General features: G+C 64.8%; 52 protein-coding genes, 1 tRNA gene and 3 pseudogenes (1 of these 56 running past the window's edge). 25 read left to right on the plus strand and 31 right to left on the minus strand.

All coding sequences use genetic code 11. The features are described 5' to 3' along the window. Nucleotides 1-161 precede the first annotated feature (161 nt). The 10 genes from AB4Z16_RS01485 to AB4Z16_RS01530 all read right to left on the minus strand — a co-directional run bounded on the left by AB4Z16_RS01485 (nt 162) and on the right by AB4Z16_RS01530 (nt 9,928). Nucleotides 162-1,127, minus strand: coding sequence for a 2-hydroxyacid dehydrogenase (locus tag AB4Z16_RS01485; protein ID WP_441509551.1), 966 nt, complete (start codon nt 1,125-1,127; stop codon nt 162-164). A 140-nt stretch (nt 1,128-1,267) separates the two neighbouring features. Continuing rightward, nucleotides 1,268-1,945 (minus strand): RraA family protein, encoded by a 678-nt coding sequence (locus tag AB4Z16_RS01490; RefSeq protein WP_441509552.1) that lies wholly within the window; start codon nt 1,943-1,945, stop codon nt 1,268-1,270. A 9-nt stretch (nt 1,946-1,954) separates the two neighbouring features. Next, a complete protein-coding gene (locus AB4Z16_RS01495) occupies nt 1,955-2,743 on the minus strand; it encodes an ABC transporter permease (protein ID WP_441509553.1) in 789 nt (262 codons plus the stop codon). Next, nucleotides 2,740-3,582, minus strand: coding sequence for an ABC transporter permease (locus tag AB4Z16_RS01500; protein WP_441509554.1), 843 nt, complete (start codon nt 3,580-3,582; stop codon nt 2,740-2,742). The genes AB4Z16_RS01495 and AB4Z16_RS01500 overlap by 4 nt, the downstream gene beginning before the upstream one ends. After that, complete coding sequence (locus tag AB4Z16_RS01505) at nt 3,579-4,631, minus strand: ABC transporter ATP-binding protein (protein ID WP_441509555.1); 1,053 nt, start codon at nt 4,629-4,631, stop codon at nt 3,579-3,581. The genes AB4Z16_RS01500 and AB4Z16_RS01505 overlap by 4 nt, the downstream gene beginning before the upstream one ends. A 10-nt stretch (nt 4,632-4,641) precedes the next feature. Beyond that, nucleotides 4,642-5,697: an extracellular solute-binding protein gene (locus tag AB4Z16_RS01510; RefSeq protein WP_441509556.1), complete on the minus strand. Its 1,056-nt coding sequence runs from the start codon at nt 5,695-5,697 to the stop codon at nt 4,642-4,644. Nucleotides 5,698-5,770: 73 nt separating this feature from the next. Further along, entirely contained in the window at nt 5,771-6,595 is an 825-nt protein-coding gene (locus tag AB4Z16_RS01515; protein ID WP_441509557.1) for a creatininase family protein, read from the minus strand. A 32-nt stretch (nt 6,596-6,627) separates the two neighbouring features. Next, nucleotides 6,628-7,446, minus strand: coding sequence for an ABC transporter permease (locus tag AB4Z16_RS01520; RefSeq protein ID WP_441509558.1), 819 nt, complete (start codon nt 7,444-7,446; stop codon nt 6,628-6,630). Continuing rightward, nucleotides 7,443-8,399 (minus strand): ABC transporter permease, encoded by a 957-nt coding sequence (locus AB4Z16_RS01525; protein WP_441509559.1) that lies wholly within the window; start codon nt 8,397-8,399, stop codon nt 7,443-7,445. Before AB4Z16_RS01525 ends, AB4Z16_RS01520 begins: the two co-directional genes overlap by 4 nt. Then, nucleotides 8,396-9,928 carry an ABC transporter substrate-binding protein gene (locus AB4Z16_RS01530; protein ID WP_441509560.1) on the minus strand — a complete coding sequence of 511 codons (1,533 nt, stop codon included), beginning with the start codon at nt 9,926-9,928 and terminating at the stop codon, nt 8,396-8,398. Before AB4Z16_RS01530 ends, AB4Z16_RS01525 begins: the two co-directional genes overlap by 4 nt. A 327-nt stretch (nt 9,929-10,255) precedes the next feature. Here AB4Z16_RS01530 and AB4Z16_RS01535 point away from each other — a divergent pair, with 327 nt between their 5' ends. Continuing rightward, nucleotides 10,256-10,918: a GntR family transcriptional regulator gene (locus AB4Z16_RS01535; RefSeq protein WP_441509561.1), complete on the plus strand. Its 663-nt coding sequence runs from the start codon at nt 10,256-10,258 to the stop codon at nt 10,916-10,918. Nucleotides 10,919-11,330: 412 nt separating this feature from the next. Beyond that, nucleotides 11,331-12,095: pseudogene (locus AB4Z16_RS01540) on the plus strand (transposase); the annotation flags it as partial. A 62-nt stretch (nt 12,096-12,157) separates the two neighbouring features. On the opposite strand, the gene AB4Z16_RS01545 reads toward AB4Z16_RS01540, so the two are convergent. After that, nucleotides 12,158-13,984 (minus strand): hypothetical protein, encoded by a 1,827-nt coding sequence (locus tag AB4Z16_RS01545; protein WP_441509562.1) that lies wholly within the window; start codon nt 13,982-13,984, stop codon nt 12,158-12,160. 1,064 nt (nt 13,985-15,048) lie between these two features. On the opposite strand from AB4Z16_RS01545, the gene AB4Z16_RS01550 reads away from it, so the two are divergent. Together AB4Z16_RS01550 and AB4Z16_RS01555 are read left to right on the plus strand one after the other, a co-directional pair. Then, nucleotides 15,049-15,711 carry an acetyltransferase gene (locus tag AB4Z16_RS01550; protein WP_441509563.1) on the plus strand — a complete coding sequence of 221 codons (663 nt, stop codon included), beginning with the start codon at nt 15,049-15,051 and terminating at the stop codon, nt 15,709-15,711. A 5-nt stretch (nt 15,712-15,716) separates the two neighbouring features. Then, on the plus strand, nt 15,717-16,619 hold the full coding sequence (locus tag AB4Z16_RS01555) for a glycoside hydrolase family protein (protein ID WP_441509564.1): 903 nt from the start codon (nt 15,717-15,719) through the stop codon (nt 16,617-16,619). Here AB4Z16_RS01555 and AB4Z16_RS01560 read toward each other — a convergent pair. From AB4Z16_RS01560 to rffA, 3 genes are all read right to left on the minus strand, one after another. After that, on the minus strand, nt 16,577-17,107 hold the full coding sequence (locus AB4Z16_RS01560; RefSeq protein WP_441509565.1) for a class I SAM-dependent methyltransferase: 531 nt from the start codon (nt 17,105-17,107) through the stop codon (nt 16,577-16,579). The two genes, AB4Z16_RS01555 and AB4Z16_RS01560, sit on opposite strands and share 43 nt — an antisense overlap. 131 nt (nt 17,108-17,238) lie before the next feature. Further along, a complete protein-coding gene (locus tag AB4Z16_RS01565) occupies nt 17,239-17,970 on the minus strand; it encodes a WbqC family protein (RefSeq protein WP_441509566.1) in 732 nt (243 codons plus the stop codon). Beyond that, nucleotides 17,971-19,311: a dTDP-4-amino-4,6-dideoxygalactose transaminase gene (gene rffA / locus AB4Z16_RS01570; RefSeq protein ID WP_441509567.1), complete on the minus strand. Its 1,341-nt coding sequence runs from the start codon at nt 19,309-19,311 to the stop codon at nt 17,971-17,973. A gap of 159 nt (nt 19,312-19,470) precedes the next feature. On the opposite strand from rffA, the gene AB4Z16_RS01575 reads away from it, so the two are divergent. After that, a complete protein-coding gene (locus tag AB4Z16_RS01575) occupies nt 19,471-20,433 on the plus strand; it encodes a class I SAM-dependent methyltransferase (RefSeq protein WP_441509568.1) in 963 nt (320 codons plus the stop codon). 9 nt (nt 20,434-20,442) lie between these two features. Then, nucleotides 20,443-21,258, plus strand: coding sequence for a phytanoyl-CoA dioxygenase family protein (locus AB4Z16_RS01580; RefSeq protein ID WP_441509569.1), 816 nt, complete (start codon nt 20,443-20,445; stop codon nt 21,256-21,258). Nucleotides 21,259-21,396: 138 nt separating this feature from the next. Here AB4Z16_RS01580 and AB4Z16_RS01585 read toward each other — a convergent pair whose 3' ends face one another. Continuing rightward, nucleotides 21,397-21,762, minus strand: a complete 366-nt coding sequence (locus tag AB4Z16_RS01585) for an EamA family transporter (RefSeq protein ID WP_441509570.1) — start codon at nt 21,760-21,762, stop codon at nt 21,397-21,399. Between the two features lie 373 nt (nt 21,763-22,135). Here AB4Z16_RS01585 and AB4Z16_RS01590 point away from each other — a divergent pair, with 373 nt between their 5' ends. The 5 genes and pseudogenes from AB4Z16_RS01590 to AB4Z16_RS01610 all read left to right on the plus strand — a co-directional run. Next, nucleotides 22,136-23,842, plus strand: a complete 1,707-nt coding sequence (locus AB4Z16_RS01590) for a hypothetical protein (RefSeq protein ID WP_441509571.1) — start codon at nt 22,136-22,138, stop codon at nt 23,840-23,842. Continuing rightward, a pseudogene (locus AB4Z16_RS01595) lies at nt 23,838-23,962 on the plus strand (IS3 family transposase); the annotation flags it as partial. The gene AB4Z16_RS01590 and the pseudogene AB4Z16_RS01595, both read left to right, overlap by 5 nt. Nucleotides 23,963-24,200: 238 nt before the next feature. Continuing rightward, nucleotides 24,201-24,467: a hypothetical protein gene (locus tag AB4Z16_RS01600; RefSeq protein WP_441510127.1), complete on the plus strand. Its 267-nt coding sequence runs from the start codon at nt 24,201-24,203 to the stop codon at nt 24,465-24,467. A 116-nt stretch (nt 24,468-24,583) separates the two neighbouring features. Continuing rightward, the gene (locus AB4Z16_RS01605) at nt 24,584-25,549 is read left to right on the plus strand and encodes a glycosyltransferase family 2 protein (protein WP_441510101.1); all 966 of its coding nucleotides are present in this window, start codon (nt 24,584-24,586) and stop codon (nt 25,547-25,549) included. Between the two features lie 166 nt (nt 25,550-25,715). After that, a pseudogene (locus tag AB4Z16_RS01610) lies at nt 25,716-26,396 on the plus strand (IS630 family transposase); the annotation flags it as partial. A gap of 3 nt (nt 26,397-26,399) precedes the next feature. Here the strand turns inward: AB4Z16_RS01610 and AB4Z16_RS01615 are convergent. The 4 genes from AB4Z16_RS01615 to AB4Z16_RS01630 all read right to left on the minus strand — a co-directional run bounded on the left by AB4Z16_RS01615 (nt 26,400) and on the right by AB4Z16_RS01630 (nt 28,318). Continuing rightward, nucleotides 26,400-27,386, minus strand: coding sequence for a class I SAM-dependent methyltransferase (locus tag AB4Z16_RS01615; RefSeq protein WP_441509572.1), 987 nt, complete (start codon nt 27,384-27,386; stop codon nt 26,400-26,402). A 298-nt stretch (nt 27,387-27,684) separates the two neighbouring features. Then, nucleotides 27,685-27,987 (minus strand): hypothetical protein, encoded by a 303-nt coding sequence (locus AB4Z16_RS01620; protein WP_441509573.1) that lies wholly within the window; start codon nt 27,985-27,987, stop codon nt 27,685-27,687. Further along, nucleotides 27,988-28,143 (minus strand): hypothetical protein, encoded by a 156-nt coding sequence (locus AB4Z16_RS01625; RefSeq protein ID WP_441509574.1) that lies wholly within the window; start codon nt 28,141-28,143, stop codon nt 27,988-27,990. 99 nt (nt 28,144-28,242) lie between these two features. After that, nucleotides 28,243-28,318, minus strand: a tRNA-Glu gene (locus AB4Z16_RS01630). A 353-nt stretch (nt 28,319-28,671) separates the two neighbouring features. Here AB4Z16_RS01630 and AB4Z16_RS01635 point away from each other — a divergent pair. The 5 genes from AB4Z16_RS01635 (at nt 28,672) to AB4Z16_RS01655 (ending at nt 33,723) form a co-directional block, all read left to right on the plus strand. Beyond that, the gene (locus AB4Z16_RS01635) at nt 28,672-29,433 is read left to right on the plus strand and encodes a ComF family protein (RefSeq protein WP_441510102.1); all 762 of its coding nucleotides are present in this window, start codon (nt 28,672-28,674) and stop codon (nt 29,431-29,433) included. A 32-nt stretch (nt 29,434-29,465) separates the two neighbouring features. Then, nucleotides 29,466-29,723: a glutaredoxin 3 gene (gene grxC, locus AB4Z16_RS01640; RefSeq protein WP_441509575.1), complete on the plus strand. Its 258-nt coding sequence runs from the start codon at nt 29,466-29,468 to the stop codon at nt 29,721-29,723. A gap of 94 nt (nt 29,724-29,817) precedes the next feature. Continuing rightward, on the plus strand, nt 29,818-30,294 hold the full coding sequence (locus AB4Z16_RS01645) for a DUF1178 family protein (RefSeq protein WP_441509576.1): 477 nt from the start codon (nt 29,818-29,820) through the stop codon (nt 30,292-30,294). Nucleotides 30,295-30,677: 383 nt separating this feature from the next. Beyond that, nucleotides 30,678-31,460 (plus strand): cell wall hydrolase, encoded by a 783-nt coding sequence (locus AB4Z16_RS01650; RefSeq protein WP_441509577.1) that lies wholly within the window; start codon nt 30,678-30,680, stop codon nt 31,458-31,460. Nucleotides 31,461-31,734: 274 nt separating this feature from the next. Next, nucleotides 31,735-33,723: a methylmalonyl-CoA mutase family protein gene (locus tag AB4Z16_RS01655; protein ID WP_441509578.1), complete on the plus strand. Its 1,989-nt coding sequence runs from the start codon at nt 31,735-31,737 to the stop codon at nt 33,721-33,723. Between the two features lie 106 nt (nt 33,724-33,829). On the opposite strand, the gene AB4Z16_RS01660 is transcribed toward AB4Z16_RS01655, so the two are convergent. Continuing rightward, a complete protein-coding gene (locus tag AB4Z16_RS01660; protein ID WP_441509579.1) occupies nt 33,830-34,447 on the minus strand; it encodes a J domain-containing protein in 618 nt (205 codons plus the stop codon). 95 nt (nt 34,448-34,542) lie between these two features. On the opposite strand from AB4Z16_RS01660, the gene AB4Z16_RS01665 reads away from it, so the two are divergent. Beyond that, nucleotides 34,543-34,815 (plus strand): BolA family protein, encoded by a 273-nt coding sequence (locus tag AB4Z16_RS01665; RefSeq protein ID WP_441509580.1) that lies wholly within the window; start codon nt 34,543-34,545, stop codon nt 34,813-34,815. A 50-nt stretch (nt 34,816-34,865) separates the two neighbouring features. Here the strand turns inward: AB4Z16_RS01665 and AB4Z16_RS01670 are convergent, their stop codons facing one another. From AB4Z16_RS01670 to AB4Z16_RS01680, 3 genes are all read right to left on the minus strand, one after another. Beyond that, entirely contained in the window at nt 34,866-36,074 is a 1,209-nt protein-coding gene (locus AB4Z16_RS01670; protein WP_441509581.1) for an MFS transporter, read from the minus strand. An 84-nt stretch (nt 36,075-36,158) separates the two neighbouring features. Continuing rightward, nucleotides 36,159-37,328, minus strand: coding sequence for an acetyl-CoA acetyltransferase (locus AB4Z16_RS01675; RefSeq protein ID WP_441509582.1), 1,170 nt, complete (start codon nt 37,326-37,328; stop codon nt 36,159-36,161). A gap of 136 nt (nt 37,329-37,464) precedes the next feature. Further along, nucleotides 37,465-38,370 (minus strand): EamA family transporter, encoded by a 906-nt coding sequence (locus AB4Z16_RS01680; RefSeq protein ID WP_441509583.1) that lies wholly within the window; start codon nt 38,368-38,370, stop codon nt 37,465-37,467. A gap of 236 nt (nt 38,371-38,606) precedes the next feature. Between AB4Z16_RS01680 and AB4Z16_RS01685 the strand changes: the two genes are divergently transcribed. The 4 genes from AB4Z16_RS01685 to AB4Z16_RS01700 all read left to right on the plus strand — a co-directional run bounded on the left by AB4Z16_RS01685 (nt 38,607) and on the right by AB4Z16_RS01700 (nt 43,582). Next, nucleotides 38,607-40,184 (plus strand): D-alanyl-D-alanine carboxypeptidase family protein, encoded by a 1,578-nt coding sequence (locus AB4Z16_RS01685; protein ID WP_441509584.1) that lies wholly within the window; start codon nt 38,607-38,609, stop codon nt 40,182-40,184. Between the two features lie 7 nt (nt 40,185-40,191). Further along, entirely contained in the window at nt 40,192-41,088 is an 897-nt protein-coding gene (locus tag AB4Z16_RS01690; protein ID WP_441509585.1) for a DMT family transporter, read from the plus strand. A gap of 123 nt (nt 41,089-41,211) precedes the next feature. Beyond that, nucleotides 41,212-42,303, plus strand: a complete 1,092-nt coding sequence (locus tag AB4Z16_RS01695) for a CobW family GTP-binding protein (protein ID WP_441509586.1) — start codon at nt 41,212-41,214, stop codon at nt 42,301-42,303. A 139-nt stretch (nt 42,304-42,442) separates the two neighbouring features. Continuing rightward, nucleotides 42,443-43,582: a GNAT family N-acetyltransferase gene (locus tag AB4Z16_RS01700; protein ID WP_441509587.1), complete on the plus strand. Its 1,140-nt coding sequence runs from the start codon at nt 42,443-42,445 to the stop codon at nt 43,580-43,582. Here the strand turns inward: AB4Z16_RS01700 and AB4Z16_RS01705 are convergent. From AB4Z16_RS01705 to AB4Z16_RS01715, 3 genes are all read right to left on the minus strand, one after another. Further along, nucleotides 43,551-45,167, minus strand: coding sequence for an AMP-binding protein (locus AB4Z16_RS01705; RefSeq protein WP_441510103.1), 1,617 nt, complete (start codon nt 45,165-45,167; stop codon nt 43,551-43,553). The two genes, AB4Z16_RS01700 and AB4Z16_RS01705, sit on opposite strands and share 32 nt — an antisense overlap. 96 nt (nt 45,168-45,263) lie before the next feature. Then, entirely contained in the window at nt 45,264-46,325 is a 1,062-nt protein-coding gene (locus AB4Z16_RS01710; protein ID WP_441509588.1) for an ABC transporter substrate-binding protein, read from the minus strand. A gap of 106 nt (nt 46,326-46,431) precedes the next feature. Further along, nucleotides 46,432-46,890, minus strand: coding sequence for an Lrp/AsnC ligand binding domain-containing protein (locus AB4Z16_RS01715; protein ID WP_441510104.1), 459 nt, complete (start codon nt 46,888-46,890; stop codon nt 46,432-46,434). Nucleotides 46,891-47,016: 126 nt separating this feature from the next. Between AB4Z16_RS01715 and putA the strand changes: the two genes are divergently transcribed. Beyond that, complete coding sequence (putA, locus tag AB4Z16_RS01720) at nt 47,017-50,118, plus strand: bifunctional proline dehydrogenase/L-glutamate gamma-semialdehyde dehydrogenase PutA (RefSeq protein WP_441509589.1); 3,102 nt, start codon at nt 47,017-47,019, stop codon at nt 50,116-50,118. 135 nt (nt 50,119-50,253) lie between these two features. On the opposite strand, the gene AB4Z16_RS01725 is transcribed toward putA, so the two are convergent. After that, nucleotides 50,254-51,354, minus strand: coding sequence for an NADH:flavin oxidoreductase/NADH oxidase (locus tag AB4Z16_RS01725; RefSeq protein ID WP_441509590.1), 1,101 nt, complete (start codon nt 51,352-51,354; stop codon nt 50,254-50,256). Between the two features lie 89 nt (nt 51,355-51,443). On the opposite strand from AB4Z16_RS01725, the gene AB4Z16_RS01730 reads away from it, so the two are divergent. The 3 genes from AB4Z16_RS01730 (at nt 51,444) to AB4Z16_RS01740 (ending at nt 52,746) form a co-directional block, all read left to right on the plus strand. Next, complete coding sequence (locus tag AB4Z16_RS01730; RefSeq protein ID WP_441509591.1) at nt 51,444-51,749, plus strand: ArsR/SmtB family transcription factor; 306 nt, start codon at nt 51,444-51,446, stop codon at nt 51,747-51,749. Nucleotides 51,750-51,850: 101 nt separating this feature from the next. Further along, nucleotides 51,851-52,366 (plus strand): RNA pyrophosphohydrolase, encoded by a 516-nt coding sequence (locus tag AB4Z16_RS01735; protein WP_441509592.1) that lies wholly within the window; start codon nt 51,851-51,853, stop codon nt 52,364-52,366. Then, entirely contained in the window at nt 52,366-52,746 is a 381-nt protein-coding gene (locus tag AB4Z16_RS01740) for a VOC family protein (protein WP_441509593.1), read from the plus strand. The genes AB4Z16_RS01735 and AB4Z16_RS01740 overlap by 1 nt, the downstream gene beginning before the upstream one ends. 49 nt (nt 52,747-52,795) lie before the next feature. Here the strand turns inward: AB4Z16_RS01740 and AB4Z16_RS01745 are convergent, their stop codons facing one another. From AB4Z16_RS01745 to atpA, 4 genes are all read right to left on the minus strand, one after another. Then, nucleotides 52,796-53,209, minus strand: coding sequence for a F0F1 ATP synthase subunit epsilon (locus AB4Z16_RS01745; RefSeq protein ID WP_441509594.1), 414 nt, complete (start codon nt 53,207-53,209; stop codon nt 52,796-52,798). A gap of 113 nt (nt 53,210-53,322) precedes the next feature. Further along, the gene (gene atpD, locus AB4Z16_RS01750) at nt 53,323-54,810 is read right to left on the minus strand and encodes a F0F1 ATP synthase subunit beta (protein ID WP_441509595.1); all 1,488 of its coding nucleotides are present in this window, start codon (nt 54,808-54,810) and stop codon (nt 53,323-53,325) included. Nucleotides 54,811-54,885: 75 nt separating this feature from the next. Then, nucleotides 54,886-55,755, minus strand: a complete 870-nt coding sequence (locus AB4Z16_RS01755) for a F0F1 ATP synthase subunit gamma (RefSeq protein WP_441509596.1) — start codon at nt 55,753-55,755, stop codon at nt 54,886-54,888. A 103-nt stretch (nt 55,756-55,858) separates the two neighbouring features. Continuing rightward, a protein-coding gene (gene atpA / locus AB4Z16_RS01760) for a F0F1 ATP synthase subunit alpha (RefSeq protein WP_441509597.1) crosses the window boundary here: on the minus strand, nt 55,859-56,150 show its 3' end. Its footprint extends 1,241 nt past the window's final position; the window shows 292 of its 1,533 coding nt (coding positions 1,242-1,533); its start codon lies off the right edge, out of view — the gene reads right to left on this strand; it ends in the stop codon at nt 55,859-55,861.

Raw genomic sequence — 56,150 nt, forward strand, 5'->3', positions numbered from 1 at the left:
GAAGCACGCGCCATCACTGGGCATTGGGTCACGGCCAGCAACCGGACATTCACGTCCCGCACATCGAGGGCAAGGTGCGCCCCACTCCGGGCGGCAACCTTCCTGCCGCCGTCATTGCTGGACGAACGACAGGTCGTTCAACGAGCAGATTGCGGCCGGCTTCACACCACCAGATCGCGCTCCGGCACGGGTTCGCCGCGGGAGACGCGTGCCATGTTGTCGAACATGCGCTTGACCGTCGGCTCGAAATTATCGGCGGCCATCGCGGCGAGATGCGGCGTCACCACGAGATTGTCGAGCGTCAGCAATTCGCTCTCGGCCGGCAGCGGCTCGACCGAGAAAACGTCCATGGCCGCGCCGGCGATCTCCTTCGCCTTCAGCGCCGCGACCAGATCGGCCTCGTTGACGACGCCGCCGCGCGCGACATTGACCAGCACCGCCGTCCGCTTCATCGCCCGGAGCGCCGCCGCATCGATCAGATTGGTCGTCTCCGGCGTCAGCGGGCAATGCAGCGAGACGACGTCCGCCTGCGCCAGGATTTCGGCCATCGAAGCATGCTTCACGCCCAGCGCTGCTTCTTCGGCGGCATCGAGCGGCGTGCGCTTGCTGTAGAGGATGTTGCAGCCGAAGCCCTTGAGCAGCTTCGCCAGGCTCTGGCCGATCGCGCCGAAGCCGATGATACCGACCGTCTTGCCGGACAGCATGAAGGTGTCCCCCGGCAGCTTGCCGGTAGCCCAATGCCCCTGCTTCAGCTCGGCATTGCCATAGGCGATGAAGCGCAGTGCCGAGAGCGTGAGGCCCAGCGCAAATTCCGCCACTGGCACGGCGTTCGAACCGGTGGTTCGCGCGACCGTGATGCCAAGCTCCTTGGCTGCGGCGATGTCGATGTTGTCGTAGCCGACGCCCCATTTGTGCAGCAGCTTCAGCTTCTTCGCCGCACGCAGCACATCGGCGGAGACGCCGACCTGCCCGGAGATCGCGTAGTCGGCCTCGGCGATGATCTCCTTCATGTGCTCGTCGCCGCGCGCGGTCCCATGCGTCAGCACGAAGCCATCAGGCAGCAGCGCGCGAAGCCGGTCGGCCCGCTCGGGGCTGGTCATGTCGAGGAGGACGATGGTCTCGGGCATGGAAAGGTCCAGTCGAATACTCAAGTCAGGAATGCAAGGAGATGCGGTCGGCGAGTTCAGGGCCCCAATCGCTTGGCCCTACCCCGGAACGGCGGAGGTGGAGCACGAAGGCAGATATCGGCGCGCTTCCGCGCCGGACATCAGCCCTTCTGTGCCAGCGCGTCGAGGACCATCTTGGTCGCGCCGGAGATGTCTCCGAGCTTCTCGCCGGCCTTCACGCGCTCCTGATTGCGTTCACCGCGCTCCTGCCGGGCGATGGCGGCGTCGGCAATCGCCTCCGCCTCGGCCCGCGGCAGCACCAGCACGCCGGATTCGTCGGCAAGGATGACGTCGCCGGCCTTGACCGGGACATTGCCGCAGGAGATCGGCAGGTTGAGCGTGCCGCCGAGATTGTAGAGCCGCGTGGTGATCGGCGACATGCCGCGGCACCACATCGGGAAATCGGAATCCTCAATCTCGGCGAGATCGGTGCAGGGGCCATCGACGATGCCGCCGACCGCGCCGGCAGCCTTGGCCGCGACGGTGATGCCGCCGCCCCAGCAGGCATGCTTGTCGTCGCCGAGCCGATCGACAACCAGAATATCGCCAGGGCGAAGCAGGCCGAGCGCGTGATGCAGCAGGGTCGAATCCTGCCCGGGGATCGCCAGCGTCACGGCCGCTGCGGCGATGCGCTTGCCGCGCAACAGCGGCTGGATGCCACGATCCATAAAGCCCCAGTGCTGGGAATGGCCGATGGTCGCGGTCTCGACCTTCTGCAGCTTCTCGACCAGCGCGGCCGGCAACTGCTCGGGCATGGCTTCGATGCGGTAATCGGGCATGAGAGTCTCCTATTTCCCTACGGCACGGGCGACGCCGACGAGGCGCTCGACCACGAGGACGACGGCGAGCGTGGCAACGATCAGAACAACTGACAGCGCTGCGATGAGCGGATCTGTGCGGCCTTCGACATAGCGGACCATCTCCACCGGCAGCGTCGAGGCGCGCGGGCCGGCGATGAAAAGCGAGATCACGGTCTCGTCGAAGGACAGCAGGAAGGACAGGCAAGCGCAGGCGATGAGGCCGGGCGTTGCCAGCGGCAGCGTCACCCGGCGAACGACGCGCCAGGGCGAAGCTCCAAGCGTCGCCGCAGCCGCCTCGATATCATCCGGCAGGTTCGCGAGCGCCGTCGTCATCATCCGAATGACGAAAGGCACCGTCACCGTCATGTGACCGAGCACGAGACCGGGCAGCGTCGCCGTCAGCTTCAGTGGCGAGAAGAACAGCAGGAGTGCCAGCCCCGTGATCAGCGTCGGCAGCAAGAGCGGCGCCAGGAAAAAACCGGTCAGCGCATCCTTTCCAGCAAAGCGCCCTTTCGCGAGGGCGAGCGCCGCCGGCACACCGATCGCGAGCGAGAGCAGGGATACCACCGCGGCGATCCGCACGCTGAGCCAGAGCGCCGCAAGCAACGGCCCGTTGCCGGCGAGCTGCCGAAACCAGCGCAGCGAATAGCCGGAGGGCGGGAACAGGATGAAGTTGTCCGCCGAGAAGGACAACATTACCACCACGACGATCGGCGACAGGATCAGCACATAGACCAGCGCCGCGAAGCCGGAGAGAACGCGCCCTGCCCCGGTCATCGCTGCAGCCTCCGCGCCATCAGGTTGGAGACCACGAGCAGGGCGAGCAGCAGCACGAGTGTGTAGATCGCCAGCACCGCCGCGACCGGCCAGTTGGTGTTGGTCGTTGCCTGCTCGAAGATCTCGGTCGCCAGCACGAAGACGCGCCCGCCACCCAGGAGCTTGGGCGTGATATAGGCCGACATCGACAGCACGAAGCCCAAGCCCGCCGCGAGCGCGATGGCCGGCAGGCTGAGCGGCAAGGTGACGCGCCAGAAGGTCCGGAACGGCGAGGCGCCGAGCGAGCGCGCGGCTTCCTCAAGCGTGCGGTCGAGCCCGCCGAAACCGGCGAGCAGCGCCAGGATCATATAGGGCATGATGCTCTCGGCGAGGCCGATGGTGACGCCGGTCCAGTTGAAGACGAGCTTCAGCGGCGCCGAGATCAGGCCAAGAGACTGCAGGGTCGTGTTGACGAGCCCGCGATCGCCGAGAATGGCGAGCCAGCCGAAGACGCGCACCACGCCCGAAACCAGCATCGGCATGATCGCGACCACCGCCAGCAGGCCGCGAAAGCGAGTGTCCGTCCTGAACAGGAAGAGCGAAACGGGATAGGCGAGGCAAAGCGCTATCAGCGTCGAAAGCGTCGATAGCCAGAGCGAATTCAGCGTCAGTTCGAAGGTGAAGCCGTCATGCAGCGTGGCGCGCCAGGTCTCCAGCGACCAGGCCTCCACCATCGCGCCGGTCGGCCCGACCTCGTTGAAGGCGTTGCGGAACAGCCCGAGCGACGGCCAGACATAGATGAGGAGCAGGAACAGCGCCGCCGGGATCAGGAGCAGCGGCAGGCGTTGCGAGGCGGTCATGACGCCTCGCGTGCGAAGATGCGGCTCTCGCTGCGCGCCCAGACGACCGCCACCTCGGCGCCATCTGCGGGAACCGCAGTTCCGGACGGCATCTCGACGGTGAGCTGTCCATGGCCGCCGTCCTCGACCAGTACCTCGACATGGTCGCCGACATAGACGCTGCGCAGCACTCGGCCGGTCAGGCGCGCCGTATCGCCGCCGGCCGGTTCGGAAACCGGCACGATCCGCATGCGCTGCGGCCTGACGAAGAGATCGGAATCCGCGGCAGCATCCACGGGCAGGGATTGCCCCCACACGGTCGCCCGGCCCTGCCCGTCGCGCGCCAGCGGCAGCACGTTCGCCCGCCCGACGAATTCCGCGACGAAGCGGGTCGCAGGTCGCTCGTAGATGTCTTCGGCGCTGCCGATCTGCGCAACGCGGCCACGATGCATCACGGCGATGCGGTCGCACATCGTCAGCGCCTCGACCTGATCATGCGTGACGAACAGCGTGGTAATGCCGAGCGAGCGCTGGATCGAGCGGATCTCGTGCCGCATCGCATCGCGCAGCTTGGCATCGAGATTGGACAGGGATTCGTCGAGCAAGAGGAGGGAAGGCTGGATCACAAGCGCCCGCGCCAGCGCGACACGCTGCTGCTGGCCGCCCGAAAGCTCCTTGGGGCGGCGCAGTCCGAGCCCGGCCAGTCTGACGAGCGCCAGCGCCTCCTCGATGCGATTGGTGATCTCCCGCTTGCCTACGCCCCGTTCCTCCAGCCCGAAGGCGATGTTGCGGGCCACCGACAGATGCGGAAACAGCGCATAGGACTGGAAGACGTAACCCATGTTGCGCCGGTGCGGCGGCAATCGAGTGATCTCGGTGCCATCGAGAGAGATCGCGCCCCGATCGGGCGCGACGAGACCGGCCAGCATGCGCAGCGTCGTCGTCTTGCCGCAGCCGGAGGGGCCGAGCAGCGCGACGGATTCGCCCCGCTCAATGGACAGCGATACATCGTCCACGGCCACGGCGTTGCCGTAGCGCTTCTGCAGGCTGGAGAGTTCGAGGTAGCTCATCGCAAACCGTTCAGCGCGCCGCCGCGATGACCTCGCGCCGCCAGCGATTGTTCCACTGGTCGCGCAGCTTCAGGATCTCGTTCCAGTCGACGCCGATCATCCGGGCGCGATTTTCCGGCGAGGCGGCCGTGCGGGCCAACGCCTTGGGATCGATCTCGGCCTTGCCGTTGGCCGGCGCATAGAACATCCGCTCGGTGAACGCCTTCTGCGCGGCTTGCGACAATGCATGCGCCACGAAGGCGGCGGCTGCCGCCCTGTTCTTCGAGCCCGCAGTCAGGTTGATCGTGTTGACCTGGAAGACCGAGCCTTCCGGCGGGAGCAAGGCGTTGATCTTGCCGCCGGTCTGGTCGGAATAGAGCTGAGCGCGGGCGTTCCATCCTGTCGCCACCTTCGCCACGCCGTTGAGGATCAGCGAATAGCCGTCGGGGTTGGGCTCGAAGGTGGTCACGCCGGGGGCGAGTTCCTTGAGCTTCTTCATCGCGGCATCGATGGATTTGCGGTAGTCGCCGCCTTCCATCTTCTCGACCATTGCCGTCAGCGCGAGACCCTGGATGTTCGGCGGCGCGGCGAGCGCGATCTGGCCCTTGAGATCGGGCCGCCAGAGATCGGCGAGCTTGGCGAGCTGCGGCTTGAGCGCCGCATCCTGAACGATCACGAGATGGTCGAAAGTCACGGCAGGGCCGTACTCGCCGCCGGCGGCGCGCGCCTCCGGCAACAGCTCGTTCAGCACCGGGAACTCGGCGGGCGTCAGCTTCTCGAACAGCCCTTCGATATTACCGATGCTGGAGGTGGTGACGTCCATGATCGCTACGTCGGTCTGCGGGTCGGCCTTCTGCGCCCGCACGCTGCCGACCATCTGGGCCGAGGTGCCGCCGGGCAGGTAGTTCACCTTGACGCCGGGATGCGCCTGCAGGAACGGCTCGATCACCGCCTTTGTGTAATTGTCCTGAAAGATGCCGGAATAGGACATCAACGTGATCTGCCCCGAGAGCGTCTGCGCCCTAAGGATGGCAGGCGCGGCGATGGTGGCGAGACCGGACTGGACGACGAGACGGCGGGTAATCATCAGAACCTCCTGCTGGAGCGCTGCTCCGGCCGGGCGCCGGAGCAGCGTGCTGCGGTGGTGGGCGTGTCGCAGCTCAGGCCGGAACCTTGGCGGCGAAATGAGCGACGAAGCGGGAGACGATCTCGCTCAGCTTTTCGGCCAGCTTGGCTCCGGTCTCGGGCGAGCACAGCTTCGGATCGCCCTTGCCGACACCGTCATGATAGACCTCGTCATATTCGTGCGGCACGCCGACCTCGGCCCCTTCAAAGCTGGCGGTGCCGAGCCCGGTGAAGGGCAGATCGAGCACGGGATCGCGCTTCAGCGGCTTGCCGGCCGGCACGAAGTCAGGACGCATCAGTTCCGGGAAGAGATGCAGGCCGAGGCTGGTCAGCGGATCGGCGCCGTGGCCGGAGACCTTGGCCGACATCTCGGCGCCGACGATGCCCGGCAGGAGGCCGTAGGCGATCCGCCAGAGATAGAGGCTCGGCAGCACGATGCGCTCGCGCTGGTAGAGTTCGCGCGCGACCTCCGAGATCGGCCCGACATTGCCGCCATGGCCGTTGATGACGATGACCCGGGTCAGGCCGTTGCGATGCAGCGAGTCGACCATCTCGGCGATCACCGCCGTCAGCGTTGCCTGCGAGATCGCAATGCCGCCGATCATCGGCCCGAACCAGTCGGCGCCGCCATAGGGGAGCACCGGCGCGACAAGCGTTCGCACGCCTGCCTTGCTCGCCTGGAGCGCGGCGAGCTCCGCGATCTTCTCGGCGAGGAGATAATCACCCATCGGGGCGTGGGGCCCCTGGTCCTCGTGGCTGCCCATCGGCAGCAGGATCACCGGGTTGGACTTGAGCAGCTCACGCGCCTCCCCGCCGGTGATGGTGCCCATATGGACGAGAGGTTCGGTCTTGGCGGCCATGGCGAGGTCCTTCCCTTGATTTCGGTTGGTGTTCAGCGTTCCGCCGTGCGCGGATCGAGGATGTCGCGCAGCGCGTCGCAGAGCAGGTTCATCGCGAGGATGGTCAGCGTCAGCACGGCGCAGGGCCAGAGCAGCAGCAGGGGAGCCTGCTCCATCGTCGAGCGCGCCCCGCGGATCATCAGCCCCCAGGACGGCGCAGGCGGTACGACGCCGAGCCCGAGAAACGAAAGGCCGCTCTCGATCACCACCGCGGCCGCGACGGCGAGCGAGAACTGCACGAGCAACGGCCCCGCGATATTGGGCAGCACGGTCTTGAACAGCAGATGCGTGGAGCTGGCGCCGAGCGCCCGCGTCGCCTCGACATAGTCGCGCCCCTTCACAGCCAGCACCTCGGCGTAGGTCACGCGGGCGAAGCCCGGCAGGTAGAGCACCGAGAGCACCAGGATCAGCGTCGCTGCACCGGGGCCGAGCAGCGTCACCACCAGCAGCGCCAGCAGCACCGGCGGGAAGCACATGATGATCTCGACACTGCGCACCGTGAGGAACGCGCCCCAGTTCCTTGCCCATCCGCCGATCAGCCCCAGCGTGACGCCGACGAGCCCGGCGGCCAGCGCCGAGGCGAAGGCGACGGAAAGGCTGGTGCGCGCGCCCCAGATCAGCCGCGAGAGCACGTCGCGGCCGAACTCGTCGCGGCCGAGCCAGGATCCGGTCATGGGCCCCGCCAGCCGGTTCGCGACGTCCTGACGGACCGGATCGGGCAGCGGCAGCAGCGGCGCGGCGAGCGCGATCAGGAGGATCAGGGCAACGCAGCCCCCCGGCAGAGCCAGCTTTGTCAGGCCACGCCGTCTCATGCCGCCTGGACCCGCGGATCGATCGCCGCATGCAGCAGCTCGACGAGGAGATTGATCAACAGGAAGAGCACCGAGATCGTCAGGATGATGCCGACGACCATCGGGTAGTCGCGGCCCTCGACCGCACGCAGCAGCGGCGTCGACAGCCCCGGCCAGTTGAAGACGTATTCGACCAGCACGGTGCCCCCGAGCAGCGTGCCCATCTGCAGACCAAGCACGGTAACGACCGGGTTCAGCGCGTTGCGCAGCACGTGCACGACCAGGACCCGACGCGGCGACAGGCCCTTGGCGCGGGCTGTGCGGACATAGTCATGGGCGAGCGCATCGAGCGTCGCCGCCCGCGTCATCCGGAACAGGACGGCGGCAAGCCCCTTGGCGATGGCGATCGCCGGCAGGGCGAGGAGCTTGAGATGCTGCGCCGGGTCCTGTGCGAAGGCCACATAGCCGCCAGCCGGCATCAGCCTGAGCGTCTGAGCCAGCAGCAGGACGAGCAGCGTGCCGACGACGAAGACGGGCACGGCCAAAAGGAGCGCAGTGATCCAGGACGCGACGCGGTCGAAGGTTCCGCCGCGATGGACCGCCGCATAGATTCCCGCCGGCACGCCGAAGGTGATCGCGATGACGGTGCCGGCCAGGATCAGCTCCAACGTCCGCGGCAGCCTGAGCGCGATCTCCTGCAGGACGGGATAGTCGTCGACGAGGGAGTTGCCGAGGTCGCCGCGCAGCAGCCCCGCGAGGAAGTTCCCGTATTGCGCGAGCAGGGGCCGATCGAGACCAAGCTTCTCGCGCAGTTCCGCTACCGAAGCCGGATCGGGCATCGCGCCTGAGGTCGACAGCAGAAGCTCCGCCGGATCGCCCGGCACCATATGGAGCGCCAGGAAGACGATCGTCGCCACCAGCCAGGCCGTCAGCACGGTCAGGATCAGTCGTCGTCCGAGCCAGGCCGCGCTCATCCGAAATAGGTCTCCTCGAGCATGTTGCCTGAGGAGTTGGAGAGCGCGCCGGGCAGGTTGGTGAACCCCTGCACGCTCTTGTCCATCCCGTAGCCCTGCTGCCGCCAGGCGAGGCCGACCAGCGGCACCTCCTCCAATGCGGCGCGCTGCATCTCCTTGTAGATGTCGACGCGCTTGGCCTGATCGAATTCCGCTCGCCCCGCGGCGAGCGCAGCGATCGTTCGCGGCGCGTCCACCTTGAAGGAGCGGCCATGCGAGGGCGAGAGCGAGGTATCCAGCACGACGGTCAGGCCATCGGGGTCGTTGTTGTCCGAGGATACGCCATGGATCGCCATGTCGTATTGCCCGCGCGAGCCGCGGCTCACCCGTGTCGACCAGTCCGGCAGCTGCAGCTCCGCCTGAATCCCGATCGCGGCGAGGTACTGCTGGACGATCTCGGCGGTGTCCTTGTGCATGCCGAACTGAGCCGTGGCGAGCAGCGTCGTCTGGAAGCCGTTGGCGAAGCCGGCCTCGGCCAGCAGGGCCTTGGCCCGCGCCGGATCGTAGTTCCAGCCATGCGCCAGCTCCTTGTCGTACCAGGGCGTGCCCTCGACGATCGGCAAGCCCTCGAGCGGCTTGCCGCGGCCGAAGAAGGCGACCTTGACGATGTCATCGCGCTTCACAGCATGGGCGACGGCGCGGCGCACGCGCGGGTCGTTGAAGGGCGGCTTCGTGCCGTTGAACAGCACGTCCATGAACGGCCCTTCCTGGTTGTCGAGCTTGAGCCGGGGATCGGCTTCGACCGCCGCCATCGACTGCCAGGGCACATACTCGATCATGTCGACATCGCCCGAGACCAACGCCGCATTGCGCAGGTTCTCGTCGGCGTACACGACGAACTTGATGCCTTTGAGCTTCGGAATGCCCGGCTTATAGAACTTGTCGAAGGCGGCGAGCTCAAGCGAAGTGCCTCGCTCCTGCCCGACGAGACGATAGGGGCCAGCGCCGATCGGCTCGTTCGGGCTCGACTTTCGCCAGATGACGAACGTGTTGTAGTTGGCAAACCAGCTCGGCAGCGTCGCCTGCGGCCCCTTGGTGACAAGGCGAACGGTCTGCGGATCGGGAATCTCGACCCGCTCGACCAGCTGGAATTGCGACCGCATATAGGCGGTCGATTTCTCGCCGGCGATCTGCTCGATCGACCACTTCACGTCATCGGCCGTGACCGGTTCGCCGTTATGAAAGACGCAGCCCTTCCGCAGCTTGAAGACCCAGGCGCCTTCCGCGTCGCGCGACCAGGATTCAGCCAGTTCGCCGCGTAATTCGCCCTTGGGATCATAAGAGACGAGGCTGCGGTGGGTCAGCATCTTCACAGTGCCCGCCGATGCGCCGGTCGAAACCCATGGCTGCAGATTGGGCGGGAAGGCGGAGAGCCCGTAGCGGATGATGCCGGAGGAGCGCTGCGCGCGCGCCGGACGGCTCAGGAAGGGCGAAGCCAGGAGTGGAGCGGCAAGGCCACCACCAAGGACGGAACGGCGAGAGATGGTCATCGGCTGATCCTCTGCTGCTATGTCCAATGGCCCGCCGGACTATCCCGGCTCGTGGCCTGGGAAGGAGACGAGTGGCGGAACCGTTCGGGTACGAGCAATTGCCGCGCCAGCGTTCTCGACATGCCGGACGAATCCGAAATCTCGATCCGGAAACCGGCTTCGCAGCATCATGAGAGGCAGCACGGTCATGAGGTTCCCCGGCGTGGCTTCGGCGCGCTTCGTCGCTCGATCCATGCTCTTGATGCACCATGTATACGTGGCGGATTTTTTGCTGTCTACTGCCGACTTGCCCTATACCGCGCAGAATGCGGGGCACCAACGATGACAATGATTGAGCAAGATGAAACGGCTGCCGCGCGCAGCAAGCCGACCCGCGAGCGGGTCTACCTCTATGTGCGGGAGCAAATCCTGCGCGGGCGGTTCCCCGGCGGCTCCTTTGTCGAGGAGGAGGAAATCTCCTCGGCGCTCGGCGTTTCGCGCACGCCGGTCCGCGAAGCCTTCCATCGGCTCGAAGCCGAGAGGTTCATCGACCTGCTTCCGCGCCGCGGCGCGCTCGTCCGGCAAGTCACAGCCCAGGAATTGCTCGATCTCTACGAAGCCCGGCGCATGATCGAAGGGCATGCGATCAGCCGCATCTGCCGGGAAGAAATTCCATTGCCTGCCGACATGCAGGCCATTCTCGACGAGCTCGAACGCATGCCGCAGGACGACTATTTCAACCGGGTCGAACTGAACCGCCAGTTCCATTTCGTCATGGTCGCGGCCGTCGGCAATATCGTACTCTCAGAACTCTACCAGTCGCTTGGCGCGCGCCAGCAACGCGTCGCGATGACCGCGATCCACGCCGACCCCACCCGCATCGCGCGCATCAGCAAGGAGCATCATGCCTTGTTCGCGGCACTCGCCGAATGGGACGAGGAGAAGGCCCTCGCCATTCTTGAGCAGCATCTGCGCCCGATCGTCGGCGTGATCTCGCGCCTGCCAGATTGAGCCGGGCTCCCGGGGCACAGTCTTGGGAACTGCGAGGATCGCCCGGAACCGGGCCGCGCGCCGCAGTCGGCCGAAAGCGAGATCTGGTCGACTGTCTGCTGCATCGCTCGCTACCTTGTCGTCGAGGTCGTCGTCCATGCGAGCCAGCGTTTCCGACCATTCGTCGAACAACTCTGCACGGTCTTCGATGTTGACAGGCGGGCTGAGGGCGCCGGGACGCAGCACGTTGCGATAGAAGTCGACGACAAGCTTCCGGTGTTCGAGCCAGCTGAGCTTGGATAGGTCGCGGCCGCCAACCTTGTTGGCGAGGATCAGTGCAGCGTCACCCGAACAGCGCTTCCATGAACGGCTCCTCATAGTGATCAAGGCGCTTCGCCGCCAAGCGCCGCGCTTGCCTTGGACACGTCGTGCGCAGGTGAAGCGTCTCCTCTCGAGCGAGCCCTTCTCACTAGACGGCACCCTGATCGAGGCCTGGGCCGTGAAGAGCTTCCGGCCGAAGAACGGTGGTAGTGATGGGCGCGATCCACCGACGGACGATAATGCCAACGGCGAACAGAGAGCCGGGAGTAATGGCCAAGTCGACTTCCCTGGCGAGACGCGCTCGAACGCGACGCACGCCTCGACCACCGATCCCGACGCGATGCTCTACCGCAAGAGGCCCGGCGTCGGCGCTATGCTCTACTATATGGGTCATGTGCAGATGGAGAACCGCAACGGTCTCGTCGTCGATGCCGAGACCACCCGGGTTTCCGGTCATGCCGAACGGGTGGGGGCAGTCGAGATGGTCAAGTGCGTCACGGCGCCCTCGAGCAAGAGGCGCGTCACGGTCGGGGCCGATCGCGGTTTCGACACCCGCGACTTCGTCGAGGATCTCCGGGAACTCCGCGCGACGCCACACGTCGCCCAGAACACCGCGGGTCGACGATCGTCCATCGAAGCCTGGACGACTCGCCACCCCGGCTACGCCGCGAGCATCAGGGTGAAAAAGCGGATCGAAGAAGTGTTTGGTTGGATAAAAGGTTAGGCCGGGCAGAGGAGGATGAAGATCCGAGTACTCGCCAAGGTGCGTTTCGCCTTCACCTTCGCAGCCGCCGCCCACCTGGATCGTCTGCCATCTCGGCCCGGTGTTGGACAGTCAAGCGGACGTGCAACACCTCTTTCAAATCGAACACAGTGAAACTTAATTTCGGGCTTCTGGTCGATTGATGTTGCCAGTTTTACTGATTCTGTCTGGTTTTCTCAATGCCCCTTCGCTTCGGCGCATGCTCGCGAGGCCTCTTCAACTTCCCGAATCGGACGCAACAAGTATTGATTCCGTGTTTCGGCAAAATTGCTGATTGGATCAGCGTTGGAGAACGAGCCGGCGACGGAGTAATCTCTGGATAGATCGGCGCCAAAAACGGAAGTGATAGTTAGAGGAAAGCTGTAAGGCCCCTTGGGTTCGATCAGGAGCCATGCGCGCGCCAATTCCGAGCACGGCACGCCTTTCAACACCTCTGTCGCCACGTTATTGCTACCGGGCATCGTCGGGAAATTTCCAATCAACCACGGCTGTCCGGTGGCGCTCGCGCCCATGACATGTAGCACCCCGGGCGAATGCCCGGTTAGGTCAATCACCGGCGTCCCGGGTTGAAAGCCGGCCTCATTTGCGGTTTTCTGGACCGCCTCGATGAATGCTCCCATACCGGGCGCGACTCGCAGCACGCCCCCGCGATCCCCGAGATCGATGAGGTAGTCAGCATGACGCAAAGGACCAGGCTGATAGTACGGCTTCTCGACCCCGAACAGAATTTGGCCTGCCGTGACAAACTGAGCGCCAAACGCAAAGGGCAAAAACAAGGCTATCGCGTTCTCGGGTATAGACCGTACCCTGATGAGAACAATTCCGGACAATACCCAAAATAACCCGACAAGGCCCGCCATGAACCAATAATTATTCGAAGTCCCGAACACAAATGCGAGCGGCAATACCCCAAGAAGAATTGCGGTCTCTCGTCGATCTGCCGTTTCTGGATAGCCGCGGCCACTTCTGTTATAAACGAGCGCGAACAGCCCGGCCGAAAGGCCGATCGCAGCTAGGAACATCTGCTGCCATAGGCCATAATCGTATGGTAAGCCCAAGGAGCCGGAGATAAGCGAAAGCGCGAGGGCGGCACAGATCGCGCAGGAAGCATACGCGACCGCGCGAAGCGCCCTATTTTCCGATGTGATCAGAGAAGCCGAAGCGATGACGGCCAAGCAGCCAATTGCCATTGCTCTGAGAGCTTGCCAATCAAGGGGGATCGGGTCGATCCTGAATATTGCGGAGAGCGTATAGCCCATCCCATAAGCGCCGGCTCTTTCAAGTCCAACCGAAAACCTTTCCATAAAGCCGGCAAGGGAACCATCAAGCACCAGAGCGGTTGCGACCAAAAGGCCGCAAAAGATGAGGGCCACCGCGACTACAAGAGCAACGCTCAGTCGCTTCGCCACGACAAGATAGAGGAGCGATAGCGATCCCGCGATTGCTGCCGTCGTCGGCTTTGCCATGAAGGCCAGCCACCCCCCGAGTGCGATCAATAACCAGCCGACTGCGGTGGAGAGACCAACGGCTCTTCGCGATAGAAGCAGCCCAATGGCCGTCATCATCAAGGCTTGAAAAGCAAGCCAGTTATAGCTCGGTGTTGGCAGCCACAGGCGAAGCATGGCGAGAGAGGTCGTGCCCAGCGCCGCAGCAATAACCAAGCGCGGCAGCCGCCCGCCCACCTGGTTTTGCAGGGCGCTGCTCAACACGAGCCATGAGAGGGCCCATGCCAAAATAAACGTAATTGCTATGTTAATCTGCCTAAGTGTAGCTATGTCATGATTGGATATATCGTATAGATAACTATAAATAAATCCAAATTGCGAAAGTATAAACTTATATTTCAGTGGATTCGAGATCGATGCAAAATAATAACCTTCATCAACTAAATCTATACCCATATTAGAATAAAAGAGCGGAATCCACAGTATTACCGCAGAACATAAAGCAGAAATAGCGACCGCGAATCCAAAAAGAGAAATTCTAAAATTTGAATTACCCATCAAAGCAGTCCGATCGAGATTTATCGCGCCAAATGAGAGACGCAGTTAACTTTCGCCTTGTGCCGGCACGCCTGGCTTTCGAGGCACTCCTGTCATAGCGTTCGCCGAAGTGATGCAATGCGAGGTTTGGCAAGGACAGAAGATCGTGACGCTCGGTGGTCGTAGAGCTCCCAAACCCGCCTTCGACAAGATCTACATAGTGGGAAGCGGTTCGTACTCATTTTGCGGAAGCGCGTCGCGTAAGCCAGCGCGCAACAAGCGCTACCTATGGAGCCAAACCCTCTCGTTGCGATGGTCTCCAATCCGCGCATCGTCCCGGCTTTTCATCGCGGCGCCCAATCGCCAACGCGGTTGCTAATGCATCAACCCACGCGCTGCACGCAAGTGAACTCGATGTCATCCGCGGGGCGGGAGCGATCAGTGACGTGCACCGGGATTGTTTGCCGCAGCCCTCGGCCTATTTGGTCCACCCCCGCTGAATTGCCCCCCCCTTGCAGGATGTCTCGAGGCATAGTGGTCCTGCCCCGCCTTGTGGCCCAGGAACTATGCCAATGTTCGGGCATCGAAAGGTTGGTTCGCAAAGGGCACGAGCAGGCCGCTGAAAAAGGCGCCTCCCAACGGCGCATTGGCGTGTTTCCGTCCTGCTGAGCGGACGGAGGGGTTTGATGCGCGGTATGGACGAAAGAGCGGGGTCGCTGTTCAGCTACGTCGATCTTGAGCGCCGAATCCCCTCTTGGCGGGCTGAACGAGAGCGAGGCGCACACGGACGACCCGGTCAGGATACCAAAGCCACATCGAAGACGCCCGGTGACCCCAGCGAAACCTCGCCGCGCGGGCTATTTCATCACTCTGATAGGGGCAAGCAGGCTAGCCAGGGGCGGATCACGTGATTGGCGCGAAGAGGCGGCTTGTCTTATGGGATGCCGTCCACCGACGACTATACACCTTCGTTCTCCCCGCGTCGTCCCTATGCAGCGTTGATTCGCCCCTTACATCATGACACAGCAATTGGGAACGCCGACTCGGCGCGTTAATCCGGCCGAACACGATGGAGAACGAACACGGTGAAAGACCTTGTCATCTTTGGGATCGGCAATATCGCGGAGCTAGCCGCCTTCTACCTCACCCGGGATGCCGGCCGTCGCGTGGCGGGTTTCACCGTGGATGCGGCCTATGTCACCACGCCTTCCTGGAATGGCCACCCGGTGAGCGCATGGGAGGAGATCGAGCGCCGTTACCCGCCCGAGAGCACCGACGTCTTCGTCGCGGTGAGCTACTCGAAGCTGAACAAGCTCCGGCGCGACAAGGTGGCGGAGGCGCGGGCCAAGGGCTACGACATTGCGAGCTACGTCAGCTCCCGCGCGACCATTTTCGAAGATTTTGTGCCCCGACCCAACCAGTTCATCCTGGAAGACAACACCATCCAGCCGTTCGCCCGGATCGGAGAGAACGTGACCCTGTGGTCCGGCAACCATATCGGTCACCATAGCTCGATCGCCGAGGATACCTTCATCGCGTCCCATGTGGTTGTTTCGGGGGGAGTGACGATCGGGCCGCGATGCTTCATCGGCGTCAACGTCACCATCCGCGATCACGTCACGGTCGGGGCAGATTGTGTCATCGGCGCCGGCAGTTTGATCCTGTCCGATATTCCCGATAACTCGGTTCTGTCACCCCCGGCCACGGAGATTTCAAAGGTGCCGAGCCATCGCTTGCGGCAGATCTGACGGCGATGGCCTGGCGCAAGCTCGGACTGGTCTTCACGCCGTCAAGCCGACATCCGGCGCTGGCCTCCCACGCGGCACTCCCGGTCGCGGCCCCGTTTGCGAGCGATTTCGTCAGGGTTTTCTATTCCGGGCGGGACGAGACGAATCGGTCTTCGGTCGGCTCTGTGGTCATTCGCGTCGCCGAACAGCCGCGGGTCGAGGATGCGCCGCCGGATCCCGTCCTGCAGCCCGGGGTGCTCGGAGCCTTCGACGACAGTGGTCTTGGCGTCGGCAGCGTGGTGCGCGGTGAAACCGAAGATCGGCTCTATTATATGGGGTGGAACGTCGGGGGCTCGGTGCCTTGGCGCAATGCCATCGGTTTGGCGGTGGGCTCGGCGGAGCATGGTCGCTTCGACCGGTTCTCCGTCGGACCGATCATGGATCGCGACACGGTCGACCACTATAGCCTTTCCTATCCTTGGGTCCTTAATTCAAGCCCCGGCGTCTGGACCATGTGGTACGGTACCCACCTCGCCTGGGGCGCAGACAAGGCCGACATGTCCCACGTCATCAGGCGTGCGACGAGCATTGACGGCCTTAACTGGACGCGCAACCCGACGGTCGTGCTCGGTCCGGAAGTAGATGACATCGCTGTCGTGCGCCCCTCCGTCCTTGCCACGAGGGAAGGCTTCCAGATGTGGTTCGCGCGACGCGGGGAGGGTCCCTATGGTCTCGGCCACGCCATCTCCCCGGACGGCATCTCATGGCGTCGTACTGGCGAAAGGATGCCAATACCGGACAGTGGGGGCTGGGAAAACGGCGCAGCGACCTATCCCGGCGCCTTCACCCACGCCGGCCGCCTGTGGCTCCTCTATAACGGTGAAGGCTACGGTGCGACAGGCTTCGGGCTCGCCGTCTGGGAGGAGTGACGGACGAGAACGGTGAACTCCCACAGCCCGTAATCCTGGAGGATGGCGACCTGTCGGCCATAGCGATCGAGGCAGGTCCGCAGCATCGCCACCGGATCGACATAATGCAGATCTTGGCGGCGCCGCTCCGAGTCCGAAGACATCGACAGCATGTTGAAGCCGAAGCCTCGCCGCCCGAGGCGGGCCAACTTGTCGATAGTCGTATCAACATAGATCGCCCAGGCTGATGCATCCGCCCCGCGCCGCACATTGAAGATGCCGCTGGCGATCGCGAAGTCGTAGCCCTCTGGCGGATCGTCGCCGATCCACCAGCGCCGATCCGGCCCCTCGCCGAAGGTCTGTCGCGCCGCATCGATCATGGCGGACGACAGGTCGCAGCCGAGATAGCAGCCGACATGGCCCGCTTCGCGAAGCACCTTCAGGAAGTCGCCATAGCCGCAGCCCAAATCCAGCACGGATGTCGCAGGGTCACTGGTCAGAAGCCGCAAGAACTGCTCGTGCCGCAGCCGGTGAGACGCATCATCCTTCCAATCCACGCCCTTCGCGGTCGGCCCATGACGCTCGATTGCCGCAGTATAATAATCGCGAACCGCGGATTGAATTCGATCCGACACGCCGTTCATCCTGCTGACCCGGCCATTTCGCCGAAGACGATGGCTCGGGTCTGTGCCAGTCCCAGATTGAGGAGGGTATCGACGATCGATACAGCTGGAGCGAAGGCGCCCCAGATTTGCGGGTAGGGCTCTCCGAAACGGCTATAGTCCATCCACTCGACCCGAATACCAAGCGCGTGGAATTCGCCCTCGTCAAGATAGCTCTTGGCTGAGGGACCCGACAGGTAGGCTCGCGCACCGGCGACCGCTGAAAGCTTCACCAGCCGTTCCGTTGGCCGCATCGCAGCCATGTCCTCTCGCGGCAGAAGGTCGATGTCCCGGACGAAACGCGTTTCAATCCTGAGGGCCCGGCACAGGGCCGTCGTCATCGTCTGATTGACGTCGGAGAGTGTCGGCAGATCCGCGACGCTTTCGAACAATTGCCTGACAAATGGAAAAATGTCGTCGAAATGGGGCGCGCGGCGATAGGCGACTTCGATGCTCTTAAGGTGTGTCCGCCACCAATTGGGATCGGCAATACGCACGCCATCAATTGGTGCGTGGAAATTGCCTTTCTGCATGATGGGCACAGACAGCCAGTGAACGCCCTGCGACGTCTTGATGGCGTTGCGTGTTCGCCAGTCGCGGCGGGTGAACTGCACGCTGTCGAAGAACACGAACGTGTCGCAGAGAGCGACAGCTGCGAAGAAGCCTCGCCAGGGGATATAGCTCGACTGAATAATCGCAACGCGTGTCATTCAGAACCGGCGCCCGAAATAGGCAAAGATGGCCTGCGCAACTCTGTGAACTTCGCTATCGTCGAGCGTGTAATACAGGGGCAGGCGCAGAAGGCAGTTGCTGATCTGGTCGGTGACTGCCAGATCTCCCGATGGCCGGCCGAACTTCCGTCCAGCCGGCGCCGAATGAAGCGGCACGTAATGGAAGACGGCGTTGATGTTGTGCGAGTTCAGATAGCGGATTAGATCCGCACGAACCGCCTCCGATTCCAGCAATATCCAGAAGATGTGGCCGTTGACCTCGGTTCCGGTAGCACGGGGCAAGGTAATTTTACCGTCCGCGGCCAGAGGCGCCAGCAGATCCCTGTAGAGGTCATAGACAACGCGCCGCCGCGCGCAGATGGCGTCGGCTTGTTCGAGCTGCGCCATGAGGAAGGCGCTGACGACCTCCCCCGGAGAATAGGACGATCCGATATCCTGCCAAGTGTATTTGTCGACTTGGCCCCGGAAGAAGCGGCTGCGATCCGTACCCTTTTCGCGAATGACCTCGGCACGATCAAGGAGACGCTCGTTGTTGAGGATGAGTGCTCCGCCCTCGCCCGATATGATGTTCTTTGTCTCGTGGAAGGACAGGCAGCCGAGGTCGCCGATCGTACCGAGGGCCTTGCCCTTGTAGGTCGAGAGATGGGCCTGAGCCGCATCCTCCACCACCATGAGATCATGGCGTTGGGCAATGGCCATGATGGCATCCATGTCGCAGGCCAGGCCTGCATAGTGGACGGGGACCACCACTTTCGTCCGCTCGGTGATCGCCGGTTCGACAAGAGCCGGATCGATGTTGAGCGTGTCGGGATCGATGTCGACGAAGACCACCGTCGCACCGCGCAAGACGAAGGCGGTCGCGGTAGCGGAGAAGGTGAACGAGGGCATGATCACCTCGTCTCCCGGACCCACATCCGACAGCATCGCCGCCATCTCGAGGGCCGCGGTGCAGGAGTGGGTCATCAGTGCGCGGCGGGCAGACAGAGCCTGCTCCAGCCACTCCTCACAGCGCCGCATAAACGGCCCACCGCCCGCGATGGTGCCATTCTGAATCGCCTGAGCGATGTATTCGAGTTCTTTCCCGACTATTGCAGGCCGGCCGAAGGGGATTTTCTCGCTTCGAAGGTTGTTCACAATGTCGCTTTCTGAGTGCTTCGAATCATGCGCCGCCGGTCTCCAGAGGGCCTGGTGGCCTATGATCGCGAGTTGTTTTGACAGTCGGCGCTGGCTATGTCTACTCGCATAAAGGGCTTGTCCCGCTACGCTCAGGACACTGTTTTGGCCGACCAAATTGATAGCCGCCGTGCTGAGGGCGGTCATTGCCCAGCCTGCGGCAGCCAGGGCGCCGTGGCTCTTCCAATTCCCTCAACCGACAGATCCGTCCTGAGTGACGGGCGTGTCATGCCGCGTCGATTAGACAAGATTGGGTGCCGGGCTTGCGGGCTTATCCGTCATCGCGAGCCTCTCTCCGCGGCAGAAGTGGCGGCTATCTACGCCGAGGACTATGATCTGCCGGCCTTGTCGAGCCTCGCCGACGACGCGCGCGGCGAGGCTTATGCTCAAGTGGTGGCGGGCGCCCTTGACGGGATGCCCAGCCTCGGCCGCTTACTCGAAGTTGGCTGCGGCTCCGGCGCGACCGCTCGTTCCCTGGCGCGCGTATTGCCGGTTCACCAAGTCTGGGGTCTGGATCCGGCGCTCCCCGACAACGTATTGGGGACATTGGGAAAGGTCACGCTGTCGAAAGGGTTGCTCGACGATCGAACTGAGTCGGATTGGCGCGATTTCGACGCGGTAGTTGCGATCAATACGATCGAACATACGCCCGATCCCTCCGCCTTCCTCGCGGTGATTTCCGAGCGTCTTCGCCCTGAGGGAAAAGCCGTAATCATCTGCCCAACCGCAACCCCTGCGAACTGTGAGCTGCTGTTCTTCGATCACCTTTGGACATTGTCGCGTGCTGCGTTTTCGGCGTTCGCGACCGTAGCCGGATTTCGCGTTTCCAAAACACTCGCCCTCGACGGAGCGCTTGCCTGCTTCCAGGGTTTTGTATTGGAAAAGGGTCACAGCGTGGGCGAAAATATGCCGCTCACGAACCTGGCAAACGCGGTACGATATCTTGCAGCCTGGCAAGAACTGGATGACGTTTGGTGCGACCGGCTCGACGCCCTAGGCGGCCGCGTTCAGATCTTCGGTGCAGGACAAATGGCCGCGGTCATCCGCGCATATGCTCCGCGCGCTTGGGCCCGCGTCGAGCGACTTGTCGTTGACAATCCCTCCGATGCCTGGAACCTCGGCCGGGTCGAGCGCTACCTACCCGCAGATCATGCTCGCGGTTACCGCACGATTGTGGCCGTCAACCCGCTGGCAAAGGAAGCCGTCGCCCAGCGCATCCGTCGAGACGGCGGCGAGCCCCTTATCATGCCGGATGCCATTCAATTCTAGGAGTGCACCATGACCGCAATTACGGAGCGCAGCTACGGCATTCATCGCCGGGTCGCGGCAGAAAATGACCTCGATGATGCCTGCGAGACGCTTGCGACCCTGGGCTATGGCGTTCTTAACGGGGGGTACACGTCGGCTGAGCTCGACGAGTTGTCGGCAGCCTTCGACGCCGCCCGATTGCACTCGGAGGAAGCGGCGGGCGGCCGAGAAATCCTGCGGGAGCTCGACGAGCACAACACGATCCGGGTCGCGTTCCACCACGACCGCAACCTACTCGCGCTAGCCACCAACCAGCGTGTCCTGACCGTCGTGCGGCGCGCAATCAGCGACTATTTGGTGCTTTCCCAACAAAATGGAATCATCAATCCGGCCAATGCCGCTGAGTATAATCAGGGCGCCTGGCATCGCGACCTACCCTACCAGCATGTCGTGTTTTCACGGCCGATGGCCATTAATGCGCTGTTCTGCGTCGATGATTTCACATTGGAGAACGGCGCCACGATCGTTCTGCCGGCAACCCACAGGCAGGAAGATTTCCCATCCTCTCGTTTCGTTCAAAGCGCCGCACTTCAGATCACGGCGCCGCGCGGCAGCTACATTCTACTCGACTGCATGACTTATCACACGGGTGCGACGAATCGGACTCCGATGGATCGGCGCGCCGTCAATCACGTCTATACGAGCCCAATCATCCGACAGCAGATCGATCTGCCGGCCTTGCTTGGAGAATCGTTTACGGATGACCCGCACGTGCGGAAATTGCTGGGCTACGGCGTGAAAACGCCGCGGTCGTTGGACGAATATTACGCCTCGCGCCGACGGTGACGGCAACCAACTGAGCGGGCCTGGGACCGACCACGATCTTGCCCGATGCAAGCTGCCACGCGCCGCGAGTGTCCCAATGAGGCAGGGCATGCGCCGTAACCCTCACGACGCGAAGGCGGAGACACAAGTTCTATGCGCTCAAGCGGCCCATGCGCTCAGCGTGACGCCCGCGACGATCAGTCCTAGTCCGGCGAGTTGGGTGGCGTTCAAAGCTTCATGAAGCAGGAGCGAAGCGGCGACTGGCGTAAGGACGAAGCTCAGCGCCATAAACGGATACGCCACCACCAATCCTGCCTTCTCCAGCGCCAGCGCCCAGGACACACTGGCCAAGACGCCGGCAAAAAAACCGGAGAGCACGCCAAGATCAGTGTACATGGCCAGCAGATAGCTGAGCCTCTCTCCGGACGCGACCGGCGCATGCACGACCGCACGAGCCTTGACGATCAGCTGTGCATAGATCGTGAGCGCCAGCGTGATCCCAATCCATATGAATTTGTCCATCATGCGATCTCAGTCAGAGGATTTCCATGCCACCTGGCAGCATTGGCAGGAATGCGCGACGGCTTATAAGTCCCAAACCTCGATCGAGATAGCTGGAATGACGGGCGACGATGATGCTGATGATTCGGCTCATGACCACCCTGGTGCGCCGTTAACTCTGCAATTTTGCTGCTCCATGCGTCTCCAAGAGTGGTGCCGCCGCGGAAGTTCGCAGGCACGAATCTGGCAGGATGATCTGTATATGACTGCGGCGCAGGCACAGCTCTGACTCTTGCTTCTGTTCAATCGCGCAGTAAAGCCTATAGGCCAATGATATGCGGACAAAATGCCTCATTGCGTCGATGAGGACCGAACGTTGCCGGCTAGGGAAAATACGTTGAGCGGATTTTATGGACTGAGCAGTGATCGAATTCGGCACTGGGCGGGCAATCTGCTGGTCGTAGGCGTCCCCGCCCTTGCCATCCTCGCAGTTGCTGGATTCGGGCAGCCGTTATTCGAGACAAACGATGATGCTGCGCTCGCTATGGCGGGCAGTGGCTTCGGGCTCGCCGCAGAACCCGAAGCGCATCTGACATTTTCGCATATCGCTTATGGCGTGCTCTTAAATGCACTCAGCCTTGTTTTCGGTCCTCAGGCCCATGGCGCCGCAACTCTTGCGGCCCTCGCATTGAGTCTCGGGCTCTGCATCGATGTCTACCGCACCTCTCGCTGCAGAAACCCTCTGTTTTTCGTGGCCATTCTGTCAGTAGGGAGCGCCATTTTCGCAAGCGCAATGCTGCGACCGCAGTTCACTATAACAGCGTCGATTCTCAGCGCGTCCAGCATTGCAGCCTACCTATTTCATAATATTCTCCGTCGAGATAAAATTGATGCCAATGGGGATAAGATTTTATTTAATATCAGAAATATTCTAATTTTTACTGGAATTATACTTGGATACGCGATTAGGCCGTCATCTGCTTTGGCGACCCTCGCCGCCCTCTGCCCGGCAATAATATTGCTGTTTGCTCGTGGCTCAAAAAAACAACGCGCGGATTGTATCAGATTTTCTGCATTGATCTTGATCGTATACGGCGCTCTTGCCGGAGTCGATTGGATTTCTTACGCGCTTTCGCCAGCGTGGAACGAGGTTATAAGCTACAATATGCTTCGGAGTCTTTTCACAGACTTCGGAAGAATTCAATATAATTCTGAAAGCGATGCCTTTCGGCGAGCAGCTTGGTCTGAAAATGACTACATGATGATTCAGAATTTCTTCTCTGATTCATCAATTTACGACAAATCTATCCTGGCTGAACTCACCGGCGACTATGCCGTAGATCAAATATTTTCGTTATCGGCCGTCTTGGCGTGGATATGGGCGCCGCTACATTGGCCGGTGGTCTATTGCTTGCTTGCTGCGCAAGTTGCGCTGGTCCTCTGGTCAACCGGATCGCGGAGAGCCTTGGGTCTGCTGATATTGGGGCAATTTTGCGTGATTGCCCTCGTCGCGGTTACGGGCCGCCCACCCCTATTTCGGGTGTGGTTCGCCGCAGGCGCGGTCACGATTGTTTTCCAGTTCGCGCTGATCGTCGCCTTCGGGCGATCGCAATCGCGATCTCGCTGGCCGATGCAAGCAGCGCTGAGCCTCTTCTTGATCGGATGCGGCGCGTTCGGCTTAGAGCGGGTCATCTCGGAGCATCGCGCCGATATTCGCAGCGCCGCCGGATATCGTGCAACCGTCGAAGAGGCGCGCGCGGCGTTAGATGGTAACCTGGTCGCCTGGGGAGACTCCCTCAAGTGGGAATGGCTGGTTACCCCGACACGGGTCTATTTTCCTCTGACGGAGTTCGGCGTGATTCCGATCGGAGGCTACTCGAGAACGCCTATCGCGAGCGGTGCCATGCGGCGCGAAGGCATTTCAGATTTGTCGAAAGCCCTTTGCACCGATGGAAACATTCGCCTTGTCGCCGCCTCTCCTTTAATTCCATTGCTTTCCATATTCTGCGCGGAACATTATGGCACCATGGGGACGTTCGAGCCTATAGCATCTGTCGGAGGGTCGAATGTGTATCGATTGCAGTTGACCGGGACGGCAAGATGACTGCACGCGAGAGAAGCTGGCGCTGATCGCCGACACCTCGTTGTCGGGCCTTCCGGGGCGCGCGAACTCGACCTGGTGATCGCTGAGCGCGGCAGGCCGACGATGATTGTCAGCGACAACGCCCTATGTCGGGACGCGCCTTTGGGATTTAGCCAACCGGTCGCCTCGGGACGGTGGATCGCCGACATCGGCAGTAAGCGGGACAACCGCAAGAGCCCGCCAATTTCTGGCAGAGAGTCGGCCGGTCCATTTTCAACCTGATGAGGGGTATCGGGCTGCTTGAGCGGCGATGTTTCGGAGCGATTTCAGCCTCGACACTGGGTTCCGGGCAGGTTCATCCCCTGGCGCCGGCGCGCTCATGGAAGATCAGCCTGTCGAAATTGCAGGCGATATTGGCGAGGGTCAGTTTCGCCTTGGCCCCCGCCAGACCGATGGTGCGATGAATAGGCCGAACCGGTTCTTCTGGTGGACGAAGACGCGCTCGACCGCTGGCCGGATCGTCGACTTGCTGGCATTGGCGCGCGCGACATGCTGCGGCATCGGCCGCCCCGGTTGCTTGCGACGGTGGATACGGCAGACCAGCATCTTCGTGGAAAGCCCCTTCTCGTTTTTCCGCGAGCGATGAGCGCTATCGGATACCAAGCTAGCTTGAGCCCAGTCCAATGGGCCTCCTCTAGCGCCAGTTCCGCCAAAGCGGGTATGGTCCTGAATCGCCTACGCCATCCAAGGGCTCAGATCGGAATGAATGAGCATTTAGCAAAACTTTCAATTGTCACAACGCTATATCGGTCAGCGGGCACGATCATAGAGTTTTATGAGCGCTGTATGGCAGCAGCTTCCCGCGAATTCCAGAACGTTGAACTGGTGCTGGTAAACGACGGTTCGCCCGATGATAGCCTGGCATATGCGCTTGACTTGAAGGAAAGGGATCCGCGTGTGGTCGTCGTCGATCTGTCACGCAATTTCGGTCACCACAAGGCCATGATGACCGGACTGACGGTCGCGTCGGGAGATTACATATTTCTGATCGACAGCGACCTCGAGGAGGAACCAGAACTCCTCAACACGTTCTGGACCCGCTTCCGGAAAGGTGACTGCGATGTCGTCTACGGCCTCCAGGAGACGCGCCGTGGCGGCTGGTTCGAGCGTATAACCGGAAAGATATTCTTCTGGCTCGTCGACAAGCTGAGCGACGAGAAACTGCCACGCAATCTTGTCACTGCGCGCCTGATGACCCGCGACTACGTGCGTGCGCTCATCCGCCATCGTGACCGCGAGTTCTTTATCGCGCACCTTTGGGTGCTGACGGGGTTTCGCCAGGAGCCGCTGACTGTGCGCAAACTGGCGTTGTCGCCAACGACCTACTCGGTAGCACGACGCGTCGAGATGCTGGTCAACTACGTCACGACGACGTCGACAAAAATTCTCTATATAATCCTGTATCTCGGTTTCACGACGGCTTTCATATCTGCAGCCGGTGTTGCCTATATCATCGGCCGCTATCTCTGGGCCGGAGTTGCGACTGAGGGCTGGGCTTCGCTCATTGTGTCGGTCTGTTTCTTCGGCGGTCTCACGATTCTGATTCTTGGCATTCTCGGCATTTATATTGCAAACATCTTCTCCGAGACCAAGCGACGTCCCTACGTGGTTGTGCGCAGAATTCATCGCCACTCTGAGACCGTCGCAGCCGCCAAGCCCCATTTGTAAGGCTACGGTACTGTCTCGTCGCTACGCTCCTGCTGATGGCTGGCTTGGCCAGTTCGTTGTAAAAGCTCTAGCATTTCCGGCGCTTGTTGAATCGATTGTGAAGTGACGCTTTGCCGACCGCCTGATTCAACGTGATCGTTGATGAGGGTGGGCGAAGGCGCGGGCACTGAGCGATGATCTTCGTGGGCGGGTTTTGAAGGCTTCGAGCGAGGGGCATTCGGCACGCCAGGCTGCAGCCCGGTCCGGGGTCGGGATCTCGACGGCGATCCGGTGGATCGCTCGGGCGAGGCTCGGCGAGACGACGGCGCGGGTGCGGGGTCGACGGCGGGCATCGCGCCTGGATGCGCATGCATCCTTCATCGTGGGGTTGATCGAGGATCGCCGGGACACGCTGAACGAGATGATGGCGCGTCTGTCGGGCGAGCGGCCGGTCGTCGTCGGCCACAGCGCGCTCAGTTCCTGGCCGCGGTCGCATGGCTGGACCTTCAAAAAAAGTCCGCCCATGCACTGGAGCAGGAGCGCCCAGACATCCTGACGCGGCGGCGGGACTGGTTCGAGGCCCAGCCCGAGCTGGATCCACAGCGCCTCGTCTTCATCGACGAGACCGGCCTGTCGACCAAGATGGCTCGTTTTCACGGCCGGCTCCGCGCGGCGAACGCTGCCGGGCCGGCGTTCCTCATGGGCACTGGAAGACCACGACCTTCGCCGGAGCTTTGCGCCTCGGGGCATGACCGCCCCGTTCGTCTACGACGGCGCCATGAACGGCATCGCCTTCCTGCCTTATGTCGAGCAGGTGCTGGTGCCGACACTGAGGCCCGGCGATATCGTCATCATGGACAACCGACCACCTTCAGGGCTCTCGCTTGGTGAAAATTACGCAACCGGCCATGGGCAGGTCGCGGAGTTGGTCGGCCGAAAAAGTGTCGCGGTCGTAACGATCGAAGATGGCCCATGCCCAATTGGGCAGCTCGGCCTGCTCCATGTCCCTGTAAGCCTTCATTTGATAAGCGAAGTGGCGGCGAAACTGGCCGACGTTGTCGTGAATTGGATACACGCGCAGATCGGCGTCAGCGGCATCGGCCAGATCCTGCAAGACAGAACGCGGGAAGGCCCATTTGTCGTCTCGGTCACGCCATCCCTCGGTCCTCTGCCGAAAGATTTGGGGCTCGAGCTCGCTGATCTGCAATTCAGCGAATTCAAGAGCGCGCCCGTTTTCGCCGCGGTACCTCGCCTCGCGGGCGATTTCCTGGCAGATCAAGCGCAGGACAGCGTTGCCCGCCTCGAACGGCTCGAAAAAGAATGCAGAGGCGCCGGGCTTTAGCATCCGCATCGCCATATCGATAAATGGCCCCGGCTCCGCGAGGTGGTGCAAGATGGCCGCCCCGAATACACAGTCAGCGATACCTTCCGTCAGGTAGGGCTTCTGCGCGTCCATCGCTACCGGCACGCACCGGTCATTTAGCCCGCGTGCATCCAGCAAGCGCTTCAATATCGCCAGGAGGTTGGGGCTGATGTCCGTCGCGACCAGCCGCGTGCTCTGGTGCAGGTCAAGCATTGGCAACGTCGCGTTGCCAAACCCGCATCCCACTTCAACGATGAGATTTGGATCCTTCAACCCGATCCGTTCGCCAGCCTCACGACAGAGCCCGTGCCAATAATTGAAGCCCTGATAGCGCTGGTAGTAATCCTCAGCGTTCTCCAGGAACACCGCATTTACGCCTTCTCGAGCCGCCCCAACTTCACTCCTTGGTGAAAGCACCCCAGCGAAAGCCGCATTCTCATGCTGTCCTAAGTCTAGAAGCGGCTCTCTAAAAATCCGCCCGGTATCAAACGCCATCTTGTCGACCTCGCCTGATTGGAGGCTCAACCATAAAGAGCACCCGACCGATGGCAAGATCACTCAGATAAACTAACGGAGCTCGACCCGCCTGGCTCTGCGGTGACCTGGGACCGCTTGACGTTAAGGGCTGCGGGCCGCGACAGCGACATGATATGGAGCTTGTCGCTCGTTGGGTTATAGGCCACCTCCACACGCCGATGATATTGCCCGACTGAGGCGGCGAGCCGTCATTGTAGGTGATCGGCTTGGCGGCGAGCCCGTTCGGAGACAGCGTTACCGCGGTGGAAGTGTTCGCCTACGAATCGGCGGTGCTCTGAATGCGCTCGTAGCCCAGTTTGTCCTTCGGGTTGTTCGACCGAGCAAGAATTTCGGACCAATCGTCGAAAAATTCGGCACGGTCTTTGATGTCGGTCGGCGGCCTGAGAGCGGCGGGGCGCAGCACGTCGCGATAATAGCCCGTCACAAGCCGCTCCAGTTCGGTTCGGCTCGACTTGGAAAGATCGTGACGGCCCACCTTGTTCGCGAAGGCCAGTTCGGCGTCATCGGTTCGGCGCAGCTCGTCAAACTGAGCTAAGTAGAAGGTCAGCTTCTCGCCCATCTAGCGAAGCGCCCGCTTCCGGTCCTTAGTCTTGTCCCGGATGATCCCGGTCTTTCGCTTAAACCTGTGCTTGAAGGCTCCGACCACGTCCTCCGGCACGCGCATATCGAAATAGAACCGACCGTTGCGGACGATCAGGTACGGTGTCTTGGGCACGGCTTCGCTGCTCATGCATGCCGAAATGGATGGCAGCCCGAGCCAATTAAACCGTTGGATTTTCGGGAATTTAAGCCCTTCAAGGGCTTAGGCGGCGAATGGCGCTCCCTAGGGGACTCGAACCCCTGTTTTCGCCGTGAGAGGGCGACGTCCTAGACCGCTAGACGAAGGGAGCAGCGCCGGTCGTGGGCGTCTCTGTAGTCGGAGCGCCGCAACGCCGCAACTGCTTTTTTGAAGCTGTCCCGACAAAAATCCGCGGATCGGCCCGAAGGGCTTCGATTGAGGCGGCGAACATCCCCGCCTTTTCCAGGCGGACGCGGCCTCGAGATGGAGACGAGCGGAACATCCCGTCGGTAGCCGGCTCAAGCGATGCGCCGCTCACGCGAAAAAGAGCGGTGCGAGCCGCGCAGGAAGCGGCCAACAGGTCTTGCAAGCCCGCCGGCGAGATTGAAAGTTGCCGAGGCAGCTTGGGGGAGCGTTTCGGTGGGCGGCGGAAGCGAGCAGCGACGATCCCTAGCCTTCACCGCCCTGCGCCACGGCCGCCTTGCCTTTCGGGCCGGGCTCGGCGGCCTCATCGCGATCGTCTACCCCCCGGCCTGCGTCGCCTGCCAGGCCGCGACCGGCGAGGCGCAGGCGCTCTGCCCCGCCTGCTGGGGCGGCATCGGCTTCATCGAGCGCCCTTATTGCGAGCGGCTCGGCACGCCCTTCGCCGTCGATCTCGGCCCCGGCCTGCTCTCGCCGGCCGCGATCGCCGATCCGCCGGTCTTCACGCGGGCCCGTGCCGTCTGCCGCTTCGACGGCGAGGCGCGCGAACTGGTGCATCGGCTGAAATATGGCGACCGCATCGAACTCTCCCTGACGCTCGGGCGGATGATGGCCCAGGCAGGCCGCGAACTGCTCGGCGAGGCGGAGATCGTCGTGCCCATCCCGCTGCACCGCGCGCGGCTCTGGAGCCGGCGCTTCAACCAGGCCGCAGTGCTGGCCGGCGTTGTCTCGCGCCAGGCGAAGCTCCCGCTCGCGCCCACCCTGCTCGCGCGCGTCAAGCGCACGCGCCAGCAGGTGGGGCTCACCCGCTCGCAGCGCGCCGATAATCTGCAGGGCGCATTCCGGGTGCCGGATGCGCAGCGCCCTCAGGTCGAAGGCCGGCGCATCCTCCTGGTCGACGACGTCCTGACAACCGGCGCGACCGCCAATGCCGCAGCGCGGGCGCTGTTGCGGGCCGGCGCGCGCGATGTCGACATCCTGACCTTCGCACGGGTCGTGACGGATGGCCGGGAAGGCACTACATGAGAGGGCAGCATCTTATCGAGAGCCCTCAGCCCATGCCGCCGGTCACGATCTACACCACCTCCTGGTGCCCCTATTGCAAGGCGGCCAAGACGCTCCTGACCCGAAAGGGGGTCGCTTTCTCGGAGATCGATGTCGATGGCCAGCCGGAATTGCGGCAGACCATGACGGCCCGGGCAGGCGGGCGCACTTCGGTGCCGCAGATTTTCATCGGCGAGCGCCATGTCGGCGGCTCGGACGACATCCACGCGCTCGATGCCCGCGGCGAGCTCGACGAGTTGCTCGCAGCCTGAGGCACCTGGCCTTCACTGCCCCGCCATGCCCGGCAGGCAGCGCTCCTTGCGTGCCGATTTGCCTTGGCGACGCGGCGCCACCATCTAAGATCACATGATCCGCTACACGCTCATCTGCGACAACGGCCACGAATTCGAGAGCTGGTTCCCCTCCTCCGGCGGCTTCGAGGAACAGGCGAGGCGCGGCTTCGTCACCTGCCCGGCCTGCAACAGCGCCAAGGTCGAGCGCGCGATCATGGCGCCCAATGTCGCGCGCAGCGATCTCGGCGCGCGCGCGGCCGAGCCCTCGCTGGAAGCGCCTGCGCCTGCGGCCGCATCGCCGGCCCCGGTCGCGCTGATGAGCGACAAGGAGAAGGCTTTCCGCGAGATGCTGACCGCGCTGCACCAGCACGTGCATGAGAATGCCGAGCATGTCGGAGAGCGCTTCGCCGACGAGGCGCTGAAGATCCATCATGGCGAGGCGGAATCGCGCGCCATCTATGGCGAGGCAACGGCCGACGATGCCCGCATGCTGCATGAGGAAGGCGTGGATTTCCTGCCGCTGCCGCGCTTGCCCGGCACACGGAACTGAAGCCTCCGGCCGGAGCGGCGCGAAACTCCGCCCGGCGGCGCGCGAGTTCCCATAAATATTCAGGCCGCGAAGCGCCCAATTTTGCGTTCTTTGGCAAAGCGTTAGCATGTAGCCCGATGCAAGGGAGGGTCGCTCCGACCGGTCTTTGCGTCGCGGGGCCTTCCTTCCCGGATTAACTTTCTGTTATTGATTTCGGGTTTCTTTGCCGGTGATCCCGGTGCGCCCCCCGGCTGCCCATGATCCCGAACTCAGGAGGTTGCCGCATGAAGCGGGCCGCGATCGCTGCGCATGGTCTCCGTTCTGGCGGAGTTTTCAGGTACGGCGGACGTGGATCGGTCCCGATTCTGATGGCTCTCCTTGCGCCGGCCCTGGGCGCCTGCAGCATGTCGCCGGTCGATTCGGCCGCGGTCTCCGCGCCGACGACGAAAGAGCCGACAGCCGCGCGCAAGCGCGCCGTCGCGCTCGCCAAGGCCGATCCGCGCGAGAAGGAGTGCCTCGTCCGCGCGATGTATTTCGAATCGAACCGGTCGAGCGAGGCCGGCCTGCTCGGCGTCGGAACGGTGGTGATGAACCGGGTCGAATCGCAGCGGTATCCTGAGACGATCTGCGGCGTGGTCGGCGCGCCCCGCCAGTTCGCCGCCGGCGTCCTCACCCGCCCGATGCCGGAACACACCCGGCCGAAGATCGAGGCCATCGCGGACGACATCCTCAACGGCCGCCGGAACGAGGCGGTCGGATCGGCCAAGCATTTCCATATGGCCGGCATGCGCTTCGGCTACGCCAACATGCATTACGTGACCGTAGCCGGCGGCAATGCCTTCTATCTCAAGGGCGAGCGTCCCGAGCGCAGGCGGATCGAAGAGCCGACGATCCAGCTCGCCTCGGCATCCACCTCCGCGCCGCTCGCGACCGCCACACCGGCCGTGTCCACATCCTTCGCCTCGGCGCCGCTTGCCTTCGCTCCGGAGACGGCAGCACCGAAGCTCGTAACGTTCCAGGCACCGGCGGTCATGCTGGTCAAGAACGCGCCGCTGCCGCCGGGCCGGCCGCTCGATCTCGATCTGCCGAAAGCCTCCGTCCGCGCCTTCGTCGTGCCTGCGAAGGCCGACAACCGCGTGGCTCTTCTTGCGGCGTCCGAGATCCGGGGCAGCCTCTCCTCGCGATAGCCGCTCGACGCGCGCGGGAACAGTCACCGCCTTCATCCAGAGGAGCAGGCCATCGGCCCGCTCTCAAAGGAGGATGGTCCAGATGGTTCCAGAACTTTCCTGAAGCATCCTTCGAGACGCGGCCTTCGGCTACTCCTCAGGATGAGGGCTTGAGCATAGGCCCGGCTCAAGCCGAAAACCGTCCGCCTAACGTCGAAGGGGACATCGCGGAAGCTCTGGCGTTATCTTCGCCGCAGTGCAACATTCAGATTGCTCTGCAATACGGGGAGACGCCATGACCGCGACGAAGCTTGGCGGCCAGCAGACGGGCCAGCGCGACAAGCCCTGGATCTTCCGCACCTATGCGGGGCACTCCGACGCGGCCGAGTCCAACCGGCTCTACCGGACCAATCTCGCCAAGGGGCAGACCGGCCTGTCCGTCGCCTTCGACCTGCCGACACAGACCGGCTACGACCCGGACCATGTGCTGGCCCGCGGCGAGGTCGGCAAGGTCGGCGTGCCCGTGAGCCATCTCGGCGACATGCGGGCGCTGTTCGACCAGATCCCGCTGGCGCAGATGAACACCTCGATGACGATCAACGCGACGGCGGCCTGGCTGCTCTCGCTCTACATCGCCGTCGCCGACGAGCAGGGAGCCGACCGCAAGCTGCTGCAGGGCACGACGCAGAACGACCTCGTGAAAGAGTATCTCTCGCGCGGAACCTATGTCTTCCCGCCGCGCCCCTCGATGCAACTCACCACCGACATCGTCGTCTTCACGGCCAGCGAGCTGCCGAAATGGAACCCGACGAATGTCTGCTCCTACCATCTGCAGGAGGCTGGCGCTTCGCCGGTGCAGGAATTGTCCTTCGCGCTGGCGACCGCGATCGCCTTGCTGGATTCGATCCGCGCCCGCCCTGAGGTCAGCCCGGAGGAATTCCCCGGCACCGTCGGGCGCATCTCCTTCTTCGTGAATGCCGGGATGCGCTTCGTCACCGAGCTCTGCAAGATGCGGGCTTTCGTCGAGCTTTGGGACGAGATCACGCTCGGCCGCTACGGCATCGCCGATGAGGCGATGCGCCGGTTCCGCTATGGCGTGCAGGTCAATTCGCTCGGGCTGACCGAGCCGCAGCCGGAGAACAACGTCTACCGCATCCTGATCGAGATGCTCGCCGTGACGCTGTCGAAGAAGGCGCGCGCGAGGGCCGTGCAGCTGCCGGCCTGGAACGAGGCGCTCGGCCTGCCCCGCCCCTTCGACCAGCAATGGTCCCTGCGCATGCAGCAGGTCCTGGCCTACGAGACCGACCTGCTCGAATTCGGCGACATCTTCGACGGATCGACCGTGATCGATGCCAAGGTCCGCGAGCTCAAGGAAGCCGCACTCGAGGAACTCGCCAGGATCGACGACATGGGCGGCGCGCTCGCGGCCGTCGAGAGCGGCTACATGAAGCAGGCGCTGGTCGAAAACGGCGCACGCCGCATCGAGGCGATCGAGCGTGGCGAGCAGGTCGTCGTCGGCGTCAACAAATTCACCAACAGCGAGCCCTCCCCGCTCTCGGCCGGCGATGGCGCCGTCGTCACCGTGCCGGATTCGGTCGAGACCGAGGCCGTGGCCCGGCTCAAGGCCTGGCGCTCCGCCCGCGATGCGAAGGCCGCCGAAGCCGCACTGGCCGAGCTCGCGGCCAGTGCCCGCGAAAACCGCAACGTCATGCCGGCCTCGATCGCCTGCGCCAAGCTCGGCGTCACCACCGGCGAATGGGCGCAGACCCTGCGCGAGATCTTCGGCGAGTACCGCGCCCCGACCGGCGTTGACACCACCAGGCTCGGCGATGCGAGCGGCCTCGCCACCGCCAAGGCGGCCGTGGAGAAGGCGACCGAACGCCTCGGCCGCCCGCCGCGCTTCCTCGTCGGCAAACCCGGCCTCGACGGGCACTCGAACGGTGCCGAGCAGATCGCGGTGCGAGCGCGCGATGCCGGAATGAATGTGAGCTATGGCGGCATCCGCCAGACGCCGGAGGAGATCGTCAGCGAGGCCCAGGAGAGCGAAGCCGACATTATCGGGCTCTCGATCCTCTCCGGCTCGCATCTGCCGCTGGTGCGGGACGTCACGGCCCGGCTGCGCGTCGCCGGCATGGACGTCCCGGTCGTGGTCGGCGGCATCATCCCGCCCGACGACGAAAACGCCCTGCGCAACATGGGCGTGGCGCGTGTCTACACGCCGAAGGATTTCGCGCTGGACGGCATCATCGCCGATGTCGCGGGGCTGGCGGCGAAGAAAAGTTGATCGCTCTCCGCGTCATGGCCGGGCTTGTCCCGACCGTACACGTCCGGCGGTCGCAGGTGATGTTCAAGCGTCATGCTCGCCACAAGGGCGAGCATGACGGCGGAGGCTAGACCATCCCCACGCTCTTCAACTGCTGATAGGCCTTCAGGATTTCCTGAAGCGTGCCTTCGCGCGAGCGGTCGCCGCCATTGGCGTCCGGATGGAAGCGCTTCACCAGCTCCTTGTAGCGCGCCTTGATCACGACCGAGTCGGCGGTGTCGTCGAGGCCGAGCGTATCGAGCGCCTTGCGCGCGACGACGCCCACGCGCGTTTCCGGCTGGGCCGCCTGCTGCTTGTTGCGCGCGCCGAACAGATTGAAGGCGTCGTGCATGTCGGCGCTGGCGTCGCCATTCGCCTTGCGCCCGCGCTGCGACATCCGCGCCGCCTTGGAATTGACGCCGAGCTTCCAGGTCGGCCTGTGGCCGATCTCCTCCTGCTTCGCGTAGGCCGCGAGCGCGTCGTCATCCATGCCGGCGAAGTAGTTGTAGGTCGCGTTGTAGGACTTCACATGCTCCATGCAGAACAGGAAGAACTGGCCCTCGCGGCCGCGCCCCTTCGGCGCACGGAATTCGCCGCCGCGCGCGCAGCCGGGATGGTCGCAGCGCGGCGCATCGCTGTCGACGGTCGCTTCCGCCTCGGAAGAGCCGATCCTGATGCTGTCGAAAAGGCGTGAGTTGATGTTCATCGTCGACGGTTTATGAGACGCAGGGTTCGGGCCGGCAAGTGCGATGCAGCACATCGCCGAACCGAAAGGACAATCATCGCAACGGTGGCACGATCATGACCGCAATCGCTGAAAGAATCACGCGAAAGCTGACCGAAGCCTTTGCGCCACAGGAATTGAAGGTGATCGACGAGTCGCACCAGCATCAAGGCCATGGCGGCTGGCGCGAGGGCGGAGAGACTCACTTCCGCGTCAATATCGTGTCGGAAGCCTTTGCCGGCAAGAGCCGGCTCGAGCGCCACCGCCTGGTCAATGCGGCACTGGCGCAGGAACTGGCCGACCGCGTCCACGCGCTGGCGATCGCAGCGAAGGCGCCGGGCGAGAGCTGAGCGCCGCTCGCCGCGGCCACCGATCCGAGCCTGTGGAGGCCGGTCCGGCGCTACCTGACCGCGGGGGCGGCAGCCTTCGACTCCGACGGCGAGGCCGCATAGACGGCAAGTGTGGCCGCCAGCGCGACGCCCATGAAGACGAACAGCCAGCCGAAGGTGGTCTGCGGCTCGTAGCCGTGCCTGTCGAGGGTGTTGACGAGCCGACCCGAAAGCCATTGCATCACGCCCGCCCCGCCCATGAAGACGAAATTCATGAAGGTGACGCCGCGGCCGATCTCCAGAGGCGACATGAAGGCGCGCGCATGCGCCATCACCACGGCATAGGTGACACCGAACAGACCGATGACGAGGAAGAGGCCAACCGCGAGGCGGGGCGATTCCTGTCCCCAGAGTGCCAGCACCAGGCACGCCAAGACTACGATCACCCCACAACCCACGACTGTGATCTTGGCGCCGATCCGTCGATAGAGCGGCAACACCAGCAGCGCTCCCAGCGCGATGAAGCCGCCCATGGCCATCGCCGCATAGCTGGTCGCGGCAAGGTCGAAGCCGTGCACGGTCTGGAGATAGGGCGCGATCCACAAGCCGCGCGTCGAGATCGTCACCCCGTAACTCACGAAGGTGAAGGGGAAGATCAGCCAGAGCGGCCGCTTCACCAAGATCTGCCGGATTCCCTCCAGCAGCGAGACATGCCGTTGCGGAGTGTCGGGCAGCGGCGGCGGGTCCTTCAACAACAGGATCACCAGCAAGGCCGTCAGCGCCACGATTCCGGCGAGGCCGAAGACAGTCGCACGCCAACCATAGGCCGCCAGGAAATAGGCGAGCGGCGCGCCGCTCAGGGGATCGCCGACGGAGCCGAACCCGATCAGGAGTGACGACATCGTCGCGAAATGCCGCGGCGAATAGAGCCGCGCGGCGAGATAGAAGCCGGACATCAGGATGGGCGAGCAACCGATGCCGATCAGCGCGAGGGCCGTCAGGGCAGTCACATAGTTTTGCGACAGGCCGAAGATCACCGTCCCGGCGACGGCGACGAGAAGGAAGCCGGCCAGCGTCCGCCGCGGGCCTATCCGGTCGAGCGCATATCCGACCGGGAATTGCGAGAGCGCGAAGGCGACCAGCCAAGCGGCCTGCAGGCTGCCGAGCTGCCCCTGATCGAGGCCGAGATCCCGCGTGAGATCCCCCGAGATCACGGCCAGAAAGGCGCGGAAGAACTGGCTCAGGATATAGGCGAGCAGCAGAACGACGAAGCTCGTCACATCAGGCCGCCTTTGCTCGGCGGCCTGTGTTCCGGCGCTCCCGCTGTCCGCAAGCCCGCTCTGCGCTTGCCCGGGACGCCCGCCTCACTTGATGCGTTCGAGCACGGAGACGTAGTTCGCGACCGCGGCCCCGCCCATGTTGAAGATGCCGCCGAGGCGCGGCTCGCTGAGCTGCATGCCCTCCGGCGCCTCGCCGGTGAGCTGCATCGCCGAGAGCACATGCATCGAGACGCCGGTCGCGCCGATCGGATGGCCCTTGGCCTTGAGGCCGCCGGAAGCATTGACCGGCAGCTTGCCGTCCTTCTGCGTCCAGCCTTCCTTGATGGCGCGGGCGCCGTCGCCTTCCTTGGTCAGGCCCATCGCCTCGTATTCGATGAGTTCGGCGATGGTGAAGCAGTCATGCGTCTCGACGAAGGAGAGGTCGTCGAGCGTCACGCCGGCCTGGGCCAGGGCTTTCTGCCAGGCGAGCGCGCCGCCCTCGAACTTCAGGATGTCGCGCTTCGACATCGGCAGGAAATCCTGGACATGGGCCATGCCGCGGAAACCGACGGCGCGGCGCATCTGCAAGGCGGTCGCCTCGTCGGCCAGCACCAGCGCAGCGGCGCCGTCCGAAACCAGCGAGCAGTCGGTGCGCTTCAGCGGGCCGGCGACATAGGGATTCTTCTCGCTCTCCTCGCGGCAGAAGGCATAGCCGAGATCCTTGCGCATTTGCGCATAGGGGTTCTCGACGCCGTTCTTGTGGTTCTTGGCCGCGATCATCGCGAGCGCGTCGGACTGGTCGCCGTGGCGCTGGAAGTAGGCGGCGGCGATCTTGCCGAAGACACCGGCAAAGCCGGCCGGCGTGTCGCCATCCTCGGGCAGATAGGAGGCCTTGAGCAGGTTCTTGCCGATCTCTGCCCCCGGCGTCTTCGTCATCTGCTCGACGCCGACGACGAGCACGATCTTGGCGTCGCCTGCCTTGATCGCCCGCACGCCCTGATGGACGGCGGCGGAGCCGGTGGCGCAGGCATTCTCGACGCGGGTGGTCGGCTTGAAGCGCAGGGCCGGATCGGCCTGCAGGACGAGCGAGGCGGTGAAGTCCTGTGCCGAGAAGCCGGCGTTGTAGTGGCCGAGCACGATCTCGTCGACCTGATCGGCGGTGATGCCGGCATCGACCAGTGCGTCGGTCGCGACCCGCACGATGAGACTTTCGACGGTTTCGGCATCCTGCTTGCCGAACGGCGTATGCGCCCAGCCGACGATTGCAGCGCTCATGACGGCTCTCCTTATAATGTGTAGCTACACGTCATCTTGGCAGCCTTGCGCCGCCCGGCAAGCCGGTATCCGTGCATGATCGCCGTGCGTGGATCGGCTGACTCTTCTTGTCTCCAGCACTAGCTGGCTGCTGGGCTCATCGCAATGCCACCGAGAGCAGCAGCCCGACGCCGCCGACGATCATCGCCATGCCCAAGATCTCGCGCCGGCTTGTGCCTTCGGAAAAGAGGCGACGCGAGGCGATCTGCGCCAGCGGCACCTCGATCAGCGCCAGCGTGCGGACATTCGCGGCCGTGGTCAGCGAGAAGCCGATGAACCAGAACTGCGAAGCGGCGGCTCCGAGGAAGCCGGCGGAGAGCGACCGGCGCCAGTTCTTGAGGCTCCGTAACAGGGCCTCGCGATTGGCGGCGAGCAGGTAGGCCGTGAGGATCAGCGTCTGCAAGCCGAGGCCGAGCACGAGAATGGTCGAGGCGCGGATCAGGAAGCCGCCCTCCGGCAGCGCCTGAATGCCGCCGCGAAAGCCGATCGCCGAGAGGGCGAAGAAGGCACCCGAGACGATGCCGAGCACGGCCGGGCGCAGGCCGGCGCGGGTCAGTTTCTCGCCGGGTTTCCACGAGACGACGATCACACCGGCCGTCGCGATCGCGATGGCGAGGAACTTCAGCGGCGTCAGCGCGTCGCCAAGCAGGAACGCCCCGAACAGCGCGACCTGCACGGGCTCGGTCTTGGTGTAGGCGGTGGTGACCGCGAAGGAGCGCTCGCGCATCGCCGCCAGCATCAGCGCCGTCGCCGCAATCTGCGTCAGCGCGCCCCAGAGCGTATAGCCCAGGGAAGCCATGCCGACGGCCGGCGGCAACCGCTCCAGACCGATGCAGGCCAGGACCAGGAACAGCACGGCGAAAGGCAGGCCGAAGAGGAAGCGCACCTGCGTGGCGCCGACGACGCCGATGATGTCCGTGAGGGAGCGTTGCGCCAGATTGCGGGCAGTCTGCAGCAGCGAGGCGAGAATCGTCGCCGGAATCCAGAGAAGGCCAAAAGCCACGGTAAGCTCCGGGAAGGAATGAGCGCCTAAGGTTGCCCGCCGCTTTTGAACCGACGCTCCCGTCTAGGCAAATCGCTCGGCAGAGGGTAGGTATGCATCTGCTGGCTGGCGACTGCGTCGGCCGTCTCGAAAATGCCGCATGCGTCGCGTTGAAAGCTGCGCGTCCCGCTTGGTCCAGACTGCCCGCTTCCTCTTCGTCCCGCCAGCTTCATCCAGACAGGTTCAAAGCCCGCCCGATGACCCCCTCCCGCTTTGCCGCCGTCCTCGCCCTCAGCTTCATCGCGACGGGCCCCGCTCTCGCCGGGGCGAGTCTGGTCGTCGACGCGTCGAGCGGTGCGGTTCTCTCGAGCGAAAACGCGACGCAGGCCTGGCGGCCGGCCTCCACCACCAAGATGATGACGATCTATCTCGCGCTGAAGGCGGTGCGGGAAGGGCGCCTCGCACTGGAGACCGCGATCCCGGTTTCGAAGCTCGCAGCCAGCCAGCCGCGCGTGAAGGTCTATGCCCGGCCGGGGCAGGAGATCACGCTCGACAACGCGCTGCGGATCATGATGGTGAAATCGGCCAACGACATCGCCTATGTCGTGGCCGAGGGCGTCGGCGGCGATGTCCCGACCTTCGTCGGCATGATGAATGCCGAGGCTCAGCGCCTCGGCATGCGCGACAGCAATTTCGTCAACCCCAATGGTTGGGACCATCCCGACCAGCAGACCAGCGCGCGTGATCTCGCCGTGCTCGCCATGGCGCTGATGCACGACTTCCCGCAATATTCGGACTATTGGAACACCTCGGCCGTGCAGCTCGGCAAGCAGGTGATGCAGAACACCAATGGCCTGGTCGGCCGCTACCCCGGCATCGAGGGCATGAAGACGGGGTTCACCTGCGCCTCCGGCTTCAACGTCGTTGCGACGGCCAGCCGCGGCGGCAAGACGCTGATCGCCGTGGTGCTCGGCTCGGTTTCCGGCGTCGAGCGCACCGTCAAGGCCGCCCAGCTCCTCGACGACGGCTTCAGCCGCTGGGGCGGAGGCGGCATCACCGTCGCCTCCATGGCGCCCAGCGGCACGCGCGCGCCGAATATCTGCGACGACGTTCGCCATCGCGGCGGCGGCGTGGCGCTGGCTGACGATGCCGACATCTCCGGCCCGATCGCCGCTTCGGCTGCCGCCGGCGGCAATGATTCGGACGGCGGCCGGTTCGGCGGCTTCACGACGCAGTCGGCAGGCCCCGTCGCTACGCGCTCGCCGCGCGGGCGCATCGTTCTCGGCCAGCGCGCGCAGGTCGTGCCGGTTCAGGTCTCCTTCGGCCGCACCGCCGGCTCCGCCGCCGCTCCGCTCGCCGCCAACGCCACGGCCCAGCCGGAATCGCGGGTCGCGCGCGGCACGGCCCCGACGATCGAGCCGGGCGCTCCCGTCGCCGCCGGGCTCGCCATTGCGCCGCGCCGCACCGCGTCGAGCAATGGCGCGATCCCGCGTGGCACCACCGCCTTCGCCCCCGCCGATGCGCCGGTCCAGCCCTCCGCCAATGCGTTCGAGGCCGGCCCGCTGCGGCTTCAGGGCGCGGTCCAGCGCGGTGCGGCGAATGCCGCGAGCCTGCGTGCGGGCGCGGCCGCCGGCATCAAACCCGCTCCCCGCAACGCCAAGGCGCAAGCGGCCAAGCCCCAGCCCGCAAAGACTCCGGCGACCAAGCCCCAACCCGGCAAGGCGCCCGCCAGCACGAGCTCACTGCCCAAGCCCCGGCCGTCGCAGGCTGCCGTGAAGCCGCAGGCCGACAAGCCCGCGGCCAAGGCAAAGGCCAAGCCCGCCAGCGACGCCTGAGGCCTGATTGGACACGGGGGCAGCCAGCGCACGCCAGGGTTTGCTGCTGGCTTTTGCCTCGGCGGCCGCCTTCGGCACCAATATCGTCAGCGCGCAGATCGCCGGGCAGGTCGGCCTCAGCGGTCCTTTGCTCGTCTTCTACCGCGTCCTGCTGATGCTGATCCTGGTCGGCGGCGCCGCGCTGGCCTGGCGCAGTTCCCTCAGTCTCGCCCGCAACGAACGGCAGCCCGTCCTGCTCTTCGGTCTCGCGACCGCGTTGGTCGGCACCGCCTATCTCTCCTCGGTCAGCTTCGTGCCGGTCTCGGTCGCGGCTGTGGTGTTCTACACCTTTCCGATCCTGATCGTGCTGACCGAACCGCTGTTCACGGCAGCCCCCTTCCGGGCCGACCGGTTCGCAGTCGCGCTCATGGCCTTCCTTGGAATCGCACTGGTCGTCGGCCCCGACCTCAGCGGGCTCGATCCTCGCGGGCTCGCCCTCGCCTTCATCGCCAGCCTCAGCGCCACCGCGCAGTTCTTCGCCGCCGCGCGCTGCGCCGAGGTCGCGACGCTGCCGAAGCTGTTCTGGTCGCATATCGTCATCCTGCCGGTGACGCTGGCGATCCTGCTGATCACGGGCGGGCTGCTGCCGCCGCAGACCTTCCTGCTCGCGCCGATCGCCGTCGCCATTACCTATGGCGGCTACATCGTCGGATTCCTCTTCCAGATCCTGGCGCTGGCGCGCATCGCGCCCGGGCCGGCCGGCCTCGCCTTCTGCGCCGAACCGGTCTTCGCCGTGGCGATCGCCGCCATCGTGCTCGCCGAGCGGCTGGGCCCGCTGCAATATGCCGGCGGCGCCCTTGTCATCGTCGCGCTGGTCATTAATGTAATAGTAGAACATTCGCGGCGGGGCGTGGTGCCTGCCTGAAGGCTGGATCGTTCTGTGTCTCAGGACGCATGGCGGCGCCCCAGCCCTTTGACGAAGCGTCGGATTTTCCCGGAAGGTGGATTCCCCTTTTCGGTCCGATGCGCTGAGACCGGACGACAGATCATGACCGGCGCCAATGCCCGCCCTGCTCCCATACCGCTGACCCTGCTCACCGGCTTCCTCGGCGCCGGCAAGACGACGCTGCTGAACCGGCTGCTGAAGGACCCTGCGCTCGCGGACACCGTGGTGCTCGTCAACGAATTCGGCGAAATCGGGCTCGACCACCTGATGGTCGAGGGTGTCGAGGAGAACATGATCCTCCTCGAATCCGGCTGCCTGTGCTGCACGATCCGCGACGATCTCATTGTCACGCTCGAGGATCTGCTGCGCCGGAGGGATAATGGCCGGATCGGCGCCTTTGCCCGCCTCGTCATCGAGACGACCGGCCTCGCGGACCCCGCGCCCATCCTGAACGTGCTGATCAACCACCCCTATCTTGCCATGCGCTTCCGGCTCGACGGCGTCGTCACGCTCGTCGACGCCGTCAACGGCATGGCGACGCTCGATGGCCATGAGGAGGCGCGCCGGCAGGTCGTCGCCGCCGACCGGCTCGTCCTGACCAAGACCGACCTCGCAGGCCCGGCCGATGCGCTGCGCGCACGCCTCGCCGCGCTGAATCCCGGCGTCGAGATCCTTCCTCCGGATGCGGCGGCGAGCGCGCTGACGGGCGCCGGCCTCTACGATCTGGCTGAGCGCCCGGCTGCGCTGCGCCGCTGGCTGGCCGAAACCGAAATCCCCGATCACGGCCACAGCCATCATCACCATCACCATGACCACGGGCACGGGCACGGGCAGGACCCGCATGACGTCAATCGTCACGACGACGCGATCCGCGCCTTCGCGGTGACGGCCGATCGGCCGGTCGCCCGCAGCACCTTCGATCTGTTCTGGACCCTGCTGCGCTCGATCCATGGGCCGCGGCTGCTACGGCTGAAAGGCCTTGTCGATGTAGCCGAGCAGCCCGGACATCCGCTGCTCGTGCATGCCGTCCAGCAGATCCTGCATCCGCCCGTCACGCTCGACTCCTGGCCTGATGCCGACCGGCGCTCGCGCCTCGTCCTGATCGTCAAGGATATCGAGGAGGAGACCGTCCAACGCCTGTGGTCGGCCTTCCTCGGCCAGCAGGCGGAGCGCGCCGAGGCCGCGCGCTCCTAGCCACCCTCGACCGGTCGCCCTGGCACAGCCGCAGCGGCCTGCTTCTTGAAGCATCTCTCCCGCATGGCGAGGCACATGCCCGTGTCTCGCCAATACGGCACAGCCTTGCGCCGGAGCGACGCATCGGGAGCGGGAGCGGATGAGCAAGATCATGGCCCTGGCTAGCGTGGGCGGCACGGCGTCGATGATGCCGACCGGGGCGCGATCGCATCCCGGCACGGCGGTGCACTGCGAAATCCGCCCGCTCTCCTCCTGCGACGGGATCGTCGAAGAATGGGCTGATCTCGCAGCGCGTGCGATCGAGCCCAATCCCTTTCTCGATCCCGGATTCGCGCTCGCTGCGGCCCAGCATCTCGTCTCGTTCCGTGACGTCGCGCTCATGCTGCTCTGGCAGGGTGAGGCAGCACGGCAACCGCGCCGACTGATCGGCCTCGTGCCGTTCCGCCGGCGCCAGCGCTTGTTCGCGGCCGAGGCTCTCGACGAATTCGCCGATCCCCGCCTGTTCAACGGCACGCCCCTGATCGACAGCACTTTCGTGGCGCCAGCCCTCTCCGCGCTGCTGCGTGCCTGGCGCCGGGAGGCGGGGCCGACCGCCGGCCTGACATTCCCGGCGGTCGATCCGGCCGGACCGTTCGCGACGGCACTCATCCGCATAGCCCGCAGGCACGGCTTCGCGGCGGACTGGCAAGATATTGGCTTGCCCGGCCCGCGGCTGGCGGACTCGGCCGGCCCCAGGGGGGCACGGACGGCTTTGGAGGCACAGGGAACGCTGCGCCTCGAAGAACCTTCGACCCTTGCCGGCCGGCGCGACGCCGTCGAGATCCTGCTTGCGCTGGAGGCGTCGGGCCAACGTGGGCAGACCGGCCGGGCAACCCTTCAGGATATCCGCGAGGCCGCCTTCCTGCGCAGCATGAGCCGCAACCTCAGCCGACAGAAACTGTGCCGGATCGCGCTGCTGATGCTGGACGAAAAGCCGATAGCGGCAGCACTGACGCTCGGCCGCGCTCCGTCGCGCTGGCTCTATCTGGCGGCCGGCGATGACGGCCTGGCCCCGGCCAGGCCGCTGGCGCTGCTCCTAGCGATGATGCGCAAGGCCGCTCCCGCGCGCTCGATCAGGCTCGCTGGCGGCCTGCCGATCTTCGAAGCCGTGAGCGGCGGCTTCGGAACGCTGCGCCTCAACCATCGACGGGCCGGCACCCCGGCCGATCTGGCAGCGCGTATTCGCCGGCGGATCGGCCAGTCGCTGTTCAGGCCTCGGCCCGCAGCACACGGCGGATGATCTTGCCCGTCGTGGTCAGCGGCAATTCGCCCCGAAACGCGATCTCGCGCGGATACTCATGCGCCGAAAGCCGTGAGCGCACGAAGTTCTGAAGCTCGGAGACCAGAGACGGCGAGCCGTCCTGACCCGGCTTCAGGACGATGAAGGCCTTGACGATCTCGGTGCGCAGCGCGTCGGGCTTGCCGACCACCGCAGCGAGCGAGACTGCGGGATGTTTCAGCAGGCAATCCTCGATCTCGCCCGGCCCGATCCGATAGCCGGAGGAGGTGATGACATCGTCGTCGCGGCCGATGAAGCGGACATAGCCGTCGGCATCCTGCGCGCCCTGGTCGCCGGTGGTCATCCAGTCGCCGACGAACTTCGCCGCCGTCGCCTCCGGATTGCGCCAATACTCGAGGAACATCACCGGGTCGGGCCGGCGCACGGCGATCTGCCCCTCCTCGCCGACAGCGCAGACCGAGCCGTCGGGCCGGATGATCGCGACATCATGGCCGGGAACCGCCTTGCCGATGGAGCCGGGCCGGCTCACGCCGATGGCGGCGCTGGAGGCAAGGACGAGATTGCACTCGGTCTGGCCATAGGCCTCGTTGATCGTGAGGCCCAGCGCCTCGCGCCCCCAGGCCAGCGTCTCGGCGCCGAGCGCCTCGCCCGCCGCCGCGACCGTGCGCAGGTTGAGCCGCCAGCGGCCGCGCGGATTGCCGGCGCCGCGCAGCATCCTCAGCGCGGTCGGCGGCACGAAGGCGTTGCGGATGCCGAGATCCTGGATCAGACGATAGGCCTCGTCGGGCCCGAAGCGCGTCACCGGCCGCGCGACCACCGCGACGCCGAAATGCAGCGCCGGCAGCAGCATGTTGAGCAGGCCGCCGGCCCACGCCCAGTCGGCCGGCGTCCAGGCGAGGTCGCCCGGCCGCGGCATGAATTCATGCGGCATCTGCACGCCCGGCAGATGGCCGGGCAGGACGCGGTGGCCATGCAGCGCGCCCTTCGGATTGCCAGTCGTGCCCGAGGTATAGATCATCAAGGCCGGATCGTCCGGCGTGGTCTCCACCGGCGTGAAATCGGGGCTGCCTTCGGCGAGGAGATCCTCCCAACCTTGCGCGCCGCGATCCGGCCCGTCGGTCGAAATCAGCAAAGCGAGTTCCGGCAGCGGCTGCGCGATCTGGCGGAGCTTGGCGAGGCCGGCTTCGTTGGTCACCACGACCTTCGCGCCGGAATCCTCCAGCCGGTAGGCCAACGCATCCACGCCGAACAGCGCCGCCAGCGGCACCGCGATGGCGCCGAGCTTGTAAGCCGCGAGATGGGCGGTCAGCACCTCTCGCCCCTGCGGCAACAGGATGGCGACGCGGTCGCCACGGCCGACGCCGCGGGCGCGCAGGGCGTTGGCGAGACGGTTGGAATGCTCGCGGAACCAGCCGAAGCTGACCGGCGTCACCCGCCAATCCTGCGAAACCTCGATGATGGCCGACCGTTCCGGCGCGCTCGCGGCCCAGCGGTCGCAGACGTCGACGGCGATGTTGTAGCGATCCGGAATGCGCCAGCGGAAAGCGTCACGCAATGCGGCGTAGTCGGTCAGGTCTGGCAATATCAAGATGGAGGTCCGGTGGCAGGCGCGGCACGATAGGCACGCGCTCAGCCCCTGTCACCTACCCGGGGCGCGGCCTCTCCGTGCGTCACGATGCGCTCAGAACATGCGTTCGCCGGCTGGCGGCAGGAATGCGTCCGAAAATGCATCGCCCGCGCGCGCCTTGTCCCGGAAGCTTCCCGCCAAAGTGAGCTGATCCAGCGCCTGCGACCAGCGCTCGCCATCGATCCCGCCCAGGCCGTGCGCCCGGACATAGGGTGTGAGCACGTTCCGCTCGTTGACCATGCCGAGCTTCTCGCGCTCGATCTCCGGCTGAGCATCCTCGTTGCGGCGAACCACCAGCTGCGCGCTGGCGCCAGGGTTCATGACGGCATCGCGGACCCCGTGCGTGACGGCGCGCACAAGACCGCGCACCGCATCGGGCTTGCTGGCGGCGAACTTGCCCGCCACGATGACCGCGTTGCCATAGAGCACAAGGCCGTGATCGGCCATTTCCATCAGCACGATATCGTCCGCCGGCACACCGCGCCCCTTGAGGGAAACATAGGTCGAGGTGCCAAACCCAAAGGCGGCATCGAGTTCCCCGGAAGCCAGCATCGGCTCCCGCACCGGAAGACCCACGGTCTCCAGCCTGATCTTGCTGTCGTCGATCTTGTTCAGGCTCTTGAAGATCGGCCACTGCGCAAAGCTGGCCTCGGCGCTCGCCGTGCCCAGCTTGCGGCCCTCCAGGCTCGCGGGCTCGGCCGTGATGCCCCGGCTCTTGCGGCCGATCAGCGCGAAGCCCGGCCGATCGTGGATGATCATCACCGCCTTCAGATCGGCGCCGGGGTTCTCGTCGCGGAAGCGGATGAGCGCATTGACGTCCCCGAAGCCGGCATCCTGCGCGCCGGCGGCCAGCCGCTGCAGCATGGCACGCGAGCCGCTGCCCGGCTCGATGGTGACATCGAGTCCCTCGGCTCCGAAATAGCCCTTGTCCTGCGCGGCCAGGAAAGGCGCGGTCAAGCCGTCGAAACGCCGGTCCAGCGCGAAGCGAACCGGCGTATTGCCCTGCGCACGGGCAGCGCCGCCGCCCGCGATGCAGGCCGCCACAAAGCCGGCCGCCAGCTGCCCGAACCCGCGCCGACACAGGACTGGGAAACGAGGGGGCGGAACGAGGGGCATGGCAGGACTCCGGGCGCCTTGCTGACCGCGATGCGGCATCTCCGCATCGTCCATGCTTCTTGACAGCATAAGATGTTGAAATGGCGTCAACGCGGCAGATGTTTCGTTACAAGGGCAGTGCGCCGTCGGTTTTCACTTCTTCCATCACTGCATAGGTCCGCGTCTCCCGGACCGCCGGCAGGGCCAGCAGCACCTCGCCAAGGAAGCGGCGATAGGCGTTCATGTCCGCCACGCGCGTCTTGACCAGATAGTCGAAGCCGCCCGCGACCATGTGGCATTCCAGGACCTCCGGCGCCCGCTTCACCGCCGCGGCGAAGCGCTCGAAGGCATCCGGCGTCGTCTTGTCGAGATAGACCTCGACGAAGACGAGGAGGTGCAGGCCGAGCTTCTCCGGATCGAGCGTGGCGCGGTAGCCGGTGATGTAGCCGTCGCGCGTCAGCCGCTTCAGGCGCTCGCCCGTGGCGGTGGGAGAAAGCCCGACCTTCTCGGCAAGCTCGACGCCGGCGATGCGCCCATCGCCCTGCAGCAGGGCGAGGATACGGCGATCCGTCCTATCCAGCATGATAATTCTCTATAAAATCGCCAAAGCATTGGATTTCATACTGGAAATACCGGTGAAATGCCAATTGATATGCGGCGATTGATCCACCATCCTTTAGATAATCCAGTCCAGCCTCCTTCGGAGCCCTTTATGGTCGCCTCTGCCCCGCGTACCGCCATGCCGCCTTTCCGCGCGCCCTATGCCGAGGATGACGGCGCCATCGCCGGCCGCCTGCTCGCCGGCGCCCGGCGCGACCCCGCCGCCAAGGCCCGGATCGACGCGCGCGCGACCGGGCTGATCGATGCCATCCGCACCCGCAAGGTCGGGCTCGGCGGCATCGAGGAATTGCTGCGCGAGTATTCGCTCTCCACCAAGGAAGGGCTTGCCCTGATGGTGCTGGCCGAGGCGCTGCTGCGCGTGCCGGATGCCGCCACCGCCGACCAACTGATCGAGGACAAGCTCGGCCAGGGCGACTTCGCCCATCACGAGTCGAAATCCGATGCCTTCCTGGTCTCGGCCTCGGCCTGGGCGCTCGGCATCACCGCCCGCGTCATCCAGCCGGGCGAGACGCCGACGGGCATCGTCAGCAGCCTCGCAAAGCGCCTGGGCGTGCCGACCGTGCGCACCGCGACCCGCCAGGCGATGCGCGTGATGGGCAGCCATTTCGTGCTCGGCCAGACGATCGAGGAGGCGCTGAAGCGCGCCCGTTCCGGCACCGGCAAGCTCTACCGCTATTCCTTCGACATGCTCGGCGAAGGCGCGCGCACCCAGGCCGATGCCGACCGCTATTTCAAGTCATATGCTGATGCGATCGACGCCATCGGCCGGTCCGCCGGCAATGACAAGCTGCCCAACCGGCCGGGCATCTCGGTCAAGCTCTCGGCGCTGCATCCGCGCTACGACGCCACCAACCATGAGCGCGTGCTCTCAGAGCTCGTTCCGAAGGTGATCGAGCTCGCTCGCCAGGCCAAGAGCTACGACCTCAACTTCACCGTGGACGCCGAAGAGGCCGACCGGCTCGAGCTGTCGCTCGATGTGATCGACGCCGTCTTCGCCGATCCCTCGCTCGACGGCTGGGACGGTTTCGGCCTCGCGATCCAGGCCTATCAGAAGCGCGCCTCGGCGGTGATCGACCATATCGGCCGGCTGGCAGAGACCTATAACCGGCGCATGATGGTGCGGCTGGTCAAGGGCGCCTATTGGGACACCGAGCTCAAGCGCGCGCAGGAGCGCGGGCTGGCCGACTATCCCGTCTTCACCCGCAAGGCGATGACGGATTTGAACTACGAGGCCTGCGCGGCACAGCTCCTGAAGCTCAGGCCCCGCATCATCCCGCAATTCGCCACGCATAATGCGCTGACCGTCGCGACCGTCGCCGAGATGGCTGGTAATGCCGAGGGCTTCGAGTTCCAGCGCCTGCACGGCATGGGCGAGGCGCTCTACGAGAAGCTGCTGCGCGAGAACGAAGGCTATGCCTGCCGCACCTATGCGCCGGTCGGCGGCCATCAGGACCTGCTCGCCTATCTCGTCCGCCGCCTGCTGGAGAACGGCGCCAACTCCTCCTTCGTCAGCGCCTCCGGCGATCCCGACGTGCCGGTCTCGCAGCTTCTGCTCGCACCCGCCGACATCATCGGCACGCCGGGCGCGGCGCGGCATCGCCGCATCCCGCTTCCGGCCGATCTCTACGGGCCGTCGCGCAAGAACTCGGCCGGCACTGAGCTCGGCCACGAAGCCAGCCTCGACGCGCTGGTGAAGGACATCGCGGCGGCGAAGAGCTTCCCGGATGCCGCGCCGATCATCGACGGCAAGGCCCAGCCCGGCGCCGCTCACGACGTGCGCTCGCCCATCGACAACAAGCCGATCGGCAAGGTCATCGAGGCCGATGCCGCGACCGCCGAACGTGCCCTGCTCGCGGCGAAGGCCGGCTTCCGCGCCTGGAGCGAGACGCCGGCCCGCATCCGCGCCGCTGCGCTGCGCAGGGCCGCCGACATCATGGAGGCCCGTCATGGGTTGCTGATCGCGCTGCTCCAGTGCGAGGCCGGCAAGACCATCGACGACGCCATCTCCGAGGTGCGCGAGACCGTCGATTTCTGCCGCTACTACGCCGCGCAGGCGGAGGAGCAGTTCGCGAGCCCGACGGTGCTGCCCGGCCCGACCGGCGAGGAGAACCGGCTGATCCTGCGCGGGCGCGGCGCCTTCGTCTGCATCGCGCCCTGGAACTTCCCGCTCGCGATCTTCACCGGCCAGGTCGTCGCCGCGCTCGTCGCCGGCAACAGCGTCGTCGCCAAGCCGGCGCCGCAGACGCCGATCATCGCGACGGTCGCGGTGAAGATCCTGCACGAGGCCGGCGTGCCGGTCAGCGCGCTGCATCTCGTGCCGGGCGGAACCGAGGCCGGCGCGGCGCTGGTCGCGCATAAGGACGTGGCCGGCGTCGCCTTCACCGGCTCGACCGCGACCGCCCGCGGCATCAACCGGGCGCTCGCTGCCAAGGACGGCCCGATCGTGCCGCTGATCGCCGAGACGGGCGGTCTCAACGCCATGATCGTCGATGCCACCGCCCTGCCAGAGCAGGTCGCCGATGATGTCGTGATGTCGGCCTTCCGCTCGGCCGGCCAGCGCTGCTCGGCGCTCAGGCTGCTCGTGGTGCAGGACGACGTCGCCGACAAGATGCTCGAAATGATCGAAGGCGCGACCAAGGAGCTCAAGCTCGGCGATCCCCGCCGGCTCGACATCCACATAGGCCCGGTCATCGACGCCGCCGCCAAGCAGCGGCTCGACAGCCATGTCGCCGCCATGCGGCAGCAGGGCCGCGTCGCCTGGGCCGGTGAGGCACCCGATCTCGGCGGCACCTTCGTCGCGCCGCATATCGTCAGGCTGGACCGCGTCACCGACCTCACCGCCGAGCATTTCGGGCCGATCCTGCACGTCGTGCGCTGGAAGGCGGGCGAGCTCGACAAGGTGATCGATGCGATCGATGCCTCCGGCTACGGGCTGACGCTCGGCGTCCACTCGCGCATCGAGACGACGGTCGAGCGCGTGGCCGAGCGCCTCTCGGCCGGCAACATCTATGTGAACCGCAACATCATCGGCGCGGTGGTCGGCGTGCAGCCCTTCGGCGGCCACGGGCTGTCGGGCACCGGCCCCAAGGCCGGCGGCCCGCATTACCTCGCCCGCTTCGCCACGGAGCAGACGGTGACGATCAACACCGCGGCGGCCGGCGGCAATGCCAGCCTGATCGCGATGGGCGAGTAGCAGCGGCTTCCCCCGTCGTTTCCGGCAAGGCGGGACGCGTCGCCGATCCGGAATCCATCGTCAGGCGTCGCGTGCGACGATGGATTCCGGGTTTTCGCTTCGCTCCGCCCGGAATGACGGCGCAGTTCCAGTTCGTTATGCCGCGCGGTAGCGTGCGAGCCAGTGGGCGTAAGGCGCCGGCAGGGTCTTCCAGGCCGGGTTCTCGACACCGAGCGCCTGCGCGGCGGCATAGGGCCAGTGCGGATCGGCCAGCAGCGGCCGGCCGAGCGTGACGAGATCGACCTTGCCCTCGCGCACCAGCGCGTCGGCCTGCTCGGGCTTGCTGATGTACCAGCTCGTCGAGGCCGGCAACCCGCTCTCGCGGCGCACCCGCTCGGCCACCGGCGCCAGGAAGGCCGGGCCCCACGGAATCTTCGCCTCGTTGGTCGAGAAGCCGACGCTGACGTCGATGAAGTCCAGCCCCTCGTCCTTCAGGCGCTTCACCAGCTCGATCGCCTCGGCAAGCGTCTCCTCGTCCTGGCCGTCATACTCGATCACGCCGAGGCGCGCGGACAACGGCCGATCCTCCGGCCAGACCCTGCGCACGGCGGCCAGCGTCTCGATCAGGAAGCGGCTGCGGTTCTCGAAGCTGCCGCCGTATTCGTCCGTGCGCTGGTTGGCATGGCGCGACAGGAAGCTCTGCGCCAGATAGCCATGGGCGAAATGCAGCTTCAGCCACTCGATGCCGATGTCCCGGGCGCGCTCGGCGGCGGCGACGAAATCGGCACGGACGCGCTCGATGTCGACCTGTGTCATGGCGCGCGGCACGCGCGAGAGTCCGCCGCCCTGAGCGATGGCAGACGGAGCGATCGTCTCCCAGCCGCGGGGATCGTTTGCCGGGATGTGATCGTCGCCCTCCCAGGGACGATTGGCGCTGGCCTTGCGGCCGGCATGGCCGATCTGGATGCCAGTCACGGCGCCGGCCTTGCGCATCTCGGTGACGATCGGCGCCAGCGCCTCGGCCTGTGCGTCGTTCCACAGCCCGAGGCAGGCCGGCGTGATCCGCCCTTCCGGCGAGACACCGGTCGCCTCGATGACGACAAGGCCGGCGCCGCCACGGGCCAGCCCGGCGAGGTGGGCGCGATGCCATTCGTTGGCGACGCCGTCCTGCGCGGAATACTGGCACATGGGCGATGTCACGATGCGGTTTCGCAAGGTGACGTTCTTCAGGCTGAAAGGATCGAACAGGCCGGACATGCTTAGCTCCGCGTAGGGAATTTGATTGTTCGATAATTCGATATTTTTCGAACTTTGGCAATATCAAATCCCTGTGATAGGATTCTCCGATGCGACATGCCCGCCTGCCCGCTTCGGAGGAAATCGCGCTGGAAGACGTCTTCCACGCGCTGAGCGACCCATTCCGGCTGGAGGTTATCCGCCGGCTTGCGACGGAAGGAGAGGCGAGTTGCCAGGCCCTTGAAGGTGACCGGCCGAAATCCAGCGTCTCGCATCATTTCCGCGTCCTGCGCGAGGCCGGCCTCATCCGCACCCGCAATGAAGGCGCGACACGGATGAACGCGCTGCGCCGCGACGATATCGAGCAACGCTTTCCTGGCCTTCTCGCCTGCGTTCTTCTGAAGCGGCAAGGTTGAATTTTGCCGGCTGCCATTCTCCGAATTGAGCTGGCTGCGTCAGGTAGCTTACGCCCCGCGAGGCCGTTTCACGGGCCCGGGCTGCGTCGTATGCTCAGCGGATGAGTCTCCCCTACCGCCCCAATGTCGGCATCGCCCTGTTCAACGCAGCGGGGCTCGTCTTTTCCGGCCGCTCGCATAGCGCAGGCCCCGAGGTGATCCTGCCCGGCTTCGACTGGCAGATGCCGCAGGGCGGCATCGATCCCGACGAGGACATCATCGCCGCCGCGCGCCGCGAACTCGCCGAAGAGACCGGCGTCAGCCGTGCCACGTTCCTAGCTGCGACCGACGATTGGTGGAGCTACGACTTCCCGCCCTATGACGGACCGCCGCACAGGCTCGCGGCGTTTCGCGGTCAGCGCCAGCGCTGGGTCGCCTTCCGCTTCACGGGCAGCGAGGACGAGATCGACATCAGCAAGCCGAACGGCGACGAGCCTGCGGAGTTCAGCGAATGGCGCTGGCGTCCGCTGAACCAGATGCCGGGGCTCGTCGTTCCCTTCAAGCGGGTCGTGTACGAGCGGATCGTCGCCGCCTTCACGGCCTTCGCCACGCCCATGACGGCGGAAGGAATGGACTGATGAGCATCGTCGAACTCGACCACTGCGTGATCCATGTCTGCGACTGGGAACGCTCGAACGCCTTCTACCACGACGTGATCGGCGCCGAGATCATCCCGAACAAGAATGGCTTCGTCTATCGCATCGGGCGGGCGCAATTGAACTGCCACGGGCCGGGCCTCGACCCGACCCCGGTGGCCCGCCTGCCTGTTCCGCCTGGCGGCAGCGATCTCTGCTTCGTCTGGCCGGGGCCGATCGCGGAAGCGATCACCCATCTCCAACGGCAGAACGTCACGATCGAGCTCGGCCCGGTCCAACGCTTCGGCCGGGGCGGCCACGGCACGAGCGTCTATTTCCGCGACCCCGACGGCTCGCTGCTGGAGTTCATCAGCTACGCATGAAAAAGGGCCGCTCGCGCGGCCCCTTGCATTCTCGGCTTGCAGGCGACGCTCAGGCCGCTTTGCGCTGCTCGAAGACGTGCTTGAACTCGCGCAGCTGCACCAGCGCGTCCTGCAGGCGCTTCTGCTCGTCCTCATTGTGCGAGCCGGCAAGGCGCGTCTCGGCGGTCAGGATTTCGGCGTCGAGGACGGCGGTGTCGACATCCTCTAGAAATCGGCCCTGCTCGGCGAGGATCGTCGTCGAAGCCTGGTTGACCTCGACGAGGCCGCCATTGATGAAGAATTCCTTGCCGTTGCTCTCCGTCGTCTGGACGAAGACGATACCGGCCTTGAGCGTCGCGACGAGCGGCGCATGGCCGGCGAGCACGGTCATCTCGCCCTCGACCGACGGGACGATGACGCTGATGACGTCGCCCGAGAACAGGATGCGCTCCGGCGAGACGAGTTCGAACTTGAAGGTGGCCATCGTTTCATTCTCCCCGGCTCGTCATGGCCGGAATTGCCCCGGCCATCTCGGAAACCAGCAGTTTCTGGTCATGAGATCCCCGGGCCGAGCCCGGGGACGACGCGTTCGGAAGCTTACGCGGCCTCGGCGGCCAGGCGCTGAGCCTTCTCGACGGCTTCCTCGATCGAGCCGACCATGTAGAAGGCCGCCTCCGGCAGGTGATCGTATTTGCCCTCGACCAAGCCCTTGAAGCCCTTGATCGTGTCTTCGAGCGAGACGAGCTTGCCCGGCGAGCCGGTGAACACTTCCGCGACGTGGAAGGGCTGCGACAGGAAGCGCTCGATCTTGCGGGCGCGCGCCACCGTCATCTTGTCGTCTTCCGAGAGCTCGTCCATGCCCAGGATCGCGATGATGTCCTGCAGCGCCTTGTAGCGCTGGAGGATCTGCTGGACCTGACGAGCGACGCCGTAATGCTCTTCGCCGACGATGTCGGCCGAGAGCATGCGCGAGGTCGAGTCGAGCGGGTCGACCGCCGGGTAGATGCCCTTTTCCGCGATCGAGCGCGAGAGCACGGTCGTGGCGTCCAGGTGGGCGAAGGAGGTCGCCGGCGCCGGGTCGGTCAGGTCGTCGGCGGGCACGTAGATCGCCTGCACCGAGGTGATCGAGCCCTTGTTGGTGGTGGTGATGCGCTCCTGCAGGTTGCCCATGTCGGTGGCGAGCGTCGGCTGATAGCCCACCGCCGAGGGGATGCGGCCGAGCAGCGCGGACACTTCCGAGCCGGCCTGCGTGAAGCGGAAGATGTTGTCGACGAAGAACAGCACGTCCTGGCCCTTGTCGCGGAAGTCTTCCGCGACGGTCAGGCCGGCGAGGGCGACGCGCATGCGGGCGCCCGGCGGCTCGTTCATCTGGCCGTACACAAGGGCGCACTTGGAACCAGCGGTCGAGCCGCCGTTTTCCTTCGGGTCCTTGTTGACGTTCGACTCGATCATCTCGTGATAGAGGTCGTTACCCTCGCGGGTGCGCTCGCCGACGCCGGCGAACACCGAGTAGCCGCCGTGGGCCTTCGCGACGTTGTTGATCAGTTCCATGATCAGCACGGTCTTGCCGACGCCGGCGCCGCCGAACAGGCCGATCTTGCCGCCCTTGGCGTAGGGCGCCAGCAGGTCGACGACCTTGATGCCGGTGACGAGGATCTGCGCCTCGGTGGCCTGCTCGGCATAGGACGGGGCGGGCTGATGGATGCCGCGGGTATGGCTCGTCAGGATCGGGCCAGCTTCGTCGACCGGCTCGCCGATAACGTTCATGATGCGGCCAAGGCACTCGTCGCCGACCGGGACGGCGATCGGGGCGCCGGTATCGGTGACCGACTGGCCGCGGACCAGACCTTCGGTGGAATCCATCGCGATGGTGCGGACGGTGTTCTCGCCGAGATGCTGGGCGACCTCGAGGACGAGGCGGTTGCCGAGATTGTCGGTTTCGAGCGCGTTCAGGATCTCCGGCAGGGCGCCGTCGAACTGCACGTCGACAACCGCGCCGATGACCTGGGCAACGCGGCCGGTGCCGGTGTTGGCGGGCTTCTCGTCGGCGGTCTTCTTGGTGGTCTTGGTAGCGGCTTTGGCCATGGCGGAACCTCGGGACTAGCGCATTCGGATGTTTCGGCAGCCGGCGGAGAGCACCGCCGGCAAGAGTCTAGGCGGTTAGAGCGCTTCCGCGCCGGAGATGATCTCGATCAGTTCCTTCGTGATCATCGCTTGGCGCGAGCGGTTGTAGAGCTGCGTCTGCTTCTTGATCATCTCGCCGGCGTTGCGCGTGGCGGAATCCATCGCCGACATGCGCGCGCCCTGCTCGGAAGCCGCGTTCTCGAGCAACCCGCGCAGGATCTGCACAGTCAGGTTGCGCGGCAGCAGCGCCTCGAGGATTTCGCCCTCGTCCGGCTCGTAGTCGTAGACCGCGTCGGTCTGCTGCGTGCCTTCCGGGATTTCGGCCGGGATGATGCGCTGTGCCGTCGGGATCTGGGCGATCACCGAGCGGAAGCGCGAGAAGAACAGCGTCGCGACGTCGAACTCGCCATTGCCGAAGCGGGCCAGGACGTTCTGGGCGATCGCCTCGGCGTTGACGAAGCCGACCTGCTTGAACTCGCGCAGGTCGATGAACTCGATGATCTCCGCCGCGAACTGCCGGCGCAGGATATCGTAGCCCTTCTTGCCGACGCAGATGATCTTGACCGTCTTGCCCTCGGCCTTCAGCGCATTCGCCTTGTCGCGGGCGAGGCGTGCGATCGAGGAGTTGAAGGCGCCGCACAGGCCGCGCTCGGCGGTCAGAACCAGCAGCAGATGCACCTTGTCCGAGCCCGTGCCCGAGATCAGGCGCGGCGCGCTCGACCCGGTCACGCCCGAAGCGAGGTTCGCCAGCACCGTCTCCATGCGCTCGGCATAGGGGCGCGCCGCCTCGGCGGCCGACTGCGCGCGGCGCAGCTTGGCAGCCGCGACCATCTGCATGGCCTTGGTGATCTTCTGCGTCGCCTTCACGGAGGCGATGCGATTACGTAGGTCCTTAAGGGACGGCATCCGGTCTCTATCCCCTACCCGTCAGCCGCTCAGTGCGACGACGAAGCAATCCAGAGAGGCGGCGCGGCGGAGCCTCATCGGCTCGCCGCGCCCGCGGTCACGATCAGGCGAAGGACTTCGCGAAGTTCGTCACGATGTCCTTGAGCTTGGCGGCGTTGGCGTCCGACAGGTCCTTGCTCGTACCGACCTCGTTGAGGAAATCGGCATGCTTCGAGCGGACCAGCGACAGCAGGCCATCCTCGAAGGCGCGGACCTTGTTGACCGGCAGCGCGTCGAGATAGCCGTTCACGCCGGCATAGATCACGACGACCTGCTCTTCCATCTTCAGCGGCGAGAACTGCGGCTGCTTCAGCAGCTCGGTCAGACGGGCGCCGCGGTTGAGCAGGCGCTGCGTG

Source organism: Allobosea sp. TAF32, assembly GCF_052113585.1.
Lineage (GTDB): Bacteria > Pseudomonadota > Alphaproteobacteria > Rhizobiales > Beijerinckiaceae > Allobosea.

Excerpts from the sequence above, each read along its gene's own strand:
- AB4Z16_RS01495 (WP_441509553.1), bottom strand. The coding sequence starts at position 2,743 with ATGACCGGGGCAGGGCGCGTTCTCTCCGGCTTCGCGGCGCTGGTCTAT.
- AB4Z16_RS01600 (WP_441510127.1), top strand. The coding sequence starts at position 24,201 with ATGGAAGATCAGCCTGTCGAAATTGCAGGCGATATTGGCGAGGGTCAG.
- AB4Z16_RS01510 (WP_441509556.1), bottom strand. The coding sequence starts at position 5,697 with ATGATTACCCGCCGTCTCGTCGTCCAGTCCGGTCTCGCCACCATCGCC.
- AB4Z16_RS01490 (WP_441509552.1), bottom strand. The coding sequence starts at position 1,945 with ATGCCCGATTACCGCATCGAAGCCATGCCCGAGCAGTTGCCGGCCGCG.
- AB4Z16_RS01745 (WP_441509594.1), bottom strand. The coding sequence starts at position 53,209 with ATGGCCACCTTCAAGTTCGAACTCGTCTCGCCGGAGCGCATCCTGTTC.
- AB4Z16_RS01555 (WP_441509564.1), top strand. The coding sequence starts at position 15,717 with ATGGCCTGGCGCAAGCTCGGACTGGTCTTCACGCCGTCAAGCCGACAT.
- AB4Z16_RS01725 (WP_441509590.1), bottom strand. The coding sequence starts at position 51,354 with ATGTCCGGCCTGTTCGATCCTTTCAGCCTGAAGAACGTCACCTTGCGA.
- AB4Z16_RS01515 (WP_441509557.1), bottom strand. The coding sequence starts at position 6,595 with ATGGCCGCCAAGACCGAACCTCTCGTCCATATGGGCACCATCACCGGC.
- AB4Z16_RS01565 (WP_441509566.1), bottom strand. The coding sequence starts at position 17,970 with ATGACACGCGTTGCGATTATTCAGTCGAGCTATATCCCCTGGCGAGGC.
- AB4Z16_RS01735 (WP_441509592.1), top strand. The coding sequence starts at position 51,851 with ATGAGTCTCCCCTACCGCCCCAATGTCGGCATCGCCCTGTTCAACGCA.
- AB4Z16_RS01685 (WP_441509584.1), top strand. The coding sequence starts at position 38,607 with ATGACCCCCTCCCGCTTTGCCGCCGTCCTCGCCCTCAGCTTCATCGCG.
- AB4Z16_RS01730 (WP_441509591.1), top strand. The coding sequence starts at position 51,444 with ATGCGACATGCCCGCCTGCCCGCTTCGGAGGAAATCGCGCTGGAAGAC.
- AB4Z16_RS01505 (WP_441509555.1), bottom strand. The coding sequence starts at position 4,631 with ATGAGCTACCTCGAACTCTCCAGCCTGCAGAAGCGCTACGGCAACGCC.
- AB4Z16_RS01710 (WP_441509588.1), bottom strand. The coding sequence starts at position 46,325 with ATGCCCCTCGTTCCGCCCCCTCGTTTCCCAGTCCTGTGTCGGCGCGGG.
- AB4Z16_RS01605 (WP_441510101.1), top strand. The coding sequence starts at position 24,584 with ATGAATGAGCATTTAGCAAAACTTTCAATTGTCACAACGCTATATCGG.
- AB4Z16_RS01525 (WP_441509559.1), bottom strand. The coding sequence starts at position 8,399 with ATGAGCGCGGCCTGGCTCGGACGACGACTGATCCTGACCGTGCTGACG.
- AB4Z16_RS01695 (WP_441509586.1), top strand. The coding sequence starts at position 41,212 with ATGACCGGCGCCAATGCCCGCCCTGCTCCCATACCGCTGACCCTGCTC.
- AB4Z16_RS01740 (WP_441509593.1), top strand. The coding sequence starts at position 52,366 with ATGAGCATCGTCGAACTCGACCACTGCGTGATCCATGTCTGCGACTGG.
- AB4Z16_RS01580 (WP_441509569.1), top strand. The coding sequence starts at position 20,443 with ATGACCGCAATTACGGAGCGCAGCTACGGCATTCATCGCCGGGTCGCG.
- AB4Z16_RS01585 (WP_441509570.1), bottom strand. The coding sequence starts at position 21,762 with ATGATGGACAAATTCATATGGATTGGGATCACGCTGGCGCTCACGATC.
- AB4Z16_RS01675 (WP_441509582.1), bottom strand. The coding sequence starts at position 37,328 with ATGAGCGCTGCAATCGTCGGCTGGGCGCATACGCCGTTCGGCAAGCAG.
- AB4Z16_RS01655 (WP_441509578.1), top strand. The coding sequence starts at position 31,735 with ATGACCGCGACGAAGCTTGGCGGCCAGCAGACGGGCCAGCGCGACAAG.
- AB4Z16_RS01645 (WP_441509576.1), top strand. The coding sequence starts at position 29,818 with ATGATCCGCTACACGCTCATCTGCGACAACGGCCACGAATTCGAGAGC.
- AB4Z16_RS01545 (WP_441509562.1), bottom strand. The coding sequence starts at position 13,984 with ATGGGTAATTCAAATTTTAGAATTTCTCTTTTTGGATTCGCGGTCGCT.
- putA (WP_441509589.1), top strand. The coding sequence starts at position 47,017 with ATGGTCGCCTCTGCCCCGCGTACCGCCATGCCGCCTTTCCGCGCGCCC.
- rffA (WP_441509567.1), bottom strand. The coding sequence starts at position 19,311 with ATGACCGCCCTCAGCACGGCGGCTATCAATTTGGTCGGCCAAAACAGT.
- AB4Z16_RS01520 (WP_441509558.1), bottom strand. The coding sequence starts at position 7,446 with ATGAGACGGCGTGGCCTGACAAAGCTGGCTCTGCCGGGGGGCTGCGTT.
- AB4Z16_RS01660 (WP_441509579.1), bottom strand. The coding sequence starts at position 34,447 with ATGAACATCAACTCACGCCTTTTCGACAGCATCAGGATCGGCTCTTCC.
- AB4Z16_RS01755 (WP_441509596.1), bottom strand. The coding sequence starts at position 55,755 with ATGCCGTCCCTTAAGGACCTACGTAATCGCATCGCCTCCGTGAAGGCG.
- atpD (WP_441509595.1), bottom strand. The coding sequence starts at position 54,810 with ATGGCCAAAGCCGCTACCAAGACCACCAAGAAGACCGCCGACGAGAAG.
- AB4Z16_RS01485 (WP_441509551.1), bottom strand. The coding sequence starts at position 1,127 with ATGCCCGAGACCATCGTCCTCCTCGACATGACCAGCCCCGAGCGGGCC.
- AB4Z16_RS01535 (WP_441509561.1), top strand. The coding sequence starts at position 10,256 with ATGATTGAGCAAGATGAAACGGCTGCCGCGCGCAGCAAGCCGACCCGC.
- AB4Z16_RS01620 (WP_441509573.1), bottom strand. The coding sequence starts at position 27,987 with ATGGGCGAGAAGCTGACCTTCTACTTAGCTCAGTTTGACGAGCTGCGC.
- AB4Z16_RS01700 (WP_441509587.1), top strand. The coding sequence starts at position 42,443 with ATGAGCAAGATCATGGCCCTGGCTAGCGTGGGCGGCACGGCGTCGATG.
- AB4Z16_RS01665 (WP_441509580.1), top strand. The coding sequence starts at position 34,543 with ATGACCGCAATCGCTGAAAGAATCACGCGAAAGCTGACCGAAGCCTTT.
- AB4Z16_RS01615 (WP_441509572.1), bottom strand. The coding sequence starts at position 27,386 with ATGGCGTTTGATACCGGGCGGATTTTTAGAGAGCCGCTTCTAGACTTA.
- AB4Z16_RS01530 (WP_441509560.1), bottom strand. The coding sequence starts at position 9,928 with ATGACCATCTCTCGCCGTTCCGTCCTTGGTGGTGGCCTTGCCGCTCCA.
- AB4Z16_RS01650 (WP_441509577.1), top strand. The coding sequence starts at position 30,678 with ATGTCGCCGGTCGATTCGGCCGCGGTCTCCGCGCCGACGACGAAAGAG.
- grxC (WP_441509575.1), top strand. The coding sequence starts at position 29,466 with ATGCCGCCGGTCACGATCTACACCACCTCCTGGTGCCCCTATTGCAAG.
- AB4Z16_RS01500 (WP_441509554.1), bottom strand. The coding sequence starts at position 3,582 with ATGACCGCCTCGCAACGCCTGCCGCTGCTCCTGATCCCGGCGGCGCTG.